The organism is Armatimonadota bacterium (genome assembly GCA_013314775.1).
Lineage (GTDB): Bacteria > Armatimonadota > Zipacnadia > Zipacnadales > JABUFB01 > JABUFB01.
This window is the reverse complement of the sequence record JABUFB010000010.1, coordinates 288,356-346,026: the sequence shown is the minus strand read 5'-3', so window position 1 is coordinate 346,026 and position 57,671 is coordinate 288,356. Positions and strand designations below refer to the sequence as shown.

Annotated in this window: 28 protein-coding genes (2 of these 28 running past the window's edge); 9 read left to right on the top strand and 19 right to left on the bottom strand. The window is 63.9% G+C overall.

The genetic code is table 11. The features are described from left to right. The 5 genes from HPY44_14210 to HPY44_14190 form a co-directional block, all read right to left on the bottom strand. Positions 1-2,925: the 5' portion of an alpha-mannosidase gene (locus tag HPY44_14210; protein ID NSW57163.1), read on the bottom strand. 120 nt of this gene lie to the left of the window's left edge; only the first 2,925 of its 3,045 coding nucleotides appear in the window; it begins with the start codon at positions 2,923-2,925; its stop codon lies off the left edge, out of view. Positions 2,926-2,976: 51 nt separating this feature from the next. Then, entirely contained in the window at positions 2,977-4,377 is a 1,401-nt protein-coding gene (locus tag HPY44_14205) for a sulfatase-like hydrolase/transferase (protein NSW57162.1), read from the bottom strand. 101 nt (positions 4,378-4,478) lie between these two features. Then, positions 4,479-6,929, bottom strand: coding sequence for an ABC transporter permease (locus HPY44_14200; protein ID NSW57161.1), 2,451 nt, complete (start codon positions 6,927-6,929; stop codon positions 4,479-4,481). Then, entirely contained in the window at positions 6,922-7,629 is a 708-nt protein-coding gene (locus HPY44_14195; GenBank protein NSW57160.1) for an ABC transporter ATP-binding protein, read from the bottom strand. The genes HPY44_14200 and HPY44_14195 overlap by 8 nt, the downstream gene beginning before the upstream one ends. Next, positions 7,626-8,561: an efflux RND transporter periplasmic adaptor subunit gene (locus HPY44_14190; protein NSW57159.1), complete on the bottom strand. Its 936-nt coding sequence runs from the start codon at positions 8,559-8,561 to the stop codon at positions 7,626-7,628. The genes HPY44_14195 and HPY44_14190 overlap by 4 nt, the downstream gene beginning before the upstream one ends. A gap of 188 nt (positions 8,562-8,749) precedes the next feature. Between HPY44_14190 and HPY44_14185 the strand changes: the two genes are divergently transcribed. Together HPY44_14185 and HPY44_14180 are read left to right on the top strand one after the other, a co-directional pair. Next, on the top strand, positions 8,750-9,508 hold the full coding sequence (locus tag HPY44_14185) for a sugar phosphate isomerase/epimerase (protein NSW57158.1): 759 nt from the start codon (positions 8,750-8,752) through the stop codon (positions 9,506-9,508). Positions 9,509-9,519: 11 nt separating this feature from the next. Then, a complete protein-coding gene (locus tag HPY44_14180; protein NSW57157.1) occupies positions 9,520-9,864 on the top strand; it encodes a histidine triad nucleotide-binding protein in 345 nt (114 codons plus the stop codon). A 200-nt stretch (positions 9,865-10,064) separates the two neighbouring features. Here the strand turns inward: HPY44_14180 and tpx are convergent, their stop codons facing one another. Beyond that, positions 10,065-10,589: a thiol peroxidase gene (gene tpx, locus HPY44_14175; GenBank protein ID NSW57156.1), complete on the bottom strand. Its 525-nt coding sequence runs from the start codon at positions 10,587-10,589 to the stop codon at positions 10,065-10,067. Positions 10,590-10,674: 85 nt separating this feature from the next. After that, positions 10,675-12,219 (bottom strand): DUF5010 domain-containing protein, encoded by a 1,545-nt coding sequence (locus HPY44_14170; GenBank protein NSW57155.1) that lies wholly within the window; start codon positions 12,217-12,219, stop codon positions 10,675-10,677. A 180-nt stretch (positions 12,220-12,399) separates the two neighbouring features. On the opposite strand from HPY44_14170, the gene HPY44_14165 reads away from it, so the two are divergent. Beyond that, complete coding sequence (locus HPY44_14165) at positions 12,400-13,476, top strand: radical SAM protein (protein NSW57154.1); 1,077 nt, start codon at positions 12,400-12,402, stop codon at positions 13,474-13,476. A gap of 96 nt (positions 13,477-13,572) precedes the next feature. On the opposite strand, the gene HPY44_14160 is transcribed toward HPY44_14165, so the two are convergent. Then, on the bottom strand, positions 13,573-15,525 hold the full coding sequence (locus tag HPY44_14160; protein ID NSW57153.1) for a carbohydrate binding domain-containing protein: 1,953 nt from the start codon (positions 15,523-15,525) through the stop codon (positions 13,573-13,575). Positions 15,526-15,711: 186 nt separating this feature from the next. Here HPY44_14160 and HPY44_14155 point away from each other — a divergent pair, with 186 nt between their 5' ends. After that, the gene (locus HPY44_14155; GenBank protein NSW57152.1) at positions 15,712-16,620 is read left to right on the top strand and encodes a hypothetical protein; all 909 of its coding nucleotides are present in this window, start codon (positions 15,712-15,714) and stop codon (positions 16,618-16,620) included. A 163-nt stretch (positions 16,621-16,783) separates the two neighbouring features. Here HPY44_14155 and HPY44_14150 read toward each other — a convergent pair whose 3' ends face one another. The 4 genes from HPY44_14150 to HPY44_14135 form a co-directional block, all read right to left on the bottom strand. Further along, a complete protein-coding gene (locus HPY44_14150; protein ID NSW57151.1) occupies positions 16,784-18,145 on the bottom strand; it encodes a sugar ABC transporter substrate-binding protein in 1,362 nt (453 codons plus the stop codon). After that, a complete protein-coding gene (locus HPY44_14145; protein ID NSW57150.1) occupies positions 18,142-18,891 on the bottom strand; it encodes a 16S rRNA (uracil(1498)-N(3))-methyltransferase in 750 nt (249 codons plus the stop codon). Before HPY44_14145 ends, HPY44_14150 begins: the two co-directional genes overlap by 4 nt. Before the next feature lie 188 nt (positions 18,892-19,079). Beyond that, positions 19,080-21,917, bottom strand: a complete 2,838-nt coding sequence (locus HPY44_14140; GenBank protein NSW57149.1) for an NPCBM/NEW2 domain-containing protein — start codon at positions 21,915-21,917, stop codon at positions 19,080-19,082. Positions 21,918-21,941: 24 nt separating this feature from the next. Continuing rightward, complete coding sequence (locus tag HPY44_14135) at positions 21,942-24,524, bottom strand: chitobiase/beta-hexosaminidase C-terminal domain-containing protein (protein ID NSW57148.1); 2,583 nt, start codon at positions 24,522-24,524, stop codon at positions 21,942-21,944. A gap of 170 nt (positions 24,525-24,694) precedes the next feature. Between HPY44_14135 and HPY44_14130 the strand changes: the two genes are divergently transcribed. From HPY44_14130 to HPY44_14120, 3 genes are all read left to right on the top strand, one after another. Next, positions 24,695-26,446 carry a hypothetical protein gene (locus tag HPY44_14130; GenBank protein NSW57147.1) on the top strand — a complete coding sequence of 584 codons (1,752 nt, stop codon included), beginning with the start codon at positions 24,695-24,697 and terminating at the stop codon, positions 26,444-26,446. Between the two features lie 29 nt (positions 26,447-26,475). Beyond that, positions 26,476-30,744 carry a VCBS repeat-containing protein gene (locus HPY44_14125; GenBank protein ID NSW57146.1) on the top strand — a complete coding sequence of 1,423 codons (4,269 nt, stop codon included), beginning with the start codon at positions 26,476-26,478 and terminating at the stop codon, positions 30,742-30,744. Positions 30,745-30,924: 180 nt separating this feature from the next. Further along, on the top strand, positions 30,925-32,046 hold the full coding sequence (locus tag HPY44_14120; protein NSW57145.1) for an exo-alpha-sialidase: 1,122 nt from the start codon (positions 30,925-30,927) through the stop codon (positions 32,044-32,046). A 568-nt stretch (positions 32,047-32,614) separates the two neighbouring features. Here HPY44_14120 and HPY44_14115 read toward each other — a convergent pair. Further along, positions 32,615-36,577, bottom strand: coding sequence for a PAS domain S-box protein (locus HPY44_14115; GenBank protein NSW57144.1), 3,963 nt, complete (start codon positions 36,575-36,577; stop codon positions 32,615-32,617). 703 nt (positions 36,578-37,280) lie between these two features. Between HPY44_14115 and HPY44_14110 the strand changes: the two genes are divergently transcribed. Next, the gene (locus HPY44_14110; GenBank protein ID NSW57143.1) at positions 37,281-45,899 is read left to right on the top strand and encodes a carboxypeptidase regulatory-like domain-containing protein; all 8,619 of its coding nucleotides are present in this window, start codon (positions 37,281-37,283) and stop codon (positions 45,897-45,899) included. Between the two features lie 20 nt (positions 45,900-45,919). Here HPY44_14110 and HPY44_14105 read toward each other — a convergent pair whose 3' ends face one another. The 6 genes from HPY44_14105 to HPY44_14080 form a co-directional block, all read right to left on the bottom strand. After that, on the bottom strand, positions 45,920-47,035 hold the full coding sequence (locus HPY44_14105) for an exo-alpha-sialidase (protein NSW57142.1): 1,116 nt from the start codon (positions 47,033-47,035) through the stop codon (positions 45,920-45,922). 89 nt (positions 47,036-47,124) lie between these two features. Continuing rightward, on the bottom strand, positions 47,125-47,739 hold the full coding sequence (locus HPY44_14100) for a PAS domain-containing protein (protein NSW57141.1): 615 nt from the start codon (positions 47,737-47,739) through the stop codon (positions 47,125-47,127). A gap of 82 nt (positions 47,740-47,821) precedes the next feature. Then, positions 47,822-49,738 carry an exo-alpha-sialidase gene (locus HPY44_14095; protein NSW57140.1) on the bottom strand — a complete coding sequence of 639 codons (1,917 nt, stop codon included), beginning with the start codon at positions 49,736-49,738 and terminating at the stop codon, positions 47,822-47,824. A gap of 129 nt (positions 49,739-49,867) precedes the next feature. Then, entirely contained in the window at positions 49,868-50,278 is a 411-nt protein-coding gene (locus tag HPY44_14090; protein ID NSW57139.1) for a hypothetical protein, read from the bottom strand. A gap of 37 nt (positions 50,279-50,315) precedes the next feature. Then, positions 50,316-54,248: a hypothetical protein gene (locus HPY44_14085; GenBank protein NSW57138.1), complete on the bottom strand. Its 3,933-nt coding sequence runs from the start codon at positions 54,246-54,248 to the stop codon at positions 50,316-50,318. A 23-nt stretch (positions 54,249-54,271) separates the two neighbouring features. Beyond that, entirely contained in the window at positions 54,272-57,391 is a 3,120-nt protein-coding gene (locus HPY44_14080) for a hypothetical protein (protein ID NSW57137.1), read from the bottom strand. 131 nt (positions 57,392-57,522) lie between these two features. Between HPY44_14080 and HPY44_14075 the strand changes: the two genes are divergently transcribed. Beyond that, positions 57,523-57,671, top strand: partial view of a class I SAM-dependent methyltransferase gene (locus tag HPY44_14075; protein NSW57136.1) — the 5' portion only. Its footprint extends 637 nt past the window's final position; 149 of the gene's 786 nt are visible here — the first part of the coding sequence; it begins with the start codon at positions 57,523-57,525; its stop codon lies off the right edge, out of view.

Here is a 57,671-nt window from a genome sequence, read left to right as displayed (position 1 = left end):
CGGGAAGTTGATCTCCACCGTGACTCGCCCTCGGCTGCCGTAAGGTTCATACAGGCGCAGGATGTCCCCGTCACCGTTCTCGGCGGGCTTCAATGTCTCTACGATTGCCGGTCCATCCACCCGCATGAAGCAGACACTGCTCTGCTGGCGATCCGTAGGCACGGCGAAGAGCGGAACATTGAGCTGCCAGGCTTGCTGCACGGTCCCCCCCTGACGCCAGTCGCCCTCGTGGGGCAGGAGCGAGTAGGTGAACTCGTGTTCACCGAGATCTGCCTCCGGGTCCGGGTACTCCGGCCCTCGCAGCAGTGTGAGCCGCAGCACATTGCCGAGGGCATCGTGCCCGTACTTGCAGTCATTGAGCAGGCTCACGCCGTATCCCCCCTCGGAAAGGTCGACCCAGCGCTGAGCGGCGACTTCGAACTTCTCTTCATCCCAGGACGTGTTGCGGTGCGTCGGGCGTTGGATCACCCCGAACTGCACCTCGTATGTCGCCTGGTCTGTATGGATGGCCAGCGGGAAGGCGGCCTTGAGCATGGTCTGCCGCTCGCGCCAGTCGACCCAGGTGCGGAAGTCAATGCGGGGCTTGTTGTCATATAGCATGATGTCTTGGATCAGCCGGGTATCCCGGTGACTGCGCTCCACCCGAATCGTCGCCCGCACCGGCCCGCTTTCCGTGACCCGCAGGCTGCAGTCACCTTCCCAGGGGTACTCGCGCCTGGTGGAGGTCGGGTGCACATTCCAGGCCGCCTCGCGCTCGGGGCCGTCCTGGAACAGTTGCAGGCGGTTCGCGGGCTGCCCGTCGGGGATAACCTCGCGTCCGGCGCGCTTGTCGTAGATGCTCAGCACCTCGCCGATCTCTGACAATTGCACGCGGAAGAACTGATTCTCGAGGGTGTTCCCAGATGCGGTCACCAGAGACCGCAGCGGCCGATCCTGCACCAACTCCAGCAGCGCGCCGCCCAGTGACGGGACCCTTTCCGCAGCCGCGAGCACCCGGATGCGGTCGCCATCGTGTCCGACTACCTGCACCGGTACCTGCTGCCCCCGGATGACTCCGACCAGGTCGTCCCCCACATCCGGCGCATCCAGTTCAACCACGCCGCTTCGTTCCCACGAAAGCGGGTTGAACACCGCGAACCGCAGGGTGTCCCGCGCATCCCCAACGATGCGCGACAGCGCCTGCTGACCCACCTTGCGGGCTGTCTGAAGCACCTGCTCGTGGTCTCGCGCGGCATCTTCGAAGGTTTCCTTCACCGACGTCCCGGGCAGGATATCATGGAACTGGTGCAGCAGAACCTTCTCCCACGCTGCGCGCAACGGCGCCACGTCCACGCTTTCGTGCAGGCGATTCGCAACAACGGCTATCATCTCGGCGCTGCGCAAGGCAAGCTCACACTGCCGGTTGGATCGTTTGATGCGCGCCTGGCTTGTGGATGTGCCCCGGTGGGTCTCCAGGTACAGTTCGCCCACCCAGACGGGCAGGTCCGGGTTATGCTCCCGTACCTGCGCGAAGAACTCCTCGGTGGTCCCGATTCTGCACTCAGGCAGGCCTGGGAAGCGTTCGGCACGCCGGGCGTATTCCATCATCTGTTCGTTCACGCCGCCACCACCGTCGCCGAACCCGAAGGGGAACAACTGTTGGTCATAGGTGCCCTTCTGCAGGTAGGTGCGCCAGGCAGTCGCGAGCTGCTCCGGCGTGGGCTGGCCATTGTAGCCGCCGCCCCCGAGCTTCGGGATATGCGCTAGCACCCGGGTGCCGTCGCAGCCCTGCCACCAGAAGAGATGATGCGGGAACGGATTGCGCGACTGCCAGTGGAGTTTCCAGGTCCAGAATGATGTGAGCCCGCAGCCTGCGAGAATCTGTGGCAGGCCGGCGTTGTAGCCGAACACATCGGGCAACCAGCAGACAGTGGGCCGGGTGCCGAACTCCTCGCGGAAAAACGCGAGCCCGTGGAGAATCTGGCGGATCAAGGATTCGCCCGAGGTCACGTTGCAGTCCGCTTCGACCCACATCCCTCCGGTGGTCTCCCAGCGCCCGGAGGCCACAAGCTCGCGCATCCGGGAGTACACGTCGGGGTAGTGGTCCCGCGTGAACTGGTAAACCTGGGCCTGGCTGCACGAAAACTTGTAGTCGGGGTAGCGGTCCATCATCCAACAGGCGGTTGAGAACGTGCGGCCGCACTTGCGGATGGTCTCCTTGATGGGCCACAGGTACGCCACGTCGATGTGGGTGTGCCCCGTGAGCATGATGCGGCCGTTCTCTGGATCCTGTGCGATGCTCAGGATGGCCGCCAGCAGGTGCTTGCGCGCCCGGTCAAGTTCCTCCAGCACCAATTCGCGGGGAGCGGAGAGAGTAAACGCGAGCATCGACTCCTCGATGGCCTTCCCCAGAAGCTCCTTGCGCCGGCCGTCCTCCAGCGCATTGAAGGCTTCAAAAGCGAACCGCATGTCCCACAGCGCGGCCTCGACGTCGGGGTTGATCTGCACCAGTCTTGCACCGGTGAAGGTGCTGGTAGTGCCTGCGAGATGAGGCTCGCAGCGCACCCGGGGAACACAATCCCATTCGATCTCCAGGTCCAGATCCCCCGGCGCGGGAGCCGGACACCGACTGTGGCCGTGATCCAGCCCCGACCACGGCCGCCCGTTGACGCTGAGCAGGCCTTCCATGGTTTCGAACCCGAACTGCAGGAAGGTGTTCGCAAGGTCCCAGTCATCGGGCACGTGGACGCGCCCCCGCATGAACACCGTGAGCCCCGCGAGCCAGTGAGACCGCGCCGGAATCTCCGCCCAGTCGTCGAGTTCCTCATACCGCTCTGGCGCGATATGTTTCGCCGTGCGCGCCTTCCACGGGCCAATGGGCAGTGACTTCTCGGCGCACAGGCCTTCGAGAATCTGTAGCTTCTTGATGATGATGCGCGGATCCATGATTGCCGTGATCCTCACAGATTGGCGATGGGTTCAGTATTATGGTTCGGATCAGTCCAAGGACAGGAAGTCTCCCGTGTCCCGCATCCAGCGCTTCAGGAGATCGCGCAGGCGGTTGCGAATGTCCTTCAGTGCAGGCTCGGACGCCAGGTTGCGCAGCTCCCACGGGTCCTCGCGCAGGTCATACAACTCGTCGATGTCGTCACGGTTCCAAATGTACTTGTAGTCACCCGATACTACGCAACGCTGATACAGGTCGGGCACCAGGTTGCCATTGTACTCGCAGAAAACCGCTTCGTGAAGCAATTCACCGTTCCCCCAAAGCAGCGGCCGCAGGGACTGCCCCTGCATGGCCTCGGGCGCCGGTGCCCCGCACAAGTCCAGGATCGTCGGGGCGATGTCCACATGGCTGGTCAGCTGCTCTCGCGGACCGGGCAGCGTTCCCGGGGCTGACACCATCATCGGCAGGTGGATTGCCTCCTCATAGCAGACCATCTTCTGGAAATACTGGTGGGCGCCGAGCATCTCGCCGTGGTCCGGGTGGAAGATGATCGCAGTCTCATCCAGGCCCCAGCGCTCATCGGCGGCATCCAGCACCCTGCCGATGCAGTGGTCCACCAGCGTCACGCAGCCGTAGTACGCCGCCCAGGCCTCGCGCCAGTCATCCAGGGATTTCCCCGCTCCCACCTGTCCGGGGAGATGTTCCAGATGCATGCCGGGCTTGCCCGCCTGATTGCCCGGAACGTTGGGAGGAAGCGCGATGTCGGCGGGTTCGTACATGCTGAAGTAGGGCTCCGGGATCACGAAGGGCGGGTGAGGCAACCACAGGAAGCACATCAGGAACGTTGGCTGGCCGTCAGGCGCTTCGCGGATGAACTCGACGGCGCGATCAGCGTAGTACACGTCCTCGAAGTCCGGCAGATCGAAGGGATGCCGGCCGGGCTTCGGCGCGGAGAACCGGTGGGTGACGACGCTGTTACCGACCCGTGTGGGGCACGGGTGCTGGTGTGGGCTCATGTCAGGCATCTCCAGGCCACGCTCGCGGACGTGTCGGATCCAGTCTGCCTTCGAGATGAAACGGCTGAATGCCGTGCTCTCTCCGAGCGGCGGCACCGTCCGCACGTGATCAACCCCGAAATGGCCAACTCGGTACCCACACGAGGCCAGCAGTTCGCCGATGGTGCGCTCACCCGGGTTGAGCTGAGATGCTTCACGGTCGCCGGCGGCCCCAAAGCCGTTGACAATCGCTCCGCAAGAATGGGAGTAGCGGCCGGTATGCAGCGAGGACCTCGCCGGCACGCAGAGCGGACAGGTGGTGTAGTGGCGCTGGAAGACTGCTGAACGCGCGGCGAGGGCGTCCAGATTCGGCGTTCGCACCGGGCGATCCGAGTACGCGCCAACACAGTCACGGCGATGCTGGTCGGTCATGATCCAGAGAATATTGGGCGGCATTGAGGCCTCCAAATCAGGCAGCTGCAAAGGGTCATATGGGGTTCGCGCGAGAGGCAACGGCCGGCGGGCGACCCGCGCTTCAAATCATGTGCGAGCCCCCGCTATTCCCTGGCCTTCGTGGCCTGGGACAGGTCCATGGTGGCCAGGCGTCGCGCACCGGCCCACGCAGATGCCCCCACCAGCGCGAACACGATGGCAACCGTCACAACATGGACCCACGGCGGGAGGATCGCCCGGAAAGTCATGTTCTCCGTGTTGTAACTCGCCATGAACAGCGTGTTGAGCCTCACCCCCAGCGGAATACCCACAATCAGCCCCAGAACCGCAAGCACGAACAGCTCGAAGGCGATCAGCCCCGCAGCAGATCTTGCGGCGAAGCCCAGGCTGCGCAAGGTCGCCAGTTCCCGGGTGCGTTCCAGGATGGATACGGAGGCCACGCTCTGGACAGCAGCTCCCGCCAGGACGCTGCCGAAACTCAGCAGGACGCCGATGAAAACGAACATCAGTCCCATCTGCTCTTCAATCTGCTCTTCGGCGTCCCGGGTGGTGGTGACCGCGGCCACAGCGTCAGATCGCTCCAGCCGGCGCCGCAGGGCCTCTGTCTCTGCCGGGTCGCAGGCGATGAAGGCTCCGTAGGAACTCTCCGGATATACGCGGTCCGAGAACGCGCGGCGCACGTCGTGGTACTCGCCATAGCACGAGTTACCCATGGACACGTCCACGAGCCCGGACACCCTCATGAGCCTGCCCACCGGCCTGCGCCTGCTGGTGCGGATCCACTCGACCCAGATGGGATCGCCCGTCTCCACTCCGAGGCGTTCAGCGATCTTCAGCGGAACCCAGATTCCGTCCGGCGTTGTGTGGATCAGTTCCCCCGTGACCGCGTGGAGACGCAGGAGTCTTTGGCCGGATCGGATTCCCGTGAGCATCAGTTCGGCCTCCCCTCGGTCTGACCGTAATCGCACCGGCAGACCGGTGTTCGGCGACACCTCGCGCACCCCGGGCAGGCCGCGGATGAACCGTGCTACCTCCAGGCCGCCGGGCGATGTGAACTGCGCGTCAATCTCGTACGTGCGGGTCCCCTGCAGATACTCATCGATGGCATCCATCGTCGACACATACATGCCGAAGGTGGTGATAATAATGGCGGCCCCGCCGATAATCCCGGCCATCGCAAGGAGCGTTCTCGATGCCCGGCGGAAAATGCCTCGCAGGGGTATGAGATACACGACGCGCGGCAGACGGATCAGCCGGGTAAGCCGGCGCTGGGCCAGTATACCACGGGGGCTCTCAATATCCCCGCGCATCGCCACCGCCGGCGTGAGCCGCGCTGCCATCCGCGCCGGTAGATATGCAGCCAAGAAGCCTGTTCCCGCGGCCATGAGGAATGCCGAGCCCATGGTGGTCCACTGGGGTTCCGTGTAGAACATGGCGAGCTTCAGGGACTCGGCATACTGCTTCCCCAGCCATTGTGCGAGAAGATGCCCCAGCACGACGCCGGGAATGGCGCCTCCGACGCTCACAATCACCCCTTGCAGCACATGCTGGACGAGGATCTGGGCGTCGCTGAACCCGCAGGCCTTGAGCATCCCGATGAGCGAGACTTGCAGGCGGACGATCCGGCTAAGTGCGCCGTACAGCGACAGCCCCGCGGCTGCCAGGAAAAGCAAAGGGAAGAACACGCTGAGGGTCGCGAAGCCCTGCTGGTCCATGTCAAGGAGCCGCTTGCTAGGCTGGTCGTCCTGTACGAACCCGGTCTCGAGGCCGTAGCTCTCGACCAGGCCCTCGAGCTTCTCCAGGACTTCCTCCCGGGTTCCGGGGTCCGTCAGCACATGCAGTTCGGTGATCTGGCGACCGATCCCCAGCCACTCCCGCGCCCTGGCCTCGTCGATGAAGACTACCCCGAAAGTCCCCCGGGCCACGAACAGCGAATACTGGGAAGGGACCGGGTAGACATACTCCGGGCTGATCGCGAATCCCACCAGGGTGAACTCTCGCTCCCGGCCCACGTAGGAGCACTTGATGACGTCGCCGAGCCGGTAACCCGACTCGGCGGCGAACTGGTGCTCGAGCACCGCCTCGTCGGCATTGCGGATTCTGCGCCCGTGCACGAGGAGGAGATCATTGATGGCTGGCGGGCGAAAGCGCGGGACACCCACGAACCGTCCCATAACCCGCTCATGCTCCCGGCCATCCTGGATGATCGCGCCGTCGCGCACCACCCGGCCCATGGCCTCGCGCACATGCGGGATGGTCCGTGCCTGGTCCACGAGGCCTTCGGGGCCGCGGTCGAACAGGACGGACGCATCTGCAAGGCGCCCTGTGGAGTAGATCGTGGAGTACGTTACCGTGAGGAACTGGTACGCCTGGTAGAGTCCAACGAACAACAAGACGCCGATAGCCACGAGGATCATGAGGCTGACGGTTTGACCGCCCAATGCCCTCGCATCGGCGAAGACTTTGCGCCGGAACATGGGCACGACCGCGGCCTCCACCAGCGCCCCTGCGAACTGCAGAAACCCGCTGACGGGGGACAGGAGTCGCTCAGGCAACGGTGACGGGGTCCCGGGCCTCACCCTCGGCCACCTCCACCACGATGCCGTCCCGCATGGTCACGACCAGATCACCGATGTGTGCGAACACAGGATTGTGGGTAACCATGATGAGGGTCATGTCGCGCGACCGCGTCTCGTGCCACAGGACCGACAGCACCTCGCGACCGGTCTGGACATCCAGCGCACCGGTAGGCTCGTCAGCCAGCAGCAGGCGAGGCTGCTTCACCAGAGCTCGGGCGATTGCCACGCGTTGCTGCTGGCCACCGCTCAATTGGGAAGGGAGGTGGTCGGCGAACTCGGACAGCCCAACGGACTCCAGCACCGACGCGGAACGCCCCTCGAAACCCACAAGTTGCTCGATGAGGAGAACATTCTCCAATGCGGTGAGGGTTGGGACGAGGTTGAACATTTGGAAGACGAAACCCACGTCCTCCCGTCGGTACTCCGTCAGGCGCGCCTCATTGAGTTCGGACAGCCGCCTGCCGAAGGCGGACAGCTCTCCCGCTGTAGGCTTGTCAAGTCCGCCGATGAGATTGAGGAGCGTCGTTTTACCGCAGCCGCTGGGGCCCAGCATGACCACGAACTTGCCGGCAGGCAGTTCGAGATCAACGCCTCGCAGCGCCTGGACCGTCACGTCGCCCAGCGGGTAATCCTTGCGCAGGCCGCGAGCCACCACCGCCGGCTCTCTGGAACTCATCGCGCGCCACCGGCCCTGTCGCCGGCCGGCGAGGGCTCCTCGCGCGCATCCACGCGCATGCCCTCGCGCAGATCGGCCTTCCCGTCGACGATCACCGCCTCGCCTTCTCGCAAGCCCTCGAGAATTTGGATCTGGTCGAAGTTGTTGGGGCCAACTTGCACGTCACGCCGCCAAGCCTGCCCGCCTTCCACGGTCCAGACGAGGTCTCTTGGCCCTTCCCGGACTATGCAGGCCGCAGGGATGAGCACCGCGTCATGGGCCAGGGTAACTTCGCCGTCGATATCCACCTCAGTTCCCGGGGCGAGGGGCAGTGCGCCCTGGACCGGGAGCATCCGCACCCGCACCTGCCGTGACGCGCCCGGCAGGTCCCTACGCACGACGGCTTCGCGCCCGACCTGGTCCACCGTCACATCCCAGGCGCGGCTCAGATAGCCGCCGGCGCGGCATGCGAAGCGATCACCCGGGCTCAGATAGGCCGCATCCTCGCTTTCGATGAACGCGGTCACCCAGCCGCCCGCAGCGGACACCACACGCAGCACTGCCTGTCCGGGCTGCACGATGGAACCCCGGCGCAGGTAGACCTCCACCACGGTGCCGTCAAAGGGCGACTGGATGGCATCCTGGCCCAAAGTAGCTCCCGGCAGCCCACCGACGGGTGAGATTCGGGCGAGCAACTGGGAACGGGCGACGGGGTCTCCCTCGGCCACGTAGAGCGCAGAGATTCGGCCCGACGCCTCGAAGGACAGATCGGAGCTGTCTGCCTCGACCAGCCCGGATGCGGCGATGCGCAGGCGCAGATCACCCCTGTGCGCCCGGGCAACCGTAACCTCCGGCGCACGACCCATCGCCCGCACAACACCCATCACTGCCACCAAAATCAGGACGATGGCAGCGAGCACGGCCCACTTATGGCGGACGAGAAAACGGGACATCGAGCTCTTCCCACGGCTCCTGGATACCCGGCTGATCGCTATATATGTTCCCTCCACGACAGGCCAGTCCCTCCCACACCGTGCGCTCACCATCTCCAGATCGCGGAGGAATCCGGGCACCGGACGGTCAACTGTCCTGATGAAGCGCATCTCAGGCCGGCCCGCCGGTCACAATTCAGGTGAAACTCATGTCCGGGATCATCTCTATCCGCGAGGGCGGCTACGGTAGCTGGGAAAACGCCGTGGCCAACATCGCCGACGCCGGTATCCGTCATCTCGAGATCAATGTTCGCCCCCTGGATCAGCTCGAGACCATTGCCGCAGCCTGCAAGGACGCCGGTGTCAGTATTCTCACTCTCAGTGGCGGAGTGAACCTGGATCAGGAGGCCTCCATCGACGCAGCGACTGCCACCCTTGACGCCTGCGCGAAGCTGGGCGTGCCCATCTGGTTCTGCAGCGCCAACGGTACCGAACTGGACCGCGCAATTCACATGGCGCGGCTCAAGTACCTGGGCGATGAGGCCTCCGCCCGCGGTGTCGTGATCGCTCTGGAGACCCACCCGCCCTTCTGTCAGAATGCCGACGGCATGCTGCGAACCATCGAGGAAGTGAACAGCCCGGCAGTGCGGATCAACCTGGATACCGCCAACATCTTCTACTACAATGAGGGGCTGGACAGCGCCGACGAGTTGGAGCGCGTGATAGGTTTCACCGCAAGCCTGCACCTGAAGGACACCGACGGCGGTTACCACTCGCCCAACTTCCCCGTTCTCGGCGAGGGCGTTGTGCAGTTCCCGCGCATCAAGCAGATCCTGGCTTCGGCGAATTTCGCCGGGCCGCTGACCCTGGAGCTCGAGGGGCCGCTCGTAGACGGTCTGGATGTGGCCCAGCGCCACGAGAAAGTGATCGCATGCATGGACTACCTGCGCAGCATAGGGCTTGCTTAGGAGGGATCGAAATGGCTGACTGCATTTTCTGCAAGATCGCTGCGGGGCACATCCCGGCGAAGATCGTATACGAGGATGAATTCGTCGTGGGGTTCGAGGACATCAACCCCCAGGGCCCTGTTCACGTATTGATGATCCCACGGGAGCATGTGGGGAATATCGCGTCGGTGGAGCAGGGCGACGCGGAACTCGTGGGTAGACTTGTGTTGGCCGGAGCGGAAGTTGCGCGAGAGGAAGGCATCGAGGAGACCGGCTACCGCCTGGTGCTCAATGTGGGGCCCCACGCGGGAGAGTCGGTGCCCCACCTGCACCTGCACGTCATCGGCGGTCGCCAGATGGCCTGGCCGCCGGGCTAGATCCGAGACGCTTTCTGGGTGAGAGAGCTCCCAGCGTGCCACGCGTTTCGCCGTTGCAGTCAGCGCAGGCCGTCTGCCGTCGTCTGCAGGCCGATCGCAGTGGGCGCGGGTCGCACAACGAATGGCCCACCTATCAGTGGTTGAAATCAGGGCGCACGGCGCACCTTGCGTGCGCCCTGATTGGTGCTCCGCGCGGCCTGCTATCCAGCGATCTTTTTCGCCGCAGCAAGTGCGTCGTCGTAGTCCGGCTCGTCGGTGACTTCCGGAACAATCTGGATATATCGCACGACCCCGTCTCCGTCCAGGATGACCACCGCCCGGGCCAGCAGCCCCAGTTCCTTGATTCGCAAGCCCGTGGCCAGCCCGAAGCTGTGGTCGTAGTAGTCCGACGCGGTCTTCAGATTCGCCACGGAGTTGGCCTGACACCAGCGCTCCTGGGCCGGCGGCAGATCCATGGACACCGTAACGATGACCACCTTGTCACCGAGCGCCTCAGCTTCTGCATTGAACCGCTGGGTCTGCAGACTGCAGACCGGCGTATCCAGGGAGGGCACCACGCTCAGGAGCCGGATCTTCCCCGCGTCCGTTGCGAGAGTGTACTCCGTGTCAGGGGCAAGTCCCGTGCGAATTCTGAATTCAGGTGCAGGCTGCCCCAGAACCAACTCCCCACCTTCGAGAGTCAAACCATCGCCTTTGAACGCCACTACGCCGGTTCGTTCTGCCATTTGCCCTCGCCTCCTATTCCATGTTACGACTTCGAGACTGTTCAGTATACCAGAAGTGTAGCCGGGTTATGCAATGTTCTCGCGTTCAATCGCGCGTGACTGAGATTCGCGAAACGCAGAGCTCGCCCGGGCCGAAAACAGCAATGCGGAAGTCCGCGCCGTTGGTGCGGTTGGCGAACCGTCCGTCCGGCACGGTGAGCCGGGCTGTCTTCCACTCGCCGCTCCCGGTGATCTCCACGCGTCCGCCCGGTTTGAAGGCCCCGTCTCGAACGGAGCCCTTCGGGTCCTGGGAGTCGTAGTGAAGCTCAAGGGCCACGGGGCCCTCATCCAGGTATTCGAACTCCACCGTGTACGGGCGCGGGTCGGCATCGAAGACGAAGCTGTCGTCGAGGTCCACGTAGAGGTAGCGGATTTCCCACTCGGTGGTGCGGGTGCGGACGCACTCTCTGCCGGCCACCTGTGTGAGTTCGTTCTGGCCGTCGGCCTGGCTGGGGACGCGCAGGCCGCTTGCCTTGCCGTCATTACCGAACGTAACTACGACAGTGTTAGCGTTCGAATATGGCCCAGCAACCACCTCCACGCGCTCCCCGGCGTGGAACATGTCGGCGTATTTTCGCGTTATTTCAATATACTGGCGGCCGTATTCGGCGGATTCGGCCACATCGGTTCCTTCGTGGAACTCGTTCCAGGTTTCGACCATCACCAGCTTGGGGCGTCGCGCTGGATTGAGCTTCAAGAGGGTCTCCCAGCTTCGGGAGTAGAAGGCGCCGTTTTCGCGGTCGCGCACCAGCGGCGTGCGTCCGGGAACAGCCGAGTGGTCGTAGCCAGGCCCAAGAGCCGCACAGGCGCTGATATTCAGTCCCAGGGCGCCACCCCACTCGCAGACGCTGTCAGCCTCGCCCTGCCACGCATTCTGTTTAATGATGTAGGGGTCCACGCCGAAGTCCTTCTTGAAGCGCTCACGAACGTGCGGGAAGAGTGCCGGGTCCTGTTTGGCCGCGAATGCGGCCGCATAGAGCAGGATGATGGGACGCCCGTTGATCGCTGCCCAGTGTCGCGGGGGGATGAAACTGAAGAAATCGCGGATGGTGCAGTAAAACCAATCCTTGCCTTCCGCTGTCGAAAGATCTATACGGCGTCCCGCGCCATTGTGCGCGAGAGTGCTGGTGTCGTAGAATAGCGCGATACGCGGGCAGGTCTCGCCGATTCGGGTCATATAGTCGCAGGCGCGGACCAGATGGGGCAGACCGGCGAAGGACCAGCCGTCATAGCCGTTTGGGAAACCCCAGTAGACCGGCGCGGCGAAGTCTATACCCGCGGCTGCAATGTCCTTGAGTTGCTCGCGCCACCAGCGGGTGGAGTGGAAACTGTAGTCCTCCCATGATGGTGGGTGCGTGGTGCAGGCGTCAGTCCCGTCATGGTCGACGAGATGGGCGCCGGAATAAACGTCATACCAGTAGAAGAGATACGTGCCGATGACGGGTTGATCGGGGGTGAAGGTGGGAACAGTGGAGAGGTCCGTCTCAGTCAGCCCGGTAAATGGCCCGGGCGGCGGCGGCTCGGTGAACCAGCCGGCTTGCTGGGCATGGCAAGAAGTGACAGCAAGCAATAGTAGCAACGCAGCCGTCATCTGTGGTACCTCCGGGGGGATGAGTACACAACACGCTGGACAATCAGTCTAGCACAAACCGCAAGGAGGTGGAAGGGTTCCGCTGACCCAGCGGAGAATGAACCTTGTCCGAGCCGGTGTCCGTATGGCGCCGGGTATCTTGGCAGCATTCAGACCGCAGGCGGAAATTACACGCGCTCTATGGTTGATATCACCAGTATTCGCGAGAAAATCGATAGCGGTGTTCCTCTTGAGGATCACGACGCCACGGAACTGTATAGCTCAAGCGACCTGCTTGGCCTGGGCATGCTCGCGCAGACCGTTCGTCAACGTGTAGGGTCATCCGCATGTAGCCTGATTTCGGTAAGACGCATTCGTTACAGCAACGTCTGTCGGAACCGCTGTCGCCATTGTGACGGCTCTCTGATAGAGGGCGCAGAAGGAGCTTACACAGCGAGCGTCTCCGAAGTCGTGAACCGGGTGGGGGAAGCGGTCGAGGTCGGTGTTGACCAGATTCAGCTGACGGGTGGCTCGAATCCGGAGCCTGCGTATGACTACTACATGGAGATGGTAGGTGCGGTGCGAGCCGCCTTCCCCGACATCCACATTCAGGGCTTCGCACCCGAGCAGCTGGCCAATATCGCCAAGCGTGCGGCGCTCACCTTCACCGAAGTGTTGCGCGATCTGAAGAACGCCGGCCTGAGTTCGCTCCTCGAGGATGGAGCGGACATCTTCGACCCCACAATCCGGACTTACCTGTGCCCCGCGAAGTGCACCGGAGGGACCTGGTTGCAGATCATGCGCGAGGCCCACGAACTCGGGATGTTTACCGGAGCAAGCATGCTGTACGGGCACCTTGAAGGCCCCGAGACCAAGACCGAGCACCTCAGCCGGCTGCGCGACTTACAGGATGAGACCGACGGGTTCACGTTCTTCGCCCCGCGGGCTTTCCGGCGCAGCAAGCGGGTGCGCAACGGGCTGGTCGGAGGCCTCGAGGACCTGCGGGAGTTCGCGGTGAGCCGCGTTTTCTTGCAGAACTTCCCACATATTCGGTGTTACGCCAATGATCTGGGCATGAAAACCACCCAGATTGCACTGCAGTTCGGCGTGGACTCCGTGGTTGTCCTTGTACGCGACGGAGAGCCTTTGGACGACGGCATGCGGGCTGACGTCGGTCTGCCCAATGCTACCCAGTTGCGCGATCTGCTGGAACGTGTCTGTCCTTCCGTGTGCCCGGCCCATCTCAATCACCAGGATGAGATCCCGGCCGAGAAGTGAAGACAGCCGGAAGCACGCGATCATACACTCATAAGCCCGGCCCCCGAGATCAGGGGGCCGGGCTGCTTTGTGTCCGGACGGATCTGTTCAGGAAACTCAGAAGGTAAGCTGTACGATCCGCACTTCAAAGGGCTTGAATGGCAAAGCGAGGACCGTCCCTTCCACCGTCGGGTTGTCGCCGCGGACGGCCTTCACGCTCGTCGGCGCGGACGGAAGCTGGAAAGTGTGTGTGCCCTCGTCAGGCCCGTTGTTTACCGCGATCAGCGTGCAGATCCCATCCCTGCTGCGCAGCGTCCAGTTGAGCCACGGCGCCTCGTCGGCGGTAATCTTCGGCGTCTCTTCCACAGAGAGGATCACCGGGATCATCTCCGCAATTTCCGCCGCCATGGTTTTGACGTGCCCCCACTGCTCCTCGAAGGGCACTGTGGGATCCCTCTTGATGTCCATGAACGAGTAGAAAACCAGGCCTTTGGCGCCTTCGGCGATGCATTGCCAGGCCATGCTGCGCATCTCATCCAGCGTGGGCGGACGCAGCCCTTGCTTGGCCTCCTCGCCCTTCCTGTACACCGCCCAGTTGAACACCTGGGGAACCATCCAGACAGGTCGCGCACCGTGCATGGCGTCCACGGTCATCCGCGTCCACTGCGCTGCGCGTGCAGCGGGACTTCCGGGGATTGGATACGGGTCGGTACCGATGACGTCGAAAGTCTTCCGGTACTGCTCAATCTCCCCCACCTGGTAGAGCACCACCCAGGTCGGGTGATTGGGGTCGAGATCCCCCATCCATTCCTGGTGGGCTTCGAGCCGGTCCATGTACGCTGTGGACAGCTCATCGTTGAGATACCAGGCGATGACCGCCGGGTGATTGCCGTACTCCGCGACCTTTGCCTCGATGAACCTGCGTTCATCGTCGATGGTCTCGATGCCTTTGGGGCACCAGGTCGAACCGTAGTAGACGTCCTTGAGTGTGTAGATAATCTTGAGGTTGTGTTTCTCCAGGAGCTTCATCTGCTCCTGATTCGCGCCGCCGTAGGGCATCAGGCAGTTGAACGCGCTGTCGGCATAGGTCTCCAGGTCTCCCGCACTGATTCCGCCCCAATACATGCCCAGCGGGAAGAACGGCTCGCCGTCGATGATCAGCCGGTTGTGCTCGTCAATATAGCAGGTTCGCGAGGCCGCTTCCGCGTCCGTGAGCACATGAACGCGCCATGAATCCACGCCAAGCTTCTGCGCACCGTCGGCGGTGGTGAGTGCGCTCTCGAGAGTGTACTTGCCTGGCGCAAGGCCGTCGGCAGGCATCTCCGCCAGTAGCGTCTCGGACTTCGGTGTGAGTGTCACTGTTCTCACCGCATCACCACCAGCGGCGGGGTTCAGCGAGAGCTTCAGCACAACCTGGTCAGGCCGCATTCCGTAGTCCCGCAGGTTGAGATCGGCCGCAACGGCGATGCGCTTCGTGGAGGGGGTGACCTGCCCGCGGTAGTTGGGCTCAATCAGCGTGGTGCGCAGCGCCGGGTAGCGGAACTTGCGGACCTCGATGTCATCCCACCACGCGGTGCCCGTGCACCCCTTGCGCAGGTAACAGGTTACGGTGCATTTCGCAGCGTTCGGGGGCACGCGTCCCCCCGTAGCCCGGAGTTGGCGCCAGTCCGTGGTTCCCTTGAAGCCGGCAGGGTACGAGCCGCCCAGGTACTTGCCATCCTCGGCGTACCACTCCAGGCAGATCGTGGCCCCGTTGTCCTCGCCCTTTACGTCCTCCGTCTTGATCCAGCCGCTGAACTCGTATGCCAGGCCGGGCTCAAGTGGGATAGTCTGGCCGCACAGGACGTATTTGCCCGCGTCGTCATTGGAGTATTTCAGGGAACGCCCGCCATTGTGGGCGACGGTCTCGTCAGAAGTGAAAACCGTACCATCGGCTCCCCAGGCTTCGGGCAGGCCGTTGGCGGCGAGGGTCTCGAAGCCGGGATTCTGAACGATGTTGGGCGTGGTCGAATCCTGCGCGAGGCAGGAAGCCGACAGGGTGAGCGCGAAGAGGAGGCATAGCGTGCGCATGATCGTGGTTCCTCTCATTGGGCTGGTACTACTCACAGGACTACTTCGTCACGGGGAAGCATCTGCCCTCCTGCGGAGCCCTCGCTCAAATCGGTGGAGGAGCCGCGCTCAGGACAGTGTTGGTACACTCATATGCACGCGCACTTCGCTCACTTTGCTAGATCCAACCTCTAAGGAGGGGACAAAATGCTGAAGCACCTGTTCGCAGCGTCTCTGCTTGCTTTCGCAGTGACGTCCCATGCACAAGAACACGCACCGGCGGCTGCCGCGGCACCGCTGCCCGACCAGATCGCGAAGCACAAGCAGATCTACCTGAACATGGGATTTCCAGAAGACGAAGCCACCATGATGGCGGTCCTCACCGGGGGCAAGATCAACTCCGAAGCCATGTTGATGTTGATGATGGGCATGGCCGGCAGGGGCGGCGGAGACGACGCCCTGGGCTTTATGATGCTCATGAACGGCATTCGCCAGGCGAATAAGGGCCAGCCGCCCTGGTGGCGCGACGGGGAGTTCGTGTTCATCGTGGAAGACGGGGTGCTGGTGAAAATCAACACCGAGACGATGGAAGTCGCCGCCCGGTTGCCCTATCGCGATGAATCCGAACTCGAGGCGGTATCGCTGGGACTGCTCGCGAAGATGTTCATGTTCCGCGCTCAGGCGCAAGACCTGCGGGGTGAGGCCCAGGTCCAGTCCTGCGTGAGCAACATGAAGCAGCTCATGCTGGGGGTGCTCATGTACACGCAGGACTTCGACCAGACGTTGCCAGGGGCGACCTGGGCCAAGGACCTGCTGCCATACGTCGGGAACAATGAGCAGCTTCTTCGCTGCCCCGGGCGCCCGGATGTGCCGGTGGGCTACGCACTCAACGAGAAGTTGGTCGGGGCCAGGCTGGGAGATATCAAGCTGCCGTCAGAGACCGTCGCACTTTTCGAAGTGCGTGGTGGTGGAGAGAGCCAGGTGGGCAATGCGGCAGATGTGCCCGACCCGGGATTCCATAACGGGATGCTGGCGGTGGGGTTCATGGACGGCCACGTCGAGATGATGTCGTCGCTGGAGCTGCGGCGGGCCCTGGAGCGGAATCCCTTCGAGTAGGGGAGCGGGAGAAGCGAGGGAATTGCTCCCGGCGCGCGGTTACACTTTTGGAGCGGGCTCCCCCGCCACACCGTCCGCCGATACGCCACACGGCGCGGCGCGGTACGAGCCCGCGCCCCACATACTTGCACGGCATACGACAATGGTCGGCATCACCAGCCGCCTACTCAGGCCTGGATCTGATTTCCTCCAGCTTCTTGTTCACTTTCTCCGCGGCGGTCTTCAGCCCCGCCTTCGGAGCCACGCTGCCCAGCCAGATGCGATCAAGCTCCGCCTGCAGGATGCCCTCCACCTGGTTGTACTCCGGGAAGTTCGGCGGGTTCTTTGCATACTCAAGGGCCTTCACGTAGACCGAACGGTCATAGCCGGCATCCCCACCGGCGTACGCGCCCTGGAGGACCGAGATCCGCGAGGGCATCTTGTCCAGCCTCTCGGCCATCACCGTCTGGCTTTCCGCGCTGAGCAGGAACTTGAACAGCTCCCAAGCTTCCTTCGGGTGACGCGAACCCGCCCAGATGGCGTAATTCTCGGTGCCGAGCATGGTGGAGCGCGTCTTCTTTTCAGGCACCGGGGCCACATCCCAGTCCAGATTCTCCGCTTCGTTCAACGTTTGGATGTCCCACGGTCCGGACATATACATGCCCACATTGCCCCGCGCGAAACTGGTGAGGCCCTCATTGCGCTCTGTGGAGGTGCTGGCCGGGCAGACCTTGTACTTATGGCGCAGGTCCACCAGGAACTGCAGCGCCTCCACTGCATTGGGGTCGTCGATGATGCAGCGCTTGATCTCCTTGTCCATGAGATCGGCTCCGTTCGACCAAAGCCACGGGTACAGGCGCGCGCCCCAGAAGTCAATCATGCAGCCCCACTGGTCGGGTTTGCCGTCGCCGTTGGTGTCTTTGGTGAGCGCCTTGCATGCCTTCAGGTAGTCGTCCCAGGTCCATGAGGAACCCTTGCCGGGGTGGGGAATGCCCTCAGCGTCAAACAGAGCCTTGTTGTAGAAGAGAGAGTAGATGCTGGTATACCGGGGCAGGGAAAAGAGCTTGCCCTGGTAGCGGCACATGTCCACCAGGCGCGGGTGGAAGTCGCTCAGGCCGAAGTCCGCGTCATCCCGGGCGAACTCCTCCAGATCGGCCAGAACGCCCGCATCCGCGAAACCCACATAGTACGCCCCATGCAGGGACATGACATCCGGTCCGTCCTTTGCGGCCATCTTCGTCTCCAGCTTCTGCATGGCTTCGCGGCTGCCGGAGATGTTGACCAGGTTCACCTTGATGCCCGGGTGATCGGCCTCGAACTGCTTGAGCAGTTCGCGGTTGACCTCAAGTTCATCGGTCTCGGTCCAGGTGTAGAGCTCGAGCTCGATCCCGCCACTCGTCGTGGTGGCTCCGGCTGTTGGCTTGTTGATGATCTCGCCGCCCGGGGGTGGCCCCACAGGCTCAGAGACCTTCTCCACGCATCCTGCGAGAAGGTTCAGGGTCGCCAGCGATATGGCGCACAGAAGCAGGCGTGACGGGCGTATCATTGGGGACACTCCATTTCGTTCATCACGATTGCGCATACGGCGATGGACGCCGTTTCGGCGCGCAGAATCCGAGGCCCGAGACTCACCGGAGTGAGACCCGCGGACAGTGCTTCCTCGATCTCAGATGGGGCGAACCCGCCTTCAGGGCCGATGAACGCGGCGATGCTGTCGGCGTATCCGATCCCGGCGAGGCCCCGCTTGATTCTCGCCTCCGGGTTGCGCGCCAGGGCCTCATACGGGATGATCCCCGGTATCCCGCGTCGGCTCCAGTCGGCCAGGGCACTGCACCAGGAAAGCGGCTCGCAGACCGGTGGGGGCTCGTTGCGCCCGCACTGGCGACAGGCTTCCAGCGCGATCTTGTTCCACCTCGCCAGCCGGCCTTCAACGCGCTCGCCTTCGGGCCTGCTGACAGTCCTGCGCGTGATCACCGGGACGATTTCTGCCACGCCCAGTTCCACAGTCTTCTGGATTACCAGGTCGAAGTGCTTGCCCTTGAGCACCGCGGGATACAACACGAGATTGACCGTCGGAGCAGGAACGGGTTCCAGGCTCTCGATCACCCTTGCCCGCGCGGGGCCCTCACTCGGCTCCAATGTTGCGACATGCTCGCTGCCATCGGCTGCGACGATGACGAAGCTGTCACCCGGCTGCCTGCGCAGGACCCTCAGCAGGTAGTGCGCGGCATCCTCCGGCAAGGCAACCACTTCGCCTGCCGAGATCACGCGGTCGATGAACAGGCGCGTCATGTCTGGCACTCCGGGGCGAGGCGCGGAACCGCCGGGTCAGGGAAGCGTACAGGGCGCATGATAGGAGACGGCGATTCCCCCGTCAAGCGTCCCGCGCCACGGCGCGCGTCAACACGGGCGCCGGCGAACAGGGCCCCCCACCGTGGGGGGCTGTTCGCCGGCCCGGACGCGAGGCCCAACGGTTCGCGTCAGTCGCCCAGCGCTGCCTGCAGTCGTAGGATGTGGTCGGCAACACCGTATCTCAAGTGTTGGTAGTCTTCACCCGTGTAGTTGCGGTCGAACCAGATCAGCACCGGGCTCTCGCCCTCGACCTCGGCAAGATCAGCGGGGATCGCCGGCATCATCTTTCGAAGCCGGGCGAGGAACTGCTGGGCCTCCCGCGCCGCTCGGGGTTTCTGGATGCGAGCCTGCTCGATGAGGCTCTCAAGGAGCTCCAGGTAACGCAGGTCGTCAATGCCCTCGCGGAATGCCTTCATGTGCAGTGTCGGCACCGGCGTCTTGCCGTCCTGCGGCGATGGCACGGAGTATCCGAAGTCGTAGTTTTCGGAATCAGTGTCGTCGAAGGGGTCGCCGCCAAAACTGTAGTACATCCATGGAACGTGTAGACTGACGGGTGACATCCACATGTAGTACCCGTTGACCACGCGGACCCATTCGGGCGTGAAGTACGCGCCGCGCATGTTGTAATACATCCACTGCTGGTCGCCCGAGCGCCGCGCGAGCTCGCCGAACTCCTCGAAGGTGTGCCCGGACTTGAGCCACAGGTCGATGGTGTACCCGTGATGGCAGCGGATATCGATATACGGATCGGCTTCGGCCATCATCTGCTCCCAGCCACTGCCGGGGCGGGTGTTCAGGGTTACGTACAGGGGCAGGTCGGTGGTCTTCCGCACGATCTTTGCGAGCTGGATGTAGAGCGGTAGTCTATCGCGCCCGAAGACCTCGTCCATGTGGGTGACCGAAAGCTGGAACTCCGGGAAGTCGGCGGCAAGCAGCTTCAGGGCATCAAAGCCCGATTTCGCGGCCGCCAGCAATCCCGCGTCGTCCTCAAGGCCGGGCACAACGGTATTGGCCGGCCCACCTACGCTGCTGAAGCCAATCATCCGCGCAAGCTGGACCAGGTTGTCTTGGATTGGGATTGGGCCTGAGAAGCCCTCCTCGCGCAGGATCGTCAGGGCTCTACGCAGGGGTTCCAGGTCCGCGCGAATCTGATCTCCCTCCTTCCGCCACTCAATGCCCAGAGCCGGACCCATGGTATTGATGCCGTGGCGGCGCATGTCCCGCAGTTCCAGGCGCAACCGCTCTTCAGCCTCGGGTGCATGGTTCCAGCGGTAGTACATCCCGAACTTGTGCTGTCTCGTCGGCGGGAGGTTTACCGGCAGGACGCGCAGAGCGATGCCCACGGTCTTCTCTGGTGCATTGCCGGGCCGGATGGATATCTCTGACACGTACACCCCCGGTGGAGTGTCTTCGGGCACGTGGATGTCGAAGAGGATCTCCCGGAAGCTGCCGGGGGCAAGATCGAACGGGGTGCAGGGCAGGAGAAATCGGGAAGTGATTTCACTTTCCTCGGGCTTGAGCCAGTAGCCCTTACGCTGTGGGCCGCGCAGCGCCCAGCGGATGTCGACTTCCGACGTCGGGATGACGTGCGCGTCGCTGGTCAGTGGCTGCACGGAGATGCGGACCTCTTCCAGCCTGCGGCGGGCTGCGACAATCAGCCCCAGCGGCTCGTACTCACCCGGGCATGCGAAGGCCCGGATTTCGTGGGGATTGGCTGATTCGGGCGCAACCGCCGGGTCCACGCTGTCCAGTGGACTATGCTCGTACAAGTAGTACAGCTCATCCCCGGGGGGCAGGTCGAAGGTGAATCGGTGGCTGTTCAGCTTCAGACGGGCGATGGCAAGGTCTTTGGCCTGCGCCTCCCGGCTGAAACTGGGCGGCGCATCGACACCGGGCTTCAGCAGTATCATGTCCGCCCAGACGACGGCGTGGCTTGCGTTGGCCGACGACTCCGCGGAAAGCTCAAGCCTGTGCACCCCGGTGATATCCACCCGCAGATCGGTCGCTGCTGTGGCGTCGGACTGCCAAAGCGTGCGGCCGTCTCCGGTTACGGACAGGCGGAGCACGTCGCCTGACTGCTCGAAAGTCGCCGGACCGGCAATCCCCGACAGGATTGTGAAGCCGTCGGGGACGTCAAAGGCGGCGCTTGCGGGGGAGTTCATGCCCACACCTCGCGCGTGCACACGGGAGCCGACCATCAGGGGCAGAATCAGGTGTGCGCGGTCGGGCAGCCCATCGGCGCGTACTTCGCCGGTCGCGGACATCGGCAGGGAAGACAGGTACAGCAGGTCGGGCGGGCCGGGCTGAGACAGCGCTGCTGCTGCGATGGCCTCAGGACCGCGGACGCAGTTCGAGAGGCGCAGGCAATCCAGAAGCATCTCGCCGCCGCCGACCCGGAATGTCGTCGCCTCGCCCTCGAAGGGCTGGACGTCGTCCACCGGATTCCCCACTGGCTGACCGTCCACGTAGAGCCGCAGGCTGGTGGCGTTCCAGGTGGCGGCAACATGTCTCCAGGTTTCCGGGTCCCAGTTTGAGGCGTCCACATCAATCCTCCGCCACACCCAGTCCTCCTGTCCTCCTGTGCGCACGGCTACTCCGAAACGGCCTCCTGCGATGACGTTCAGATTCAGGTAGTCGCCGGCGTCGGTGGTGAAGGCGAACACTGTAGCCGTGGGCGGCGTGGCGTTGATCCATAGCGGTCGCAACCAGACTTCAAGGCTGCCTTCGGGAAGGGACAGGTTCTGGTGGGCATTGTATGTGATGCCCTGCCCACTGGTGCGGGCCGCGGAGCCGAATCTGCCGGGACTCAGCGAAACGCCGGGCGGAGCGGAGCCGCGCCAGTCACCGAGAGCGTAGTCGGCGCGCAGGTCGCGGTCGAATGTGCACAGGAAAGTGGTGTTCGCATCAGGTCGCACCTGGCAGAATGCCGGCAGTGCGGACAGAAGGAGCAGGCAGGAGATCCTCATCTCACGACCTCCACGCGACGGTAATCATCGCCATTTGAGCGCGCCAGGGATGCCATATTTCGCGAGCAGGTACTCCTCAACGCCCCGGATACTCTCCTCGGGCAGGGGCCCGCCAAAGACCACGATTTCGGCGATCAATCCTGCTCGCTCGCGATTGCCGGAGCAGAAGGGCATCGCGAGATTCCCGCCGCCGAATTCCGCCACCGCCGGGATGTCGTTGCGGCTTGCGGTGGGTATGCCGTTGGTCCGCACGCCGGCCGTGGAAACTCCATCGTGCATGTATGCCACCAGCCCGGGCTCATTGTCGCTCAATGCCACCCCCACGTACCGGTCCAAGGTGTCGTAATGCATCCGTCCCCGGGTCATGTAGAGGCGCGGGATTCCCCCGGAGCCGTTGAGCGCGTTGCCGCAAATGCCAAACTCGGGGTCTTCGGAGCGCATCACCACGAAGACCGTGGGCGCGCCGGGCACCGCGAGGTCGGCGAACACCCCGGGCGCCGACAGCAGGTCGCCCTGAGCGCGGAAGCGCAGAGCCGCGCGTCCGTTGATGCCGTCGACGTCCAGCAACGGCGGTCCGGCTTTGACGCCCGTGGACAGGTCCAGCGCAGGCACCGTGGCATCGGGGCCGGCTTCGGCGGGCCAGACCCGCACTTCGTCGCCGTCATCGTGGGTCTCCAGGAGACGCTGTGCGGAAAGCCACGACAACAGCGGCGCACCCAGACCGGGAGTGTCCGGTGCGGCGGGTTTCGGTGCGCTTTCGTCCAGCGTGAATGTGGCTCGCACCGTGGCGCTTGGGCCGCGAGTCGTGTATGCTCGGGCGCTTACGGTAGTGGTCTGGTTCAGCTGAATGGGGCCAGTGTACTCGGGGGAGTCAGGCCCCGGCGCGGATCCGTCCAACGTATAGCGGAGTGTCGCATCGCTGTCCGGTGAGGTGATGTGAATGGGGATCTGCTCGCGGAAGCGATCTGCGTGCTCGGCCCAGATCGCCGGCTCCCACGACTTTTCCGGATCACCGTCACCGGGTTCAACCAACAAGATCCCCCAGGGCTTCAGAGCGGGAATCGCAATCTGTGTCGCGCGACCGCCGGGAATGTCCACGGATTCCGCCAGGGCCGCGAAATCCCCGCTCGCCTCGGCCTGCGCGTGGGCGTCGGCGTCATAGGCGGCAGGCGTGAGGAGCCGCAGCTTCAGGGGACGGTCGCCGAAGAACCGCGCGGGGTCGAGAACAATGCGGAAGGGCTCGGGGTCCTCGGAGTAGTCCACGAGATGCACCGCAACCGGAGCGTTGGAATCTCCGGGTCTGGCGCGCACCGTGGCGTAGACATCGCTCGGCCCGTCCACGCGAACCGGAGGGCGGGAGTCGTACCGGTCATCCGTCCAGCCCGGACCAGAGACGGCAGCCTCTTCGTAACCATCCAGCAGTTCGGCATTGGCGCGCACGAAGCCGTACAGGTCGGCATACTGGTCCGGTGTGGCGAACACGCGCGGCGTATTGGAGCCCGTATACACGTCCCAGGGCACGATCACGTGGGCGCCCAATGCGTAAGAAAGCGCAATGAACCGCCGGGTCCGGGACACGTCATCGGTCACGAAGGTGAACACGTAGGGCTTGCCTGCTTCCCGTGAGGGCAGGATGCGTTCGTAGTACAGCAGGCGGGGCAGTCCTTCCCGGTACGGGTACGTCTCGGCCATGAAGTAGTCGAAGAGTCTGTGGTGCGGGCGGTACGGGCCGGCGTGATTGCCGGATTGGGGTACGTGCCGCCCGGCATGGGCGTCGATGGCCGCGAAGACCTCGGTGTAGAAGCGGACCATGCTCTCTTCCTGGAACTTCACGAACAGCTCGGCGAGCCGCGGGTCGCCCTTCCAGTTCCGCCAGTGGACGTTGCTTTCCGTGCCTCGCTCCCGCAGGTACGCGGCATAGTCGAAGTTCGCCAGATCGGGAATGCCCAATTCCGCCCGACGCTCGGGGGTGGTGTTTTCCTGCAGAAACTCGCGGAATCCAGCCACGCAGTGCTCGCAGAAACACCCGCCCCAGTCGGGCAGGTGGATGTTGCCCAACTCGCCGTCAGTCTGGAGAGAATCTGCTCCCAGGTCCACGTCCGCAGTGGCGAAGTCCAGGTACAGCTTGCGGTACGCGGGGTTGTTGCAGCAGCCCCAATACATGCCCCAGGCCCGCATCCAGGAGGCGATGATCGGCTTGCCGTCCAGGTACCTGGCCCGTCCGATGGTATAGTCGCGGCTGCCGAGGCTATCCGGCAGCGTGCTGTTCACCGCCGCGCTGACCGCGTAACCGCGCTCTTTCGCCCGCCGGATGAACTCGGCCTTCCCCTGAGTGTAGAGCCAGTCCAGCCGGGTGGCGTGGAACTGGTGCGCAGCGGCGAGACCGTCGTACGGGTCCTTCGAGTTCAATCCCCGGGGCCAGCGGGTGGAGAAGCAGACGTCCGAAGGCTTCGGCGCACCCTCCGGCCTGACTTGCGGCGTCGCGATATCCGACACGGTCGCGAGGGGTTGCGCCCAGGCCGTGTTCAGGCAGCAGAGCAGGCAGAAAATCGCAAGTACCTCGGGAATGAGAGTGATGTTGCGCCTAAGTGCCGGGCAGTGTTCCATGGTCGAAGGGATCTCTCCGCGCAAAGGTCGCCACGATGCGAGATGGTTCGCTGCTCTACCAGCCTACCCCATATTCGCGCCGCATCACACCTGCCCCTTCCGCGCAGGATTGGAGGGTTGCCGGGGCGAAATGGGCGCTCACATCCCAGACTCCCGGGGGAGAATCGACCATGAGACTGCTCTGCGCACTTGTCATGATACTGGCCGCTGTGAGTGGTTGCATGGCTCAGCCCGATCCGGCAGCCGCTGAACTCTCAGCACTCGCCGACAAACTGCCCGGGTTCGCGATCATCACGTTGCCTGCCGGTGCCGGGCAGGTCGAGATAGCCGCAGAAAGCTCGATCACCGCCGACATGCTGCGCGGAGTGCCCCTGGATAATGATCCGCCGGTTGTCGGCCGGCCTGGGAAACCATACCCTGCGAACATGACGGACGACTGGCCGGACGGGACCGCGCCATACGTGGCAGACGGCATTCAACCCTTCCGGTTCCGGCACTTCACTAACGAGTTCAGCTACGGTGGCTGGCATAACTGGGCGATGCACGACTATGCGGCGACCCATGGCTTCCAGGTCATCTATCCGTATAACCACAAGCCCGATGACTGGACCCATATGCCCGAGGGCACCGGCTGGCTGCGCTGGGGAGGCTTCGTGGACTGGCACAAGTGGCTGCCCGAGCATGGCATCGAAGATGGCCGTTACGATCTGCTGCCTGCAATGGATGTCAAGGGCGAACTGGTGAAGGCCGGTGTCTTCAAGCTGGACCCCGGGTACGACCAGTTGATGATCGATATGGAGCACGGGCTGCTGTCCCTCGATGCTCTTCGCAAGCAAGACTGGTACCCCACCGACGCGCCGGAACAGGAGCGGGTGGACTTTGAAAAGCGCTACTACGATGGGTATGCCCTGACTTACATCGCTCCCGTGCAGGCGGCGCGAGAAGCCGGCTGGAAGAACATCAGCATCTACGGCTGGCAGCCTTTCGGACGGCGCTGGTTCGGCATCGAGAGGGCGGAAGTGGACCCGGAAACCGACTGGGCCTGGAACGCTTTCGGCAAAGCGATCTACGACGAAGTGGACATCTTGAACCCCTCTGTCTACTGCTTCTACTGGTCCAGTCAGAATGTGGCCTATACCCTCGCAAACATCGATCTGAACATGCGTCTGGTCAACTCGTGCGAGGTACGCAAACCGGTGCGGCCCTACTACTGGACCCTCCTGCATGGCGGCGGGGGAGGGTGGCGGTGGTGGCAGAATCAGCCGCTGTCCAATGAGGAGACCCGCGCAATGACCGCCGCATGCTTTTTCACGGGCTGCGACGGTCTCGTGCTCTGGAACTGGTCGGGCACCGGGAACCATCACAGGCCGGGGAAGCCGGCGAAGGACGCGGACCTCATGGTCGGCACCCCCTTCGAACTGGCTCCCGAGGGAAGTGACGAGCCTGCCCGGTTCGAGCGCTACGAAGTGCTCCATGTGCTGGACGTGGCCGATGATGGGACCGTGCGTTTCCAGCGCATCGAGCGCGACAAGCCCGCCGAGAAATACGGTATCCGCGAAGACCGCCCTGTGTTCAGCATGAGCGGGGAAGCGCTGAACCCGTATCTGCGGTGTGCGTCCGAACCGGTGGCGGCGATGATCGAGGGGCTTGCCTTGGCGAAGTGCGTCGAGTACTGCTTGCGCACAGGTGATGTAAGGATTGATGTCCCCGCGCAGAAGCAGTTCAAGGAGACGCTGCCCATCGTCCGGCGCGTGAAGACCGGGCCGTACCACATCGTGCTGACCTACGACCAGGACTGGGCCGCGCAGGAAGGCCCCAGGCAGATCGTGCTGGAAGATTTCGACGGCGTGCCCGGACGGAGGGTAACGCTCCCTGCCGACGCGCAGACTCGCTTGTTCGTGCTCAAGGACGCGGTTGACTAGAGATGCAACGCATACGGAGGCCTCAAGTGATGTCCATCCCTACGGTGTCCATCTGGATTTTCGCGGTGCTCGCTGCGGGCGTCGCCTGCGCTGCGCCGAAGGAAGTGCTGGAAGCCGAGAAAGCCCTCCTGGCGGAACTCGAAATCCGCGCCGACGAGCTGATGCCGCTGGACCTGGATACCGAACTGGTGCGGGACGGTGAGGCGCAGGCGGTCATCTGTCACGCGGATGAGGCGGCGTGGAAGCAGGCAGCGCAGGCGATCCAGAATGCAGTGAAGCAGGCCACCGGGGTGGAGTTGCCGCTCGTGAGTGAGGCCAACTGCCGCTGGCCGGATGAGGGGCCGGCGAATGTGATACTCGTGGGCCATCTGGACAACAACCGCATCGTGGCCCGGCTCTACCACAACTTCTTCGTTTGCCTGGACCAGCAGTACACCGGGCCCAGCGGGTACGTGATCCGCTCGATCCACGACCCCTTCGGCGGAGGGAAGAACGCGATCCTGGTGGGAGGGAGCAAGGCCGAGGGGACTGCCCGGGCCGCTCAGGCCTTTGCGGAATTGGTCACGGAGGCGGCACAGGGCAATGGCCTGTCCCTCGGCAGGCTTCAGGTGCTTGAACTGGAGTCGGACGAGAAGCCGAAGGGTGCAAGTGAACTCACTTCCGCGCAGGAGAAGGCCTCCGCCATCGCCACCGGCCGCAAGAGCATGTTCAGCCCGGGCCAGGGACGCAACGGCGTGTCGGTGCTGATCCGCTGGGGTTACAAGGCACATCGCACCGGAGACCCGGTCGCCCTGGAGATCTACCGGGACCTTATGCACGCGCTGCTGGAGTACTACCGGACCGACAAGACCATCAATGAAGAGGGCATGGCCCGATATGACGGGGACTTCCGGGACGCCTGGACCCATCCGGTGGCTATCCTCTGGGACCTTCTGGAAGAGAGTGGGGCCTTCAGCGACCAGGAACGCCTGGACTTCACGAACCTACTGGTGCGCCTTGCCCTGGAGTGCGTTATCTACCAGGGCTACAACCGCCCGGGAGCGGTGGACAAGTGGCGTGAGAATACCACCATCGTCCATAATCACAACACCTTCCCGGCGCTGGGCATCTATTTCGTGGGGCGCTATTTGAAGGCCCACTATCAGCGCCCGCAAGTGGAAGACTGGCTGACTGTGGCCGAGGGCATCTTCGCCGGACAGAAGCACAGCCCCAAGCCCCTGGAGGACGCCGCGGCATACCAGTGGCTGCCCATCGAGCATGTGATGATCTACTCCCTCGCCCAGGGCGACACCACCTTCTTCGACGAAGGCCACGCGCGAGAAGCAGCGCGGGTTGCGATGATGGTCATGGACAACAGGGGCTACCAGGCGGCTTTCGGCGACCACACCGACGAGAAGTCCTCCTCGGGTATTCGCCCGGTTGTCCAGCGCGCGGCGTGGTACTACAAGGATCCCGAGCTGCTCTGGGGCGCGGAACTCGCGGGCGACCGGCACACCTACACCCTGGGGCAGCCGTATAATGTAGGCTTCGAGCCCCGGCCGGCCGAGAGCCATGTCGGGATCAGTCTTTCCCGGTTGCCGAAGCTCTGCTACGACTACATCGACCACAGCCCTCAGTACCCGGTTGAGCCCAATCTGCCCTGGGAAGTCAGCTTCGATAAACTGGCCTTTCGCGCCGGGCTGGCTCCGGAAGACCAGTACCTGCTGCTGGATGGTTTCGGCCGGGGTACCCACATGCACTTTGACGCGAACGCCATTGTGCGGTACTCGGACGGCGGCGCACCGCTGCTGGTGGACGGCGAGTATATCAAGAACGCGCCCAAGTACCACTGTTCGGTGGCTATCATGCGCAACGGGCAGACCGACAAGACCCCGGCAATCACTGGGCTGGGGCTCGTTGCCGATCTGGACCATTACGCCTGCACGCGCACATATCTCAACGATTACTCCGGCGCCGACTGGCAGCGCAGGATCCTCTGGCGCAGGGGCGCATACTTCCTGGTGCTTGATACGGTGACTGCAAAGGAAGCGGGGGATTTCACACTGCGCTCCTGCTGGCGGCCGTGGGGAGATGCGCAACTGCACGACGGGGTGCTCACCGTTGATCACAAGCCCATGCGGCTGGTAATCGCCGCCGGAGATGCTGCCCCGGCACGCCTGGAGAACCTCAAGACCGTTGAGAGCATGCCGGTGAGCCGGCTGTCGCGACAGGTCGGGCTGACACTCGAACCCGGCGGCGAGTACCGCTTTGTGAACCTGGTGCACTCTTTCCCGCAGGACGATCCGGTGGAGCGTTCGGTGCGGAGAGCCGGCGCGGATGGAGTCATCGTTGACGGTCCCGGCGGCCCGGATGTGGTCGTCGGCAGACTCTCCGCCGCGGAACTGGGGATCGAGACCGACGCCGACCTGCTTGTCATCGCAGCCGACCGCTGGGCGGCTTTCGGCGCGACGAGGGTATCCGGGCCCGGTATGAGCCTGACCGCCGATGGCCCGGTGTCAGTAGAAATGGTCGCGGGGGAGGGCCTGGCGGTCCTGCAGGCCGATGGCGCCTGCGAGGTGTCGCTGCGGGCGACCCCGAATGCTGTGGCTAATCTGGACGGCACGCCGCACCAGGTCACTGCCGACGGCACGCTTCGCCTGACGCTGGAGGAAGGCACTCACCGCCTGGGGTTCGAAGCTGCCCCGGCAGGAAGCGAACTGGCGGACCTGATCCGCAAAGCCGCTGCGCTTCCCGCGCCGGAAACTGCAGGGGCAGACAACGGTCTCGCCTGCCCCAAACTGACGGTGGCATGGAAACAGGCGGGCTTCGAGGCACCGCTGGAAATGCTGCGACCTGCGAGCATCACTTCGGAGCCGGCCCCCCGGGCGAGTCACAGCCCGGTGGAGCGCCTCGTGGACGGCATGTACAGCTCATCCATCTATTCGGCCATGTGGCCGGCTGGGCAGGAAGCGAAGATCACTCTGGACATGGGCGAGGTCGTCGAAATCTCTTCCGTCTCCCTGCGCGAATGGCACATGAACGAGGGCTGGGACATCGCGGCGCGCTCCCTGGAACTGAGCGACGACAACTTCCAGCAGGACCTCCGCGCTCTCGCCACACCCTTCACCGAGACGGGCACGGAAAGCTGGGGGAACAACGTCAACACGATTTACTCGGTTCCCATCGGGCAGAAGGCCCGCTATCTGCGGCTAACGGCAACTCCGGCGCGTGAAGATTCCGCGGTCTATATCGCCGAAATCGAGGTCCGCGGAACTGCGCCTGGCGCCAGACCGGAGATCACGGACATCACCAGCGGCGACATCGACGGGGACGGCGTCGATGAACTGCTGGCCTGCAGCAAGGCGGGGGAGATCCAGGCCTTCCGCGCCAGCGGCGAGCCGATCTGGAGCTTCGCATCGAAGCAGCGCGCCGGGTTCCTCACCCTGGCCTGCGGCGACGTGGACGGCGACGGGAAGGACGAAGTGATGGCCGGAGGTCTCGGGAGCCGGGCTGCGCTGCTGTCCAGCGACGGCAAGCTGCTTTGGGAGCAGACGCCGCCGCCGTACAGAGGAATCGCGCCGGATGTCATGACCATACTCGCTGCTGACCTGGACGGCGACGGCAAGGACGAGATGGTCTGCGGCTGCAAGAACTGGCAGTACGTGGCCTACCGCGCCGACGGCACCCTCATGTGGTCGAACATCATCTACGCCCATTCGGCCACGGTCAGTTGCGCTGATGACTTCGACGGCGACGGCCTGCCCGAAATCGTGGCGGGCAATGAGTACTACCGGATCAACCTCATCGACAATGACGGCAAGCGCATATACACTGCCGGGAATCTGGGCCCGGACATGACCGCGGTCTCTTCGGCGGACGTGGATGGCGACGGACTGCCCGAGGTGCTCGTGGGCACCGACGGCGGCGACCTGCTCTGCTATGATGGCAACGGGACGCAACTGTGGCTCGTGAACTTGGGCGATCGCGTGACCCGGATCATCGGCAAGGCGAAAGCCGCTGACGGGACCCCGGTGATCCTCGCGGCGGCCGAGAGCGCCAACGTGTTCGCCCTCAACCTCGACGGCACCACGAAGTGGCGCACGGCGCTCCCGGACGGCGCGGGAGACCTCGCCCTGAGCGCGGATGGAAGGCACATTGTTGCCGCAGCGGGTTCGGCAGGAATCGTGGCGCTGAATGCCGAAGGCAGGCTCACCGCGCACGGCGAAGTCCCCGGCCGCGCAATGCGCGTGCTGTGCGGCGAGGGGCAGGTTGTGGCTGTCTCCGATGCCGGGGAGATGGTGGCGTTCCGGCTGCCGTGAGTCAGAAGACGTGGACTCGCGTAGGCCGACCGCCTCGGGCGGCCTGTCGTCTGTTCTCGCGTACCACTGGTGTTGGTTGTCGCCGTCAAGGCCCCGGAGGGGCAGCTCGCCTATAGCCAGGGGGCCGAAACCCCTGGACTCCTGACGGGAGACTTGCTGCCCCCCACGAAAAGGAACCCCATGAAGTTCAACGAAATCCGCTTCCAGCACGCCTCAACCGGTTCGTACCTCGGCAGTCCCAGCATTCTCCGGCTCGACAATGGCGACATCCTCGCCACCCATGACTACTTCGGCCCCGGCTCGCCCCGCACTCACGAGAACGAGTGGGGGCTCACCAGCGTCTACCGCTCCAGCGACGATGGCGAAACCTGGACCGAGATCAACCACATCATGGGCCTCTTCTGGGGCAACCTGTTCGAGCACGAAGGGTCTATCTACATTCTCGGGATCAGCCAGGAGTACGGGTCGGTGGTGATTCGCCGCAGCGACACCGGCGGCGAGCGCTGGACCCATCCCATGAGCGCCGAGACCGGCCTGCTGTTCCGCGGCGGGCCCTTCCGCACCAACCCCAACTACCACTGCGCGCCGGTCCCGATACTCAAGACCGGTGGGCGCATCTACCGCGCCGTGGAAGACTGCCGCGATGCCGTCTGGGGCAACGGATTCCTCTCCTGTGTCATCTCCTGCCCCGAAGACTGCGACCTGCTGGATGCCCGCAACTGGATCATGAGCAACAAGCTCCTGTGCGAACGCGCGTGGATCCCCAAGGACTGGCGCGAGGGTCCGGTGCGGGGCTGGCTGGAGGGCAATGTGGTGGAGACTCCTGGGGGCGAGATCTGGAACATCCTGCGTTTCCACTCGGACCCGGAAGTGGACAAGGCCGCCATCGTGACTGTGCACGACGATGGACGCCGCATCGACTTCGACCCCGCCACCGGCTTCATCGACTTTCCCGGTGGCATGACCAAGTTCACCATCCGCCGTGACCCGGTGACCGGCCTGTATCTCACCCTTAGTAACAACAACACGGACCCGAAGTACCCCGCCCAGCGCAATGTGCTGTGCCTGAACGCATCCGCGGACCTGCGCAACTGGCGGCATGTGACCACGTTGCTGGAAGATGACCTCCCGATTCCGTGGGAGGAGTCCATCCGCAAGACGGGCTTCCAGTACGTGGACTGGCAGTTTGATGGGGAGGACATCATCTACATGGTTCGCTGCGCGTACGACGGCGCGCACAACTTCCACGACGCGAACCGGATGACATTCCACCGGATCAGCCGGTATGGAAGCCTGCTTTGACCGAAAGTCTCCCGCCCACCTCGCGCGAACCGGGAAGTAGAGGGTATGAGGCTTTTCAATCAACTCGTACAACGGCCCTGAGCGTATGCTGCGTTGCTGTTTCACATCGGGGTGCGCGTTGAGCCAGAGGCTCCATACGCGCTGACTGCCGGCCACGAGGTTTCATCCGGTATCGTCCCAACCACCGCGAGGGGAGCCCTCTTCCGCGCACAGCTCCGTGAGCACCACCGCGCCGTCCATGACGGCCACAGTCTCTTGTCCGTCGGGGATAGGGGAGACCGAGAGGCCTTGAGGGATTCCAGTACCGACGCCTTCTTCGGCGCAGGCGGGCGAGGCTCCATTCCTCTGCCGCCACCGCCTGAACCTCGCTATCCCCTGCAGGGCCGCCGGAGCACTCAGTCGCGAATGGGCAGGCGAAGTGCGGCCCCCACCGTCCCATTGCAGGCGACTTCCACGGGCATCACTGGCGATTGTGCCAGTGCGGCGAGCCGCTCCGGTGCGCAGCCACTTCAGTTCCCCCGGGCGCCTGCAACATGCGCGTCGATGCTCGCACGCAATTCCGCGCCCTCTAGGCTGTGCTGTCGGGGGTTGCAGTGGCGCGTTGCTCATCGAGCACGCGGCGGATCTCGGCGAGCATCTGCTGGGCGGTGACGGGCTTGCGCAAGAGCCCACGGGCGCCCATCTGCAGCACCTTCCGGTCAGCGTCCTCACTGTCTTGGCCGGTTACGACTAACACAGGAATCGGCTTGGACAGTCGCGCACAATGCTGAAGCACCGCGCGACCACCACCCCCGGGCAGGAGCAGGTCTGTGATGACGATGTCAAACTGTCTCTCGTCGAGTTCGCGTATCGCCTCCGGTGCAGCCCCGGCGGTGCGGACCCGATGGCCGTAATGCCGCAGTACTGCGGCGAGAGTGTCGCGGACATCAGGTTCGTCCTCGACAAGAAGGATGTGCCCGACCGCCGTGTCGCCCCAATCCATCGGCCGGGTGGAGTCCGAGCGCTTTGTCTCGAGCTCGCCAGGCTCGTAGACCGGGAATGTGAGTTCGAAAGTCGTTCCCCTGCCAAGTTCGCTGCGCACAGCGATGGTCCCCCCGTGAGCCGTCACGATCCCGTGGGATACCGTGAGGCCCAGGCCGGTGCCGGGCACGTCGCTTTCTCCCAGGCGGCCCTTGGTTGTGAAGAAGGGTTCGAAGATGCGTCGCAGGGTCTCGGGTGACATGCCAACTCCGGTGTCGCTGACCCGGGCGACTACCTGCCCGGGGCCGTCTTTGGCGGGGAGATGACGTGTAGTGACTGTGAGTGTGCCGCCGTCGGGCATGGCATGGGCGGCGTTGATGAACAGGTTCACGAAGACCTGCTCAAGTTGGCCTGCGTCGGCGAGTATGCGCGGGGTGTCAGGGCCGGCGTCCCGAACCACCTCAACGCCGGCGATGCTCAGTTGGTGGCTCGCCAGCGAAAGGGCGCAATCGATAGGTGTTTCGAGGTGGATCGGTTCGCGCGTCAGCTCAGGCGGTCGGCTGAAGGCTGACAGTCCCCTGCAGATCTCGGCGCCGCGTAGCGCCTGTCTGCGGGTCATCTCCGCCAGACGCTCATAGTCGACGATATCGCGGCTGAACATCGCCCGTTCGGACGCCAGCAGCAGGCCTGCGAGGAGGTTGTTGAATTCATGAGCCACCCCCGCCGCAAGCTGTCCAACTGTTGCGAGACGCGCGGAGTCTTCGGCGCGCTTGCGGTCGGTTATGTCCACGGCCGTGGCCGCAAGTGCAGTGGGGCGGCCTTCCTCGTCGAAGAGGGCAACGCCGGTCATGAGCATCGGGAAGGTGTGACCATCGCGGTGCAGATGCCACACTTCAGTTGGCGCGAAACGCCCCTCCGTGAGCAGCGTCTGCAGGAGAGACTCGACAGCGTCCATCTGTTCAGCACTGTGAAGATCGGAGATATTGCCTCCAAGCAGTTCTTCAGGCTCGTAGCCATGTTGATGGGCCATGGCCGGGTTTATGTAGGTCAATCGGCCGTTGAGGTCGCTGATCACTGCGCCGAACTGGGCATGGTCGAAGACCGACTTGAGCTGCTCGGCCTGGGTCTCGGCGCGCTTGCGCTGGGTGACGTCGACGGCCATCGCCAGGATAGCAGGACCGTCTTCCAGCTGAATGTGTGAGGCGACCACTTCTACATGGGCTACAGTTCCGTCCGGGCGCGTGATGCTCATCCCCATCGGCATGTCAGGCTCAGCGCCGGGTGGCCGTTGCAGGCTGTCAGCGATTCGCTTGAACTGCTCGCGCCCGATCAGTTCTCCGATACGCGCACCGACAAGCTCGTAAGCCTGTGAGCGGCCGAAGATTCGCACTGCGGTGGGGTTCGCAAAGAGGAGCCGTCCCTTGCGGATCAGCATGATTGACAGAGGGCTTGTGTGCGTGATGATTCTGTAACGTTCCTCGCTTGCTCGCAGGGCCCGTTCGGTGATTGCGCGCTCGGTGATGTCCTGGTTGACGATGATTACCGCCTCGATATTGCCATCATCGTCCATGACGGGCGCCGTTGAGTTATGGACGATCCGCGTCCGGCCATCGAATGTCTCGATCTCGAGCAACTCATCGAGCACGGTCACGCCTTCGCTGAGGGTGCGTACGATGGCCCAGTCGTCAGGCCCGACTTCCTCGCCCGAGGGGAGCCTGCGTGCTTTGAACAACCCGTATTCGTCGCGTCGCGGCAGCAGGTGCGCACCCCAGATTCTGCGCGCCGCTTCATTCCCGCTGAGGAGATTGCCTTCGGCGTCGGCGATCCACAGGCCGACAGGCACAACTTCCAGCGCCCGACGCAGGAGGTTTTCGCTCTTCCGCAGGGCCTCGGTGGCTTGCTTGCGTTCGGTAATATCCAGTGCAGTGAATGTCACCCCGAGGCTTTCGTCATCCGGATCTGTGGGTGTCGAGGCAATCAGGACGTCGATGATGCGACCATCCTTCGTGATCCAGCGCGTCTCGACAGTCCCGAGGCCGTCTTCCACGATTTGGCGGTACTTATCTGTACCCACGAACTCGAACTCTTCCTGGGTCGGGTACAATAGGCGCGCATTCTGGCCGATCAGCTCCTCGCGGGAATAGCCGGTCATTTGGCAGACCCGCGGGTTCACTTCGGTGAACACCCGGTTGTGGACGACTCCGATCCCCACCGGCGCTACTCGCAGAATGCTCTGGAGGCGCTCCTGGCTCTGCCGCAATGCCTCCTCCGCGCGTTTCTGTTCGGTGATGTCCGTCGCGATGCCGCACATGGCGATCGGCTTCCCGGAGAGGTCATGCACCAGTCGCGTTCGGCAGTCCAGGATGACGGCTCTGCCATCCGCGGTGTAGTTGACGACTTCGCCACGCCATTCCCCGTCCCGGAGCGTTCTCTCGATGATCTCCTCCTGGGTTGCTCCCCTGGCCGCGTCGTCGCCATACTGGCGCACGCTTCTGCCGATGAGCTCCTCGCGGGAGTACCCCAGAGTGGAGATTTCAGCGTCATTGACGTATGTAATCACGCCGTCCAGATCGGTGACGGTTACGCAGTCGTGTATCTGGTCAAGTACAAGGGCCTGCTGCCGCAATTTCTCCTCAATCGCGCGCCGTTCGGTGATATCGGTGAACATGGCAAAGGAGCCCGCGAACCGACCCAGCGCATCCATGATCGGTGTAGCAGAGACCGCCAGCCAGCGCACGCTGCCGTCGCGGTGTCGGAATCTTCGCTCGTAGCGGCTGGATTCCCCACGGCTTCGGCGCGATATCTCCTTCGCGTGTTCTTCCAGGTCCTCTTCGAACATGAACTCGTCCACTCGTCGGCCCAGCATTTCCTCGGGTGAGTAGCCGAGAAATTCGGTGAGCTGGCGGTTCACGTACGTCGTGCGCATCTCGCCGTCCATCGCCCAAATGCCCTCGTTGGCGGTCTCGACGATGCGGCGATATCTCTCTTCGCTCTCCGCCAGGGCCGAGGCGTAACGTGCGAGTTCGCGGTTCTCACGCTTGGCCTGCGCACGCGAGGCAAGCAGCACGATGATGACAATGCCGATGAGCAGAACCAAGCTCACCTGCCCAGCGGCGTGAGCCAGGAGTACCCTGTTCCAGTCCCGGGCATCGGTGTCCAGGCCCAGGACAGCCACAAGCTGCCCGGTGTCGGGGTTCAGCACTGCCGCGGTTGAGCGGACCCAGACGCCCCATCTGTCGCGGACGGGGCCCCAGGTGGCGCCCTGCCAGGTGGTGAAGGTTTGGGTGATGCTGGGGTCGACGGCGGTCAAGACCCGGCCCGGTGGGGAGTGATCAGGGCTGCCCGGAGCTTCCGAATCCACCAGCGAAATGACCGCGCCGTTTGCGTCCTGGCGCAGGAGGTAGGCTAACCGGCACCGCGGATGCATCTTTCGAATGCGGCGCAACTGCTCTGCGAGCCTGTCATAGGGCGCGGTTCCCAGGTCAGCCATGGTGCCGCTGAGTTGCTCGCAATGGCGCCAGTTGACGGAACTGGCAACCATTCGGGCTTCGGTGAGGGCGACTTGTCGCATGTCACGGTCTTCGCTTCGCCAGACCTGCCAGGCCGTTACCGCCGCGATTGCGAGAACCAGGAGTGCAGCGGGCGCCGTCAGACGACTTCGCCGGTGGTCACCCGGCGATTGGAGTCCGGGCAGATCGACGCCCTGCAACATCGCAACACCCCCTTGGCCATCTGCCGGCCGCCCGGTTTCCGGCCTGTGCACAGAACGGACGCCGGCTCCAGATCGAGCACAGTCCCACAGACCAAAACACGCTACTATTTCTTTGAAACCCCCGGGAATCCTTGTGCCTCGCGGACGCAAGCTCACAGCCGACCGCGCGAATAGCGGTGCTGTGCGGCACCCCCACGGTGAAATCGCAAGCTCAGGGGGCAGACGATGAGGGGGCGTCCCCTCACCGGAGTGCTATTGGAGTGTTCGAGCCTCTGCTGAGCGCTTTTTCGGCGTTATTCACCGCCTGGGAACGAGGCGCTGGAAGGCCAGCGAGGAACGGTGGCGGGATACCGCGGCCCCAATTTGCAGAAGATAGTTGACGCAACTCCGAGGCGACTTTGTGGCCGAGAGAAGGCCAGTTGTTCGTGCAGCAGTGCCCCTGATGCGAGATAACATGCACTACCTGAAGGATTTCTGTAGATTTTCCTCGAAATGTCTATCCACGGGTCACCTTTCGACCGGCAATGGAGCGACAGAAGCCCGAGATGGAGGCAAGAGCCAGATGCTGAGCCGACTGTTGTCCCTGTGCGCGATTATTCTCGCGACATTGTCCCTCCTCCCACCAGACACTGCGTGGGGGGCCGACCCGCCAATATCGCCCGGTCCAATGGTCATCAGCGTCAAATCAGCTCAAGATCAGACGCCCATCGGTGGAGCGGCGGTTACGCTTGGAGGGAGGGTTTGCAGCACAGCGCCGGACGGGACGGTAACCTTCGACGGCGTTCCGGGCGGCAAGCAGGTACTGCGCATCGAGCATATCGGCTGGAACAAGCTCACCCGCGTGCTCACTCTTCCCCCAGGCCAGCGCGAGCCCCTGGAGATCCTGCTGACCCCGGTGGCACCGGTGCGATTCACCGGCACGGTTGTTATCGAGGACGGAAGGCCCATCGCCGGTGCCCGGCTGAAGATGGTGCCCGTCAAGGTCCCGTCGGCAGTACAGGGCAGCTACGAGTGGGTGACCGGCTGGGACGGCACGTTCACGGTGCTCCAGGTACCCCCGGGGACGTATTCTGTCGAGGTTTCCGCTCCGGGCTGCGCAACAGGAACTTTCGAGACCGAAGTGAAACCGGAGATGGAAGCGCTAACCTACACCCTCACCCGCGAGAGTGACGAGGCCGTCATCGTGGTGGTAGTGAAGGACGCGCTCTCCGGCACTCCGGTGCCCGGGGCCACGGTGACAGTCGCCGAGGCCTGGCCTCACGGTGTCATCACCCGCGGCACAACCGGTGGCGATGGCAGCGCCAGCCTCGTGGGCCTGAAGGTCGGGCGACTCAACTGGGATACCGAAGACCCCTTCGATACGATGATCGGGACGTGGTGGTGTGACCCGGGCTATTTCCTGTCCTTTGAGCGCGACGGCGATGGCGCCGTGGGCAGGTTCCTCCCCTGGCAGGGCGAGATGAAAGGCGCGCTGTCTCGCGAAGGCAAGACCTTCAGCGGCCGGTGGTCGGAACTGTACATGCGCGGAGACCCGAACGTCGGCGGGAAGATCAACCTCGATCTCGCTGATGACCCTTGGGTCTTTGGCGGCAAGCACGGGTACAACGACGAGGAGCCGGCACACGGGTGGGGCGGTCGGCGTATCCGGACCTCGACGGTCGCAGTATGCCGACCACAGGTGACTGTGTACGTCGAGGGCGGCGGCTATGAGCCCACCGCGGTGCCGGCCACTATCGGATCAGGCGTCGTGGAAGTGCGTGTGAACCCGAGCGGGCTCATCGAGGAACAGGAGCCGAACAACGAGATCGCCTCGGCCCAGCAGATCGTCACGGGCGCTCCGGTGAAGCTCAGGATACAGCCCGCCGGGGACAAGGACCACTTCCGCTTCCGCCTGCCAATACCGGCGAGAGTGCGCCTGGAATCACACGTGGGCACCGAGTGGTCGCGTATCAGGCTTCTGAAGCCTGATGGGACCGCGATCGCCGACCAGGGGCTTACCGGTGGTGACGCCGCCAGGTCCCTGGAGTGCGGCGAGCTACCTGCGGGCGATTATATCATCTGCTTTGAGCAGTTCAGCAACGACTCCGAAGTGCTGACCGACACCTTCTTCCGGGTCGTCTGCACCTGGATTCCAGACCCGTTCGAGCCCAACGACACGATCATGCAGGCCCGGACCATCCGGGCCGGGGAGGAAGTGCGCGGCCACATCGCGCCGGGGGGAGATCGGGACTACTTCCGGTTCGAGGTCAGGAGACCGTCGGTGGTGCGCTTCTCGACGCCGCGCTTCACCACACTGTGGCGACGCATACAGGTTCTGGACGACCGGGACAAAGTTATCGATGACTGGGGGCACACTTCCGGCGGCCTGGGGGATATTCAGCTCTCGCCCGGCGTCTACTACGTCCGGATGATGGACTTCAGCGACCGCTCGTCGTCCCCCGAGCCGTACACCATGCGCATGGAGATGATCGAGGACGACCTGCTCGACGACACCGCGCAGCCTGAGGGGCGGGTCGCATCGGTCAGGACACTGGCGCTCGGTGAGTCGGTGGCCAACACTGTCTTTCCGAAGGGCGATGCCGACTACTACACGCTGACGATCCCCTGCGCGGGCCGGGTTCACGCCCGTCTCATCAAGGCGCCCGAAATCTGGATGCGGACGAAGGTACTGGATGGCAATGGAAATGTGCTCGCCGAAAACGGCCAGACCGGCGAAGGGCCCGAGGAGGCCGTGTTTGAGGTAGACGGCCCGAAGACTGTGTATGTCCGGGTCGGTGATTTCAGCGAGAACGGCTCAAGCCCCAACCCCTACACCCTGAGCGCCTGGATGGAGCCGTGTGACGAACTCGAGGCGATGGGCCGAAATGACACGCCCGCCACCGCATCGCCTCTTGAGATTGGCGAATGGGTGCGGGCCAATATTATGCCCAGGGGCGATGACGACTGGTACCAGATCCAGCTGGACTTCCCCGGGGTGCTGAAGGTGGAGCATCTGCCGCACCCGCTATGGACGCGGCTGCTGCTCTTCAATGAGAAGGCGGAACAGATCGCGGATCTCGGCGTAACCGGTGGGGGCGCCAACTGGGAGATCCCGCTGGCATCGGGCCAGTACTTCCTGGTGGTTCGCGAGTTCAGCGACAACGGCAGCCATCCAGGGCCGTACTCGGTCAGGGCCATCCTGAAGCGCGCTGAGCCGCAAGAGAAAGAGCCCCTGGCATCGGACCCGCTCCGCACTCTCGCGCCCGGCGAGGCGCAGGCGTTTTACCTGGACCAGCGGGGCGACAAGGATCACTTTGTGTTCAATGTCGCCAGAGAGGGCAAGTTCCGGATCACCATCAACAGGCCGGGGCCGCTGTGGGTGCGCGCATTCCTGTTCGACGACCGCACCGGTGAGCAGCTTGCGGAGTGGGGTATCACCGGGGATTTCCAGGCGGAACTCGAAGCAAAGGGCGCCACACGCTACCGCCTGAGGATTCAGGACTTCAGCGACAATGGCGCATCTCCCGAACCCGGATTCGTCAAGTTCGACCTGGAGGACAGACCCATTGGCGCGGACCGCGTGACCGCGCAGGCTGATCCCTTCGACCCGACGCTGGTCAGCTTCACCCGCGCGGAACTGGGGAATGCCGAGCGCGCCGCTGCGGTGCAAGTGGACGCCAACTCGGATGGCACTCCGGATGTGGACATCCCGTTGGATGCCCCCGCGACGTTCCGCTATCCGGCAGAGGGCCTGTACAGAGCGACAGTTCTCATGGAGTCGCAGCAGGGCGCGAAGACCCGGATGCCCATCTGGGTTGAGGCCATCGGGCCGAAGCGCCGCAAAGGCGTTTATGTGCGGGTGGACAACCCGGGCGAGGGCCAGGTAGTGGACGCGGATCTGCCGGCCCAGGCGAGGGCAATGAGCTGGTCGGGTGCGAAAATTGCTCGGGTGTCCTTCAGCGTCGATGGCCGCGCAATCGAGACCGACTACGCGCCGCCTTTCGAGGCGCACATCCCCTGGCGCGACCTGATTGGCGAAAAGCACACCCTCGCCGTAACCGCCGCGGATGAGAGCGGCCTGCAGACAACGGTGAAGCGCGAGTTCAGTGTGTCGGAGTACTTCGACCTTACTCCCACCGATTCCGCTGTGGTTACCGGAAATGCAGTCCGCGTGAGCTGGATCGGCCGGGACTTCGGGCCAACGCGGGTCCGCTACCGAGTCAAGGGTGACGAGGCCTGGCAGGAAGCGGTGGGGGACAATGGCCGGGAGCATGCAGTCCTCCTGACGGGCCTCGAGGCCGGGCAGGCCTACGAGTTCCAGCCCCTCGGGCGTGGAGAACCTGGGCCGGTGCGAACCGTGACCCGGGTGAAAGGCCTCGCCTTCGGCCGCACACGTTACGGCGCGACGATCAACCGGGACTACGACCAGCGCGTGCCGATCTCTGTGCGCAACCACGCCGAGCAGCCGATGATGGTCAAGCTCGTCTGCGGCAGGCCCGCCGATCCTGACCTGCTCCTGGGCTTTGTGGGCGAGGGTTCCGAGGGCAAGCCCTTCAGCCTGGAGCCCGGTGAAGAGCGGGAATTCATGCTGGTCTTCAGCGCCCAGGACGTCTGCACCCCCAATCACACGGTGCCGGTGCGAATTACCTCGGATAACGGCTACTCGGACGAGGCGGAAGTGGCGGTCGAAGTGCGCCTGCCCGAAGTCAAGCTGGTCTGGGAGGAGCTTGGGCCGGATGAGTCCGGAACAGGCATGAAGCTCAGACTCACGAATGCGGGCGATAGCCTGACCGATCTGTCTCTTGCCAGCGACAATGAAGGACTGACCGTTGATCCGGCGGTTGACCACGGCGTCTTCCCCGCCGGGCAATCTATGGAAGTGCTCGTGCGCCCCGTGCTGTTCGAGGGTTACACCGGTGTCAAGGGCAACGTCATTGCCTCTGCGCTGCGGAAGCCCACATCTCACCCCGTGGAACTGGCCCTGAAGGAAGGAGAGCAGGTGTACGCGGTGGATCTCGCGCCCACGGACAGCGGGAATGCGGGAGCCTACGACGATTCGGACCTCATGGGCGCCCGGGCACTGGCCGGGGCACTGCTGAACCCCTCTGTGGTGGACTGGTCCGCGAAGCAGTCGCCAAAGGACACCGACGGAGACGGCAAGCCGGATCGCTGGAACGTAGTGGATGAGATTGAAGGTATCACCTGGGTAGGCGACGACACCGACGGGAATGGCGAGGTGGACTTCGTCCACGCGGACATCGGCAATGACGGGCAGTTCGACTACTCGGGCATCAAGACCAAGACTGGCTGGGACCGCACCAACATGCTGGAGACCTGGCTGGAGATGGACTTCAAGCTGCCGGGCTCTCGCGACGGCTATGAGAAACACAATGTTGACGTGGTCATGAACGGCACCGTGGTTGGGAAGCTGCAGGACATCCTGCCCGAGGGCAACTACACCTTCAAGGTTCCGCCCACGGTGATTCAGTTCGGCGCCGACGGGTCCCCCAGCGCGAACGTGGTAGAGATCCAGTCCACCCATCTGCGCGGTGGACACTATGTGGTGACGAGCAACTTCCAGCTGAACGCGCGACTCACCAACACCCGTGCTCTTACAATCGCGACCTCCCGCGAGGAGGCGCTGCAGAAGGTTCGCGAGGAGAGCAGCATCATCGCAGACAAGCCGGACTTTGCGCTGTCGTCTTCCGAGATGCGTGCGGAGGGAGACGTGAAAGGTGGGGCAGAGGTCCCGGTCAGTGTCGTTCTGCGCAATCTCGGCGCGGTGCCCGGATACTGCGTTGGCGTGTCCTTGCAGGTCGCAGATCCGGGGCAGACCCCGGTGGAAGTTGACTTCAAGTGCTTTGAGTACATCCCGGCCAGCGGATCGACGCCCGTCCGGCTGATCTGGAATGCTACTCCCGGCGAGCACCGGCTGCGCATGGTTGTAGACCCTCAAGGCGAGGGTCAAGATGCGAACCCCATCAACAACGAGGCGTACATCACGCTCAACGTCCCCGGTGATGCGGGGCAGCCAACACTCAAGGTATTGGAGCCCGCCGACGGCGCAACAGTCCAGGACCCTGTGGTACCGCTCAAAGTCGAAGCCACCGACGACGTGCGAATCGCGCGGGTGAGTGTGTCCGTCGACGGTGGACTCTGGTCGCCGCTGGGGTTCCAGGGCGGTAACTACGTAGCAAAGTCGCTTCTGCAACCCGGGCCGCATCGACTCACCTTCCGCGCCGTGGACGGCAGCGGCAATGCCGCTACCCAGACCTGTTCGGTGACCGTCAACGCAACGGCTCCGCAGGTGCGGATCGACGAACCGGCTGCGGGCGCGCGCATTGACGCCCGGACCGCGAAGGTGAGCGTGACATGCGCACCAGACTGCGTCTTGGTGGGGGTGCGCTCCAACGGCGGCCCGTGGGTGACTGCGAAGCCCGTCCAAGGCAAGGCCCAACTGGCTGTGGGACTGTCTTTCGGCAAGAACACGCTGGAGGTCTTCGCCGCTAATGCAAAGGGCCTGCGCGGCAGCGCAACGGTGGACGTTGACTGCACGAAGCAGCGTGACGAGCCGCAGCAGGGCCCTCAGGCACCGGAAGGTCAAGGCGGCGCGGATGGGCAAGGGCAGGACCAGGGGCAGGCGCCGCAGGAAGGACAGGGAGGCGTTCAGCGACCTGAGCAGCCCGCAGACGCGGGCGGCGGCGATAAGCCTGCCGGGGGAGAAGACCGGGGCGATGAGGACGAAGAAGGCGAGCCTGCCAGGACCACTGTTGATGTGGAGGGCGTCGGTCCTGTAGACGTCTCCGGGGACGGCAATCAGGTCATCCCGCCTGAAGGTGCGCCGCTGGGGGACGGCGGCGCTGGTGGCGGCGCGGCTGATGATGAGACTGAGGAGGAGCTCGTTGACGAGCCGCTGCCCGAGATCAGTCCTGAAGATGACGCGATCCTTGAGGAACTCGAGAACTCTCCGCTGGATGAGACCGAGACTGAAAGCGAGGTCTACGACGGCACCGGCGGAGACGAGATCCTGCCCGACGACATCACCGTCCCGCCGCTTGAGCAGGGAGTCCCACCGTACGGGATCGCCAGTGCGCCGGGGTTCCAGTGGGACTGTAGTGCGCCTCCACTTCAGGCGCCGCCGGGATCAGACCCCGGATTGCTCCCACCGCGTCCGACAGCGCGTCCCCGCGGTGGGTGCGTCTGCGTCCAGCAGCGCCAGTCGGACTGGTATTGCACGAACCGCCCGAAAATCGGTGTGAAGTTCCGCTTGCCGGACAAACTCAAACGTTACGGCGAGCACCTGAAGCCCGGCTCCAAGGAGTTCTTTGAGGAGATGGGCAAGCTTCTTGCACGCCTCAAGATGCAGGGCGTGGACACCACCAACATCGAGAAAATGTGGAAGATCATGCGCGAGAAAGCCGGGAGGGTGCAGTCACCCGAGGAACTCCCCGGCTGGTTGCAGTCCTTCGGCTTGAGCAGCGGGCCGACTGGTGACCCGGCCAAAGACAAGCAGTGGCAGGAGAGCATGAAAAATGCTGCCGATGCCTGGATGCTCAAGCTCCTGGCATCGGGGGACCCGGAGATGATCGCCGCCGGCGTCAAGGCCCGCATGGAGGCCCTCGGACAGTTCGACCAGGCTGCTCAGGAGGCCGCGGAGGGTGCAATTCTGCAGATACAGGCCAACCAGAAGCTCACGGAGCAGGCAATCAGCATGCTGCCCGCGGCCGGTCTGGTGTTCGACAGCGTTGCCTACTTCGGCTACAACGGCGAGAGCTTGTCCGGAGAGCAGATTACCGCCGGCCGGATGGCCTTCAACGCGCTGCTCACTATCGGGCCGTACGGGATTGCGAAAGCCCTTCAGACCGCGAGAGGCCGGGAGATATTGGCTGCCATCGGGAACAAAGCGGCCCTGTGGGGAGCAGCGGGAGAAGCAAAGCTCGCGCAATTGCTGGGCATGGAACAGGCCACTCTGCACAAGGGTCTGAAATGGATCTGGGAGGGTCTCACGAAGGAGCGACACCTGTGGGGAGGGCGGGCATCCAACGCCTCGAAGGCAACCGGAATTACCCTTGCCCGACAGCGAGAGGCCGCCCAGACTGCCGCGCGGCTCATGCGCAAGGTTGACGAGAAGATGGCGCAACGCCTTATCGATCGGCTCGCGAAGACCACGGATCGTAAGGAGTTCCGCAGGCTGGTGGCTCAGCTTCAGCAGAACAAGACGGCCCAGGCGCTGATCAACAACCCGAAGATTCCGGACTCCCTGCGGCTGCAGGTCAACCGGACCATCAAAGCCCAAAATCGCCTGGTGGACATGAAAACCATCAAGGAACTGCGGAACTCACCTGGAGTGCAGAAGGCCGCAAAACATTACGCGAACAAGCTCAACTGCCCCGAGGACCAGATCTTCGTGCGGGCCAGAGAGATCACGGGCAATAAGGCCTCCAAGGTCGGGCGCGACCGGGACGTGTGGTACGAGGTCTGCCGCAAGCGCCCCGACGGCACGATCCAGAAGCTGCAAGATGTGCACCATGACATCGTCAAACCAATTTACGACAAGAACCTGCGCTCCGTGACCGGCAGGTACATGGGTGGAACCGAACTGGGTGTGGACGACCTGGACCACGCCATCACCGGGCGCTGGAACCCCGAGACTTACAATACGGGCAAGGTTGACCCACAGAGGCTCGTGAACAAGGAGACCGGGGAGATTCTGGCCGCGGCGGCGGCCGGGGATGAAGAGGCCATGGCCATCGCCCGAGAACTGGCGGGACATGCCGACGACCTGGGCGACACGGCGGCGATCAAAGTTCTTGAGCGTGTGGAGAAGGCGAAGAAGCTGCGCGAGGCCGGGAGGATCATGGAGGCCGAGCGCGAGCTGGCCGAGGGCATGCGGCAGGCGACCAAGGAGTTCGACCGCCAAGTACAGCCATACATCGACGCAATCGCGAAGTCCAAGGGATTAACGCCAGAGCAGGCCAGGGCGCTTGTACCGCCCCGGCTGCAGGCAGCCATCGATCAGATGCGCCTGGCCGAGCAGAGCCTGGATGCTGGCGGCCTGGCGGCCAGCGAGGTGGAGATGGTGATCAGCGGGCTCAGCTGCAGCAAGGGGCTTTCGAGGGCGCCTGTGAACACTGAGACCGTGGCAGGCGATCTGGCGTCATTCATCAAGATGCTGTACAAGTATGGCCTGAAGACCCAGTAAGGCAGGTCACAGCGCGTACCCTATGCGCCCAGGAGCCAGTCCAGGTCGAAGCGGGCCAGGCGTACAGAGCGGTCATCACCTTCGTCAGTGACGCGCCCGCATTCGTAGAAGCAGAGCACGGTCCCGTCCGGGAGCACCTGCAGGTCGGAGTACCCGGACGGGCCCTCTTCCAGTACCCGCGAGACCGGCCAGGTCGCGCCGTCGTCGTAGCTCAGCTTGACGCTCACCCGCTTGCGGTCATACGCCCAAGTGGCGAACTCCTTCTCCAGATTGTCCGGATTCGCGAACAGGATGATGCCTGGTCTTTCCTCCGTGGGCCAGCTGTAGCGCACCATGGAGGCCATGCAGATGGGCTCCAGGAGCGCCTCATCCCACCGGAAGCTGCTCCAGTTCGTCACCCCGTCCGGGCTGATCGCAGTCAGCCGGCGCGGGTAACCCCCGTCATTGCGCATGTTGAACAGCACCGAACCATCCGCGCGTTCCACCATCACCGTCTCGCTGGGGTCCTTCGCTTCGTGACCGGCAACCGCGTCTCCATTACGGCAGACGATCTCGCCGCGCTGCCAGGTTGCCCCGTGGTCGTCGCTGTAGATGAGGGTCACTGCCGAGGGTCTGTGTCCCCGGTGGCCTGGTCCGAACTCGGCGCCCGTTCCCTCGGATAACCAGACGGGCACGATCAGTCGCCCGTTGCGCAGTTGGGTGCCGTGGCCGGGCCCTGTGGCGCAGACAGTCCACGGGTAGTCGGAGCGGAACTCGTCGAAGACGCTGGTGATCTCTTCCGGGGTGCTGAAACTCGCGCCGTCGTCTTCGCTGTGGCAGAGGAAAACCCGCGCGTAGTCGTGGCAGAAGAGCGCGTGAACCGCGCCTGTGTCGCGGTCGGCCACCATGGAGCAGTTGTTCATGGGGCCCGGGCCGTAGTCGGCGTTGGATGCGAGAACCGTGGGCGCGTCCCAGGTGATGCCGCCGTTGGTGCTGCGGCGCATACACAGGTCGCTGTCATCGTAATCGCCGCCGTGCCCGCGCCGGGCTTCCACGGTGGCCACAAGCGCGCCGCCCGGTGAGACCACGAGTGTCGGGATGCGGCAGTTGTGGTACCCGTATTCACCCGCGCGGAACAGGTCCTGCTTCTCCAGCATGGCATCTCCCTCCGGTCATGTCCGCCCATTGCGGGGGAACCACAGGTCGTCGGGATCGGTCAGCCGCTAGGCCACGGCATCCCCAGTGGCTACTTCGGGCCGTTCGGCAGCTCTTCGTCTTTCTCGGCCGCGAGTTTTTTCGCGCAGTCAGGGCACATACCGTGGGTGACGCCGACCCTCAACTGCTCGCCCAGGTAATCCTCCAGGGATTGCCAGTCTCCCCCCGGAGCGCGCATTTTGTGACACCAGGCACATATGGGCACGAGACCCGAGCGTTCAACGAATTCCGGCACATCATGCAGCGTGAGAGTGGCGAGGCGCCGGCCCTCCCACATGAACCCCGAGGCTGTGACGAGGCAGTGCGTGTATGCGTCGGTTGTCCATGAGGCGCGGTTGATGTATGCCAAGCCACGGGAAACTCCGCCCGTGGCGCAGGCTTCCCTGACAGCCCTGCGGATCGCGCAGTCGCGGCAGTGCGCGTCTCGCCCACAGCCGCCTTCGGTCTCGAGGGAGTGGGTGCAGTGGAACACCTCGCCACAGCGGCGGTTGATGAGGACCTTGCGGTCATGGCAGAGCATCTCTATGCCCGTCGGGTTCGCGTAGAGGATCCGCAGGTCGTCGTCGATGATGAATACGGGCACGGGGATTGCCTCGACCATGAGTTTGAGCAGGTCGAGTTCGATATCACAGGAAGGTTGGTCCACGGTAGGGTCCCTCCGGAGGGTGGGATTGTGCGCATGCCGCCGGACCCAAGCGGGGCCCCCCGGGGCCGGTTGGACTGAGACTTCACTCAACACGGATAACGTAGGTATGGGTTCCCGCTCCCGGAGCCCCGGGATCGGAGGACCACCGATTCAGGTTGAGCACGAACTCCCCTGTTCTCTCGTCTTCGATGAGGTTGTAGTTGGAGAGCTGCAAGTCTGGCGGGTCCTCGGGGTTGCGGTCGTCGATGATGGTCACCGTCTCCCGTCGAAGACAGAGGGTTTCTTCGTCGACTTCTCCAATGACCAGCGGGTACCGGGGCCAGTTGCCTCTGGGCAGCGTACGGCTGATGTTGCCCACCCAGTAACACTTGCCGGTCTTCGAACTGCGGATGAGACTGGAGCACGCGGCCGGCGACAGGAACGTCTCGCCTCCCTGGAAAGTGAAAGGCTCACACTTCGACCAGGTCTTCCCGTAGTCGGTGGAAAGCGTCTTCCACTTGTACGCCGGGATCTTGCCCGTGGGATTAGGCTCATTGGAGCCGCGGATCACCATGAAGAGATGCCCCGGCTTGCCTGCGAGTTCGATGATCGCACATTCCCCCGCGCCGCGTGAAGACTGTTCCGGCTCCAGGATCACCGGCTCGCTCACATCCCAGATGAGGTCGTCGCCGGTCTCATTCCAGGTGCCGATCAAGCAACAGACCCGCGAGAATGTGTAGGCATTCAGAGGGTTGTAGTAATTGCCCTCATCGTCGAGTGGCGCATAGTAGCACGGGAAAATGATCTGGCCGTTGGTCATCCTGAGCATGATGCCGGGGATGGTTGCGTAACAGAAGCTGTTCTTACCTACATAGACGTACTCGATGGGGTGCATGGGGGAATACTGTTCGCCCTGCTGAATGATCGGGCGAAGATCGGTATAAGTGTTCCCGCCGTCAGTGGAGACCCGATACCACATCTTGTAGTCCACGAACCCGGTTGCGGTGTCGCCCACGCCCCGGGTGAGCATGGCATTGCCGACGCTGCGGTTCTCGTCATACTTGAGCGCCCATGCGTTCTGGTAGACATTCTGCTTGCTGGGGCCATCTTCGCCGGGATAGCGGTACTCGGGCACCATGATCGGGTTGGGCGTGGCCTTCATGACGGCCCGGTACTTGCGCATGTGCTCGGGGATGGCCTGCTCCCAGCGGTCGTTGCCTTTCTCCTTCGAGATCACGGTGATGCCGGGATACGGCGGCTGCCTGAATATGTCCGGGTATTCCACGAGGTTCAGCCCTTCCGCGACGGGCTCGGTATCCGCTGCCGGGTTCCAGGCGTCGACTCCCGGAACGAAGGCGCCCTCATCGGTGAACGCCAGGTAATCCCAGCGACAGTCCAGGGTGTGTTTCTCGGTTTTCGTGAGCGGGCCAAGAAAGAACTCTTCGCCCGCGCCGTAGGCACGGTCCTTCAGCGCAATCGGGCCGCCGACCAGCTTCCCGTCGGCGTAGATGCGCACCGTCTTCTGCTCACACGTTACGCGGACCGGGTGGAAGTGGCCTGACAGGTCGGCGGGGAAAGGCCCCTCCTGCGAAACCGAGTTGTATAACCACAGTTCGCGCTTCTCGGGGTCGTAGCAAAGGCCCACAATGCGCATCCGGCCCAGCTCTGGAGTGTTCCAGCGTAGATACGCCACGTAGATGTACTCCTTGGGGGCCGTGCCCGAGACGTGCTGGAAGCCAACCTCGACGCTCCACGTGGTGTCATCGCTCACGTCAATGCCGGCGCTGGGAAAGCTCAGGGCCGTATAGGTGCCGGTGCAGTCTTCGGCGCGGTACTGAATGTACCCGTCTTTGGCCTGCCAGACCGACCCCGCGCCTCGGTAGGCATTGAACTGGTCCCAGACGAAGGGCTTGCGGTCCATATCGCCTGGGCCAGTGGAGAATGTGTCGGTGAAGCGGGCTGCCTGGCATACGGCGCAGGCGAGCACAATGGCGAATATGCAGGGAAGGGCTTTCGGCATGGTGTGGTCCCCTCGTTGGGCAGTGTCCCGATAGTCCACTCAAGACATTTCCCATCCGGTGCCGCCCTGTCCTTCTGCTCCCGCGTGCGAGGTCCACGTGTACTTGTTGGCGAAACCGGAACGCAGTCGCTATCCCTTCCGAGAGAGAGTGATCCGCTTGCCCAGCGCTTCCTTCCAGGGCGAGCCACCTCTCTCGGCCCATGCCCGGGCTCTCTCGCGGTCGTCCTGACCCAGCATCACTAGTAGCTTCCGGGCGCACTTCCCCGCGTCAGTCTCAGGCGCCGTCGCCGGTACATCACGAAGAACATCAAGCGCTGCGGTAGCGACGGAAATTGACCAGCCCAGGCGCAGGCCCTCGGCAAGCTCAGTTTCCCCTGGCGCACCGGCCGCCTGCTTCAGCGAGTCCGCGAAGGACGCGCCGGCCTCGCGCGGGCGCTCCCGGGCGAGCAGATCCCACCCCGGATGGGCCTGCCAGGCCGGAGCACAGCATGCTGACGTTGCTGCCGCGATGATCAGGCCGAGACTCCAGCGTACTGGCAATCAGGTCACCTAGAGGCAGGGCTCCGATGGCCGCCCGTCAGTCTGCCCGTTCCAGTCGTATGCTCTCGATGAGCACCTTCGAACCCACCGCGCCGCCACCCGGATCGATGCGCAGGGCGGTGATTCTGTTGTTCGCCCAACGCTCGTGACTGCCGAGGGGGATGCGGACATCGCGCATGGCCCCGTCGGAGTTCAGCGGATAATGCACCTCGCGTTCCGGCGCGAAACCGGGCTTCGTCTCCGTGGACCAGAACAGGCTGCCCACGTTGCCCCCGGACAGCACGGACATGCGGACCACCAGCACGTCGCCCTTCTTCCCCTCGACCATGAGCGATCCGCGTGACATGTACGGATCGGTGCCGGTGGTTACAGTAGCGATGCAACCCTTTTCAATGCGCAGGGGCTCGAGGTCATGGTCCGCGGTCCATCCCTGGAGGCCCTTGGCAAATTCGAAGTCCAGCGATGTCCGAACCGGCGGAGCCCACTGTACGTCCCGGCGCTTCACACCATCCACGCGGACGCGGAAGCTGCCTGAGTTGACAAGTCGCAACTGCACCATGCCCGTCTCCTCGTGCCAGGACCAGGCGGCGGCCTCATGCGCGTAGAGGTCCTCTACGCCGGGGACATCCTCGCCGTCGACCATAACGCTCAGGGGCCTCTCGATGGGGAGAATCGAGACCGCGCCCCACTGACCGGGAGCGAAGTCGACGTTGAACTCCAGCACGTCACCCGCCCAGCGGGTCTCGGTCAGCCGGGCCATGCCGCGCACGCACAGGTGCTGGTCGCCCTGCCGGACGGCCACGCTCTCAGGCGCGATCTTCTGCCCGAGTTTGCGAAGACTCAGGCGCAGGATTGTGCTGGGCTGGAAGCAGGGCGGCGTCTGGCCGTGTGCACCCTTGCGCCCTTTGATGAAGTTGAGCGCATCGGGCCACTGGGCGAACCGTGGCGGCTCGGTGGCCTGCTGATACATGCCACTCACCAGCAGGTTGTCCGCGACCCGCGCCCAGGGGAAGGAGTGGTCCACTTCGGCCAAGTCATACAGCGACTGGGCGTAAGCGAGACCGTTCCACTGCACAGCCACTGCGAACCAGCTCAGACCGTAGCCGGTGGCGCCGAAAACGGGGATGCTCGCGCCCTGCATCGCGGGCTGGTCACCGGGCTGCCAGACATATACAAAGGGCAGGCCGGTACGAGCCCAGTAGACGGCATCAGCCAGCCAGGTCTTGTCGCCAGTGAGACGGTAGCCCGCAAGATACGCGTCCACCGCGCGCGCGGATGCAAGGATGTCCGGTGTATGCACCGGCACCTCCCAGACCTGCGCGGCCCGGGGCACCCGGAATGCGCGCATGGCCTCGAGGGCTTTGAGCCCGGCCTGCGTCGCTTCCGGGTCGCCGGTCGTCAGAGCGAAATCCAGCAGAGTCTCGGCATTGGATGCGCTCAGGCCCACTTCGGACGCGCCGACCGGGCCGAGAACCTTGTAATTGACGCCCTTTTCAGGCCAGTCGCCCGCTTTCTCACCACCGAAACGCCAGGTGCCGTCCTCATGCTGGCTGGCGATGAGGCTGCGCACCTGCCGGGCCACGCTCAGCACATTTGCGGGGTGCGAAGGGTGTTCCAGGCGCAGGTCGAGTGCGCGCTCATCGCCGCCGAGCACCTCCGCCGCCAACGATCGGGCAGTCTTCGTCACAGGAGATTCACCCAGGACGCGTGCACCCCAGAGCAGTTCGGTCGCCGGGCTGTCGGTGGGACGGAAGCCCACGATCAGGTCGCTGTACCACTTGCCCCACTCCGGGTTCCACAGGGCGTACTCCTTGAAGTATCCCTGCATGCTGAAGGCGACCTCGTCCATGAGGCTACCCCGGGGGTAAGGGAGCGGCTCGGGGTAGCCGTTGAGTTCATACCAGCGATCCAGGGCGGCGAGGCAGTCGCTGGCCCCGGTCGATGCGTACAGGCTGGCCCGGAGCTTGATGGGGTGGGTCGCCCTGACTCGCAGCGGTTCGGTTGCGCGGCGCTCATTCTCCGGCACACCTTTGTCCACCCCGGGCAGGAACAGGCCCATGAGGTGGTTCTTGTGTCCCTCGAAGCGGTTGGGCGTCGCGAACACGAGGCTGGCCGCGCCGGCCTGAGCGTACGAAGGCTGGTTCAGCGGCGCATCCCACAGCAGGCCCACCGCCATGTCGCCAAACCGCATCCCCACCGCGGGAACGCACACCTTATACGGGTGGGGCACGTAGCGGATGCGGTCCGGGTGTTCGGGCAGGATGTCCAGGGCGTTTGAGGACTCCTCACCCTTCACCAGCCACTCCAGACCCGGCAGAATGGCATCCTCACGCTCAGGTCCGCCGCCTTCGCCACAGTACAACATGGGGCCCTCGAGGGCAGCGATCGACGTGTTCTCCAGCGGCCGGGCCACCGTCTCGAAGTCGATGGTGTCGCCGCCCGGAAGTGCCGAAAGCGTCCAGGACACCCGCCAGCGCGCACCGTTGATGGTGGCCTCCGTTGACAGAAGCAGCCTTGCCCGATTGGGCCACCACTGGGCTTCCGCGCGCTTTGCTGCGAGGGGCCTTTCATCGTCCCCTGAGGCAATCAGCCCCAGCCTGGGCAGTATCGCGGCAGTCTCCCAGAGGGCTCCGCGTTTCACCTGGAACGCGCCCAGGGCGTAGCCGGGGTCTTCGCGGCTGATGAGTAGGCGCACCCGGTTGGTGCCGATGTACGCCAGTTCATCCGTGGCGCCCGAGTAGACCGGGCCCGGAGTGTCGACCGTCAGATCACCGGGCAATCTCTCGGCGATGACCAGGGGCAGAACGGCACCCCCACTGACGCCCTCGAGGGACGCCGAGAGAGTGGTCAGCAGCGTTGGCTTTTCGGCCACGACCGTCCAGGATTGCGCCGGCGACTCAACGCCGGGGCGCAAGAGAGCCTCGTCCGCCGAAGCGGTCGCCCGGATGCCCTCGGACAGGTCCAGCGACGCAGGCGGTGCCGGGACCGTGACATGGCCGTCATTGCGCGCGATGAGTTGCACTTGAACCGGCTCGCCCGCGCGCAAGATCATTCGGCTGCAACTCAGCCGCGCCACTGCGAGCTTCGCCGCGAGCACGAAGTCATCATCCACCTGCTGGTTGCCGGATTTCGCTGCGATGGTAAGCTTCTGGCCCGGGATATCGCGCTTCCCGGTGATGGTCCACTTCAGGCTCTCGGATTCACCCGGGGCAATGGCAGGGACGGGGATGGTGAGCTTCTCGGCGGAGAGACCCTCTGGGAGGCTCAATGTTACGCTGCCGGGCTCGGTGGTGCGGTCGCCCACGTTGGAGAGCTCCAGCTTCAACATGCCTTCCTCGCCCTCGCGCCCGGGCGTTTCCTCGAAAGTCAGGCCGCCGGACTGGAACACCGGGCCCGCTTCGGACACCCACTCGATCCCGTCCAGCCACAGTTCCCCGCTCTCGCCGCGAAGCCGGGAGCTCACGTGAACCCACTTGACGTCGGGCTCATCGGTGTAGTCGTAGGCCATGATCCCCTGATGCCACTGTCCATCGCCCACATGCTTTGAGGGCGCCTTCCAGGTGGTGCGGCCCGCCTGGCCGACTTCCAGAGGCTTGTCGCTCATGGGGATGATCTGCACGCTGAGTGCATCCGGTGGGTCGGCGGAGACGGCCTTGTACCAGAAACGAATCGCCCCCTTGCGCAGCGAGAGCATATCGCCCTGTTTCCCGGAACTCGGCTCCCAGCCCCGGTTGAGCCCAGTTTCGCCGGTTGTCCCCGGTTCGCGCACGAGTCGAAGGGCGTGCTTGCCATCAGGGGCATCGGTGGGCATCACCCGCACATTGCCCATGAATTCCCAACCTTCAGCACGTGCGCCCCCGGCGCTGAAGACCTCGAAACTGCCATTGGACACCGGATTCCCCTGGCCCCAGGACAGGCCTGAAACCAGTGCGAGAAGCATCGGGCACAGCAGCAACGTGCGCATTCTCATCAGCCCTTTCAGTCGCCCGCAGTTCACAACGCCTCCGTGAACCGTTCGCAGATTTCGGCTGGATATGCCTCCTGGAACAGGATTAGCGGTATGTCGGCGCCCTGGGAAACGAACTCGATGGTGCTTGTGACGCCATTGAAGTCCAACTGCCAGGTGACGCCGGTGTGTGACCCCACGTCCAGGAGGTCGGTGGTATATGGCTTCCGTTCTGATCCGGAGGTCACTTCCGAACTCAGGTCCTCTTCCGGCGAGGACAGCCGGGCAGTGACAGCCCCCTCGCCTGCGGGAGTGACTGTAAGCCCGAGACGAGATACGCCCGCCGGCACGTACGCGAAGTAGCGCGCGCCCAACATCGGCGCCAGTCTTCCAGCGAGTGGGAAAGCGACGGGCATGGCGGGATCGGTCCGGATTGGGCAGCCCACTTTCCCGAAACTTCCCGGCGCGGCCACGGTGAAACGGTAGATGCCGGTCTCACCGTCAGCGGGCACCGTGGCGACCAGTTCCTTCGCACCCGCCGGGTATGTCTCCACGCTGCGGAACACTTCAGCTCCCGAAGGACCGGTGCCGATGATGGTGAACTGGCGTTCCGGGTAAGTGTGCGAAGTGCTGAAGGTGACCGTGAAGGGCCGGTCGGTGTCTTCGAGCAGCCAGCATTCCACGGTCTCGATCTTCGTGGGCACTCCGTCGATCACGGGGCGGGTGCGCGCGAACAAGAGCGGGAAGTCTTCGCGCGCGGCCAAGAGAGCCTTCGGCTTGACCGGCTTGCCATGCATCGCCAACGCTTTCATCAGCGCGGGAAGGCGCTGGATATGGAACCCCGCCAGTGACGTCTGACCATTCTGCATGAGCCCCTGCAGCAGCGGGTCCGGGCCGCGGTATATGGAGCCGACGGCACGCTGAGCCTCCCAGACGCCCTGCGCGAGGCTGTCCAGGTCCTGCCCGGCGATATACGCATAGGCCAGTATGTTGATGTACTCGCCGCAACTGCGGTCGGAACTGCTGTCGCCGTAGCCCTCTCCGTAGGCTTTCGCCCACGCGAGGATCGCCTGTCGAGCTTCCTCGCTGCGGGTGAGTTCCCAGTAGCGTTCCAGCCACGGCGCGTAGTTCTCCCACTGCGGAAAGGAACCGACGACACCCTTCTCCGGGTCCCGGTTCTGGGTGCTCATGAGGTACTTCGCGAGGCTCTCGATGATGGGACGGTAACCTTCGTCGCGGGTGTCTTTGTACAACTCAATCAGGGCCGAGAGCGTCCCTGCCCCCTCGCGATGTCCGAAGGGTTTGACGAAGCGCTTTTTCACCGCTTCACCCCAGTCGGTGGCCACTTCCAAGCCCCAGCGATCGCCGGTCATGTGGGTGTACCAGAGGGCGAAATCAGTCATGGAGTTGTAATCGGTGAGACGATTGCCCGAATGCCAGTGGACAATGCCCTTGTAGTCGTTGAGCGCGCCCTTGATCTTGCCCTTCGGGTAGGGGAGAGCCTCCGTTTCAGGGGTGCTCCAGTGACAGAAGTCCTCGTCCAGCACGTGCCGGGCGTTGCGGACTGCGAACTGAAGGTACTTCGGGTCGCCCGAGCGGAAGTAGAGCAACCAGGGCGTGCGCGGCGCGCCATGGTGGGTATTGCGCCAGACCCGGTAGACATCGGCCCAGCGATTGCGGGCCATGTCCCAGTTGGTGTGGGCATCGCCGAAGTTCCACATGCCGTAATCGCGGGTATGCTCCTGCATGCGCTGCTCGGCGTCGAAGTTGCCCTCGATCAGCTGCTCGTACTCTGGGAACTGCTCCGGGCTATACGGCTGCATGGCGCCGAACACACCCGAGTCGCACATCCAGCGCGGATCGGCCATTGCCGCCGGCGCGTCCTGAAAACCGCGGGTGGTGGATGCATCGGCGCTCCCGCCCGGTTCACCGAACCACAGCATGAGTTCGTGGGTCTTCGCCAGGCCCATCGCATTCGCGTATTTTGCCGAGCGCAGGTAACGATACTCATACTCGCTGTGCTCTCCCACATGCTCGGTGTAGCTGGCGGGGACGGCGAAGTCCAGCACGTCGCCTTCGTGGCAGAACCACAGGTACTGAAGCATGGAGTCCTCAACCTTGCGGTCGGGGTTGGGGACGCCGTGAGCGGGCCACATGTGGAAAGTGATACCCTCGGGGTTCGCGCTGAGTTCCTTTGGGAACAGCTGGCGAAAATCGCGCACCGCGAGAGTGCAGGATCCGTCGGGACCACTGACAGACAGTGTTCCCAGGGGCTGCCCGGTTGCATTGGCAGCAGGCCGCGCAGTGAACCGGTCAAAGTCGTGCTGCACCAGGTATGGGGTCGAATCAGCGGATACGGGCGCCGCGATTTTCTCGCCTGTATCCAGGGAGAACGCGCACTGGCTGGTCTGAATGGGGATTCGCAGGCCAATATCGCGGAAGCGCAGGGCGTCGGAGTTCTCCGTCATGAGCCACGTATAGAACACCCGCACCCAGGGCTTCCCGGCGAAGGCGTGAATACGCACGATGTACCGGCACTTGCGCTCACCCGAGGGTGCGCAGTACCATCCCCGGGCGGTGACCACGGTGCGCAGCGGGCCATAGCTTTCGACACCCACTTCCGGGGCCTCATCCAAGCTCGCCCGGTATTCGCGGCCCTGGTCGTCAACGAAGTACGGTCCCGCGAGGTCAGTGGGGGAGATCAGTGGCCGGCCGTCGAGCGAAAGCGTCTCGAACAGGTTGAACCGATCACCGCTGACGAGGAACTCCAGCGAACCGGTGGCGATGTGGACGGACCGATTCTCCCCGGCCACGCGCAGTGGCTCCGGGATTGGTCTGCGCGTGACGCCCTCGCCCCATTCGAGAACGCAAACGCGGCCTTCCGGCGGAAGATCGGCCTGGAAATCCAGCAGCAGCCACCGCACAGAGCCATCGGGATGTGCGCCGGTGAGGGCTACCTGCAGCGGAATCTCCTCACCGGTCTCACTTAGCAGCCGCACGTTCTCAGGCGACATCAGACTTCCCGGCGGAAAGGGCACGCCTGTAGTGATCGGCCAGGCTGCCAGCGCCACGCCGGCGGGGTTCTCCACGCGTAACTGGGTCTGCCCGGCGATGCAGTTGCAGGTGACCAGCACCAATGCGGCCACTGTGGTCAGGCGTGGTATCATCCGCGATCGCTCCCTTCGCTCCTGGTCAGGGGAGACTGCACAGATCCAGCCACAATCGCTATTTCGCCACACATGCCCTGCAACCTGCGCCGTCGTGCCGGCGCCTACACCAAACCAGAAGGGCCACGGACATGGATCATCGAGAAGTCGGACGATACTGGGAGGGCAATGCGGAGGCTTGGACCACCCTGGCGCGGCAGGGCTACGATGTGTCGCGGGACTGGGTGAACACCCCGGCGTTCCTGAAGATGCTGCCGGAAGTGAGCGGGATGGCGGGCCT

Excerpts from the sequence above, each read along its gene's own strand:
- HPY44_14120 (NSW57145.1), top strand. The coding sequence starts at position 30,925 with ATGAAGTTCAACGAAATCCGCTTCCAGCACGCCTCAACCGGTTCGTAC.
- HPY44_14180 (NSW57157.1), top strand. The coding sequence starts at position 9,520 with ATGGCTGACTGCATTTTCTGCAAGATCGCTGCGGGGCACATCCCGGCG.
- HPY44_14115 (NSW57144.1), bottom strand. The coding sequence starts at position 36,577 with ATGCGACAAGTCGCCCTCACCGAAGCCCGAATGGTTGCCAGTTCCGTC.
- HPY44_14135 (NSW57148.1), bottom strand. The coding sequence starts at position 24,524 with ATGGAACACTGCCCGGCACTTAGGCGCAACATCACTCTCATTCCCGAG.
- HPY44_14110 (NSW57143.1), top strand. The coding sequence starts at position 37,281 with ATGCTGAGCCGACTGTTGTCCCTGTGCGCGATTATTCTCGCGACATTG.
- HPY44_14205 (NSW57162.1), bottom strand. The coding sequence starts at position 4,377 with ATGCCGCCCAATATTCTCTGGATCATGACCGACCAGCATCGCCGTGAC.
- HPY44_14155 (NSW57152.1), top strand. The coding sequence starts at position 15,712 with ATGCTGAAGCACCTGTTCGCAGCGTCTCTGCTTGCTTTCGCAGTGACG.
- HPY44_14160 (NSW57153.1), bottom strand. The coding sequence starts at position 15,525 with ATGCGCACGCTATGCCTCCTCTTCGCGCTCACCCTGTCGGCTTCCTGC.
- HPY44_14130 (NSW57147.1), top strand. The coding sequence starts at position 24,695 with ATGAGACTGCTCTGCGCACTTGTCATGATACTGGCCGCTGTGAGTGGT.
- tpx (NSW57156.1), bottom strand. The coding sequence starts at position 10,589 with ATGGCAGAACGAACCGGCGTAGTGGCGTTCAAAGGCGATGGTTTGACT.
- HPY44_14165 (NSW57154.1), top strand. The coding sequence starts at position 12,400 with ATGGTTGATATCACCAGTATTCGCGAGAAAATCGATAGCGGTGTTCCT.
- HPY44_14140 (NSW57149.1), bottom strand. The coding sequence starts at position 21,917 with ATGAGGATCTCCTGCCTGCTCCTTCTGTCCGCACTGCCGGCATTCTGC.
- HPY44_14095 (NSW57140.1), bottom strand. The coding sequence starts at position 49,738 with ATGCCGAAAGCCCTTCCCTGCATATTCGCCATTGTGCTCGCCTGCGCC.
- HPY44_14125 (NSW57146.1), top strand. The coding sequence starts at position 26,476 with ATGTCCATCCCTACGGTGTCCATCTGGATTTTCGCGGTGCTCGCTGCG.
- HPY44_14195 (NSW57160.1), bottom strand. The coding sequence starts at position 7,629 with ATGAGTTCCAGAGAGCCGGCGGTGGTGGCTCGCGGCCTGCGCAAGGAT.
- HPY44_14190 (NSW57159.1), bottom strand. The coding sequence starts at position 8,561 with ATGTCCCGTTTTCTCGTCCGCCATAAGTGGGCCGTGCTCGCTGCCATC.
- HPY44_14150 (NSW57151.1), bottom strand. The coding sequence starts at position 18,145 with ATGATACGCCCGTCACGCCTGCTTCTGTGCGCCATATCGCTGGCGACC.
- HPY44_14085 (NSW57138.1), bottom strand. The coding sequence starts at position 54,248 with ATGAGAATGCGCACGTTGCTGCTGTGCCCGATGCTTCTCGCACTGGTT.
- HPY44_14185 (NSW57158.1), top strand. The coding sequence starts at position 8,750 with ATGTCCGGGATCATCTCTATCCGCGAGGGCGGCTACGGTAGCTGGGAA.
- HPY44_14080 (NSW57137.1), bottom strand. The coding sequence starts at position 57,391 with ATGATACCACGCCTGACCACAGTGGCCGCATTGGTGCTGGTCACCTGC.
- HPY44_14105 (NSW57142.1), bottom strand. The coding sequence starts at position 47,035 with ATGCTGGAGAAGCAGGACCTGTTCCGCGCGGGTGAATACGGGTACCAC.
- HPY44_14145 (NSW57150.1), bottom strand. The coding sequence starts at position 18,891 with ATGACGCGCCTGTTCATCGACCGCGTGATCTCGGCAGGCGAAGTGGTT.
- HPY44_14170 (NSW57155.1), bottom strand. The coding sequence starts at position 12,219 with ATGACGGCTGCGTTGCTACTATTGCTTGCTGTCACTTCTTGCCATGCC.